Source organism: Stutzerimonas zhaodongensis (genome assembly GCF_003696365.1).
In the GTDB taxonomy this organism is placed as follows: Bacteria; Pseudomonadota; Gammaproteobacteria; order Pseudomonadales; family Pseudomonadaceae; genus Stutzerimonas; species Stutzerimonas zhaodongensis.
In genome coordinates this window covers 57,119-114,789 of sequence record NZ_RFFM01000001.1, presented here as the reverse complement: position 1 = coordinate 114,789, position 57,671 = coordinate 57,119, and the positions used below count along the sequence as shown (strand labels likewise).

48 protein-coding genes, 1 tRNA gene and 2 pseudogenes (2 of these 51 running past the window's edge) are annotated in these 57,671 nt (G+C 61.3%); 24 read left to right on the top strand and 27 right to left on the bottom strand.

Translation table 11 applies throughout. The features are described 5' to 3' along the window. The 3 genes from EA797_RS00525 to EA797_RS00515 all read right to left on the bottom strand — a co-directional run. Positions 1–168 carry the 5' portion of an aspartate aminotransferase family protein gene (locus tag EA797_RS00525; RefSeq protein ID WP_122163216.1) on the bottom strand. It extends 1,188 nt beyond the left edge of the window, so 168 of the gene's 1,356 nt are visible here — the first part of the coding sequence; it begins with the start codon at positions 166–168; its stop codon lies beyond the left edge, outside the window. Between the two features lie 175 nt (positions 169–343). Next, entirely contained in the window at positions 344–1,702 is a 1,359-nt protein-coding gene (locus EA797_RS00520) for a glutamine synthetase family protein (protein WP_122163214.1), read from the bottom strand. Positions 1,703–1,747: 45 nt separating this feature from the next. Beyond that, positions 1,748–2,494: a gamma-glutamyl-gamma-aminobutyrate hydrolase family protein gene (locus EA797_RS00515; protein ID WP_122163212.1), complete on the bottom strand. Its 747-nt coding sequence runs from the start codon at positions 2,492–2,494 to the stop codon at positions 1,748–1,750. 251 nt (positions 2,495–2,745) lie between these two features. Between EA797_RS00515 and EA797_RS00510 the strand changes: the two genes are divergently transcribed. Together EA797_RS00510 and EA797_RS21930 are read left to right on the top strand one after the other, a co-directional pair. After that, complete coding sequence (locus tag EA797_RS00510) at positions 2,746–4,122, top strand: glutamine synthetase family protein (protein WP_122163210.1); 1,377 nt, start codon at positions 2,746–2,748, stop codon at positions 4,120–4,122. A gap of 45 nt (positions 4,123–4,167) precedes the next feature. Beyond that, positions 4,168–4,353: pseudogene (locus tag EA797_RS21930) on the top strand (hypothetical protein); the annotation flags it as partial. Positions 4,354–4,390: 37 nt separating this feature from the next. Here EA797_RS21930 and EA797_RS00500 read toward each other — a convergent pair. Beyond that, positions 4,391–6,964 (bottom strand): HWE histidine kinase domain-containing protein, encoded by a 2,574-nt coding sequence (locus EA797_RS00500; RefSeq protein WP_122163208.1) that lies wholly within the window; start codon positions 6,962–6,964, stop codon positions 4,391–4,393. 678 nt (positions 6,965–7,642) lie between these two features. Between EA797_RS00500 and aguA the strand changes: the two genes are divergently transcribed. Next, on the top strand, positions 7,643–8,758 hold the full coding sequence (aguA, locus tag EA797_RS00495) for an agmatine deiminase (RefSeq protein WP_122163206.1): 1,116 nt from the start codon (positions 7,643–7,645) through the stop codon (positions 8,756–8,758). A gap of 138 nt (positions 8,759–8,896) precedes the next feature. On the opposite strand, the gene EA797_RS00490 is transcribed toward aguA, so the two are convergent. Next, the gene (locus EA797_RS00490) at positions 8,897–9,895 is read right to left on the bottom strand and encodes a GGDEF domain-containing protein (RefSeq protein ID WP_122163204.1); all 999 of its coding nucleotides are present in this window, start codon (positions 9,893–9,895) and stop codon (positions 8,897–8,899) included. A gap of 141 nt (positions 9,896–10,036) precedes the next feature. After that, the gene (gene desA / locus EA797_RS00485; RefSeq protein ID WP_122163202.1) at positions 10,037–11,227 is read right to left on the bottom strand and encodes a delta-9 fatty acid desaturase DesA; all 1,191 of its coding nucleotides are present in this window, start codon (positions 11,225–11,227) and stop codon (positions 10,037–10,039) included. A 271-nt stretch (positions 11,228–11,498) separates the two neighbouring features. Here desA and EA797_RS00480 point away from each other — a divergent pair, with 271 nt between their 5' ends. The 10 genes from EA797_RS00480 to EA797_RS00435 all read left to right on the top strand — a co-directional run bounded on the left by EA797_RS00480 (position 11,499) and on the right by EA797_RS00435 (position 26,448). After that, positions 11,499–14,453, top strand: a complete 2,955-nt coding sequence (locus EA797_RS00480; protein WP_122163200.1) for a PAS domain S-box protein — start codon at positions 11,499–11,501, stop codon at positions 14,451–14,453. Between the two features lie 94 nt (positions 14,454–14,547). Next, positions 14,548–14,946, top strand: coding sequence for a response regulator (locus tag EA797_RS00475; protein WP_122163198.1), 399 nt, complete (start codon positions 14,548–14,550; stop codon positions 14,944–14,946). Between the two features lie 39 nt (positions 14,947–14,985). Next, positions 14,986–17,370: a PAS domain S-box protein gene (locus tag EA797_RS00470; RefSeq protein WP_415846286.1), complete on the top strand. Its 2,385-nt coding sequence runs from the start codon at positions 14,986–14,988 to the stop codon at positions 17,368–17,370. After that, positions 17,367–17,756: a response regulator gene (locus tag EA797_RS00465; RefSeq protein ID WP_122163194.1), complete on the top strand. Its 390-nt coding sequence runs from the start codon at positions 17,367–17,369 to the stop codon at positions 17,754–17,756. Before EA797_RS00470 ends, EA797_RS00465 begins: the two co-directional genes overlap by 4 nt. Continuing rightward, entirely contained in the window at positions 17,749–19,389 is a 1,641-nt protein-coding gene (locus tag EA797_RS00460) for a diguanylate cyclase (protein WP_122163192.1), read from the top strand. The genes EA797_RS00465 and EA797_RS00460 overlap by 8 nt, the downstream gene beginning before the upstream one ends. 158 nt (positions 19,390–19,547) lie before the next feature. Continuing rightward, entirely contained in the window at positions 19,548–22,412 is a 2,865-nt protein-coding gene (locus EA797_RS00455) for an ATP-binding protein (RefSeq protein WP_122163190.1), read from the top strand. Beyond that, positions 22,409–22,798, top strand: coding sequence for a response regulator transcription factor (locus EA797_RS00450; protein WP_122163188.1), 390 nt, complete (start codon positions 22,409–22,411; stop codon positions 22,796–22,798). Before EA797_RS00455 ends, EA797_RS00450 begins: the two co-directional genes overlap by 4 nt. After that, a complete protein-coding gene (locus EA797_RS00445; protein ID WP_122163186.1) occupies positions 22,795–23,937 on the top strand; it encodes a YaiO family outer membrane beta-barrel protein in 1,143 nt (380 codons plus the stop codon). Before EA797_RS00450 ends, EA797_RS00445 begins: the two co-directional genes overlap by 4 nt. Then, complete coding sequence (locus tag EA797_RS00440) at positions 23,927–25,051, top strand: HEAT repeat domain-containing protein (protein WP_122163184.1); 1,125 nt, start codon at positions 23,927–23,929, stop codon at positions 25,049–25,051. The genes EA797_RS00445 and EA797_RS00440 overlap by 11 nt, the downstream gene beginning before the upstream one ends. Beyond that, on the top strand, positions 25,048–26,448 hold the full coding sequence (locus EA797_RS00435) for a glycosyltransferase family 2 protein (RefSeq protein ID WP_122163183.1): 1,401 nt from the start codon (positions 25,048–25,050) through the stop codon (positions 26,446–26,448). Before EA797_RS00440 ends, EA797_RS00435 begins: the two co-directional genes overlap by 4 nt. 189 nt (positions 26,449–26,637) lie before the next feature. On the opposite strand, the gene EA797_RS00430 is transcribed toward EA797_RS00435, so the two are convergent. After that, positions 26,638–28,131 carry an aldehyde dehydrogenase gene (locus tag EA797_RS00430; protein WP_122163181.1) on the bottom strand — a complete coding sequence of 498 codons (1,494 nt, stop codon included), beginning with the start codon at positions 28,129–28,131 and terminating at the stop codon, positions 26,638–26,640. 202 nt (positions 28,132–28,333) lie between these two features. Here EA797_RS00430 and aptA point away from each other — a divergent pair, with 202 nt between their 5' ends. After that, entirely contained in the window at positions 28,334–29,659 is a 1,326-nt protein-coding gene (gene aptA, locus EA797_RS00425) for an omega-aminotransferase AptA (RefSeq protein ID WP_122163179.1), read from the top strand. Positions 29,660–29,806: 147 nt separating this feature from the next. Here the strand turns inward: aptA and rpmG are convergent, their stop codons facing one another. After that, complete coding sequence (gene rpmG / locus EA797_RS00420) at positions 29,807–29,962, bottom strand: 50S ribosomal protein L33 (protein WP_045423166.1); 156 nt, start codon at positions 29,960–29,962, stop codon at positions 29,807–29,809. 11 nt (positions 29,963–29,973) lie between these two features. After that, a complete protein-coding gene (gene rpmB, locus EA797_RS00415) occupies positions 29,974–30,210 on the bottom strand; it encodes a 50S ribosomal protein L28 (protein ID WP_019339373.1) in 237 nt (78 codons plus the stop codon). Positions 30,211–30,805: 595 nt separating this feature from the next. On the opposite strand from rpmB, the gene EA797_RS00410 reads away from it, so the two are divergent. Next, on the top strand, positions 30,806–31,588 hold the full coding sequence (locus EA797_RS00410) for an IclR family transcriptional regulator (RefSeq protein ID WP_122163177.1): 783 nt from the start codon (positions 30,806–30,808) through the stop codon (positions 31,586–31,588). Between the two features lie 111 nt (positions 31,589–31,699). Here the strand turns inward: EA797_RS00410 and EA797_RS00405 are convergent, their stop codons facing one another. Continuing rightward, entirely contained in the window at positions 31,700–32,281 is a 582-nt protein-coding gene (locus EA797_RS00405; RefSeq protein ID WP_122163175.1) for a TetR/AcrR family transcriptional regulator, read from the bottom strand. 99 nt (positions 32,282–32,380) lie between these two features. On the opposite strand from EA797_RS00405, the gene EA797_RS00400 reads away from it, so the two are divergent. After that, on the top strand, positions 32,381–33,265 hold the full coding sequence (locus tag EA797_RS00400; RefSeq protein WP_122163173.1) for an alpha/beta hydrolase family protein: 885 nt from the start codon (positions 32,381–32,383) through the stop codon (positions 33,263–33,265). Between the two features lie 396 nt (positions 33,266–33,661). On the opposite strand, the gene EA797_RS00395 is transcribed toward EA797_RS00400, so the two are convergent. The 4 genes from EA797_RS00395 to gabD form a co-directional block, all read right to left on the bottom strand. After that, positions 33,662–34,804 (bottom strand): acyl-CoA dehydrogenase family protein, encoded by a 1,143-nt coding sequence (locus EA797_RS00395; RefSeq protein ID WP_122163171.1) that lies wholly within the window; start codon positions 34,802–34,804, stop codon positions 33,662–33,664. 12 nt (positions 34,805–34,816) lie between these two features. Further along, on the bottom strand, positions 34,817–36,013 hold the full coding sequence (locus tag EA797_RS00390; RefSeq protein WP_122163169.1) for an acyl-CoA dehydrogenase family protein: 1,197 nt from the start codon (positions 36,011–36,013) through the stop codon (positions 34,817–34,819). A gap of 43 nt (positions 36,014–36,056) precedes the next feature. Next, positions 36,057–38,162, bottom strand: coding sequence for a 3-hydroxyacyl-CoA dehydrogenase NAD-binding domain-containing protein (locus EA797_RS00385; RefSeq protein WP_122163167.1), 2,106 nt, complete (start codon positions 38,160–38,162; stop codon positions 36,057–36,059). Between the two features lie 293 nt (positions 38,163–38,455). Next, positions 38,456–39,904, bottom strand: a complete 1,449-nt coding sequence (gene gabD / locus EA797_RS00380) for an NADP-dependent succinate-semialdehyde dehydrogenase (protein WP_122163165.1) — start codon at positions 39,902–39,904, stop codon at positions 38,456–38,458. Positions 39,905–40,230: 326 nt separating this feature from the next. On the opposite strand from gabD, the gene EA797_RS00375 reads away from it, so the two are divergent. Next, a tRNA-Arg gene (locus tag EA797_RS00375) sits at positions 40,231–40,307 on the top strand. A 108-nt stretch (positions 40,308–40,415) separates the two neighbouring features. On the opposite strand, the gene EA797_RS00370 is transcribed toward EA797_RS00375, so the two are convergent. The 3 genes and pseudogenes from EA797_RS00370 to EA797_RS00360 all read right to left on the bottom strand — a co-directional run. Then, positions 40,416–40,721 (bottom strand): ArsR/SmtB family transcription factor, encoded by a 306-nt coding sequence (locus EA797_RS00370; RefSeq protein WP_122163163.1) that lies wholly within the window; start codon positions 40,719–40,721, stop codon positions 40,416–40,418. Positions 40,722–40,810: 89 nt separating this feature from the next. Further along, positions 40,811–41,935 carry an alkene reductase gene (locus EA797_RS00365; RefSeq protein WP_122163161.1) on the bottom strand — a complete coding sequence of 375 codons (1,125 nt, stop codon included), beginning with the start codon at positions 41,933–41,935 and terminating at the stop codon, positions 40,811–40,813. A gap of 292 nt (positions 41,936–42,227) precedes the next feature. After that, positions 42,228–42,407: pseudogene (locus EA797_RS00360) on the bottom strand (CitMHS family transporter); the annotation flags it as partial. 51 nt (positions 42,408–42,458) lie between these two features. On the opposite strand from EA797_RS00360, the gene EA797_RS00355 reads away from it, so the two are divergent. Beyond that, positions 42,459–42,740, top strand: a complete 282-nt coding sequence (locus tag EA797_RS00355) for a LysR substrate-binding domain-containing protein (protein ID WP_244214042.1) — start codon at positions 42,459–42,461, stop codon at positions 42,738–42,740. 84 nt (positions 42,741–42,824) lie between these two features. Here EA797_RS00355 and EA797_RS00350 read toward each other — a convergent pair whose 3' ends face one another. Continuing rightward, positions 42,825–43,550 carry a DUF4198 domain-containing protein gene (locus EA797_RS00350; protein WP_122163157.1) on the bottom strand — a complete coding sequence of 242 codons (726 nt, stop codon included), beginning with the start codon at positions 43,548–43,550 and terminating at the stop codon, positions 42,825–42,827. Positions 43,551–43,609: 59 nt separating this feature from the next. Then, positions 43,610–45,736 carry a TonB-dependent siderophore receptor gene (locus EA797_RS00345; RefSeq protein WP_122164627.1) on the bottom strand — a complete coding sequence of 709 codons (2,127 nt, stop codon included), beginning with the start codon at positions 45,734–45,736 and terminating at the stop codon, positions 43,610–43,612. A gap of 143 nt (positions 45,737–45,879) precedes the next feature. Here EA797_RS00345 and EA797_RS00340 point away from each other — a divergent pair, with 143 nt between their 5' ends. Further along, positions 45,880–46,248, top strand: a complete 369-nt coding sequence (locus tag EA797_RS00340) for a PH domain-containing protein (RefSeq protein WP_122164626.1) — start codon at positions 45,880–45,882, stop codon at positions 46,246–46,248. Between the two features lie 22 nt (positions 46,249–46,270). Further along, positions 46,271–47,434, top strand: a complete 1,164-nt coding sequence (gene ampC / locus EA797_RS00335) for a class C beta-lactamase (protein ID WP_244214041.1) — start codon at positions 46,271–46,273, stop codon at positions 47,432–47,434. Positions 47,435–47,585: 151 nt separating this feature from the next. On the opposite strand, the gene EA797_RS00330 is transcribed toward ampC, so the two are convergent. Then, positions 47,586–47,819 (bottom strand): hypothetical protein, encoded by a 234-nt coding sequence (locus tag EA797_RS00330; protein WP_147456795.1) that lies wholly within the window; start codon positions 47,817–47,819, stop codon positions 47,586–47,588. A 300-nt stretch (positions 47,820–48,119) separates the two neighbouring features. Between EA797_RS00330 and EA797_RS00325 the strand changes: the two genes are divergently transcribed. The 4 genes from EA797_RS00325 to EA797_RS00310 all read left to right on the top strand — a co-directional run bounded on the left by EA797_RS00325 (position 48,120) and on the right by EA797_RS00310 (position 52,202). Continuing rightward, positions 48,120–49,061, top strand: coding sequence for a LysR family transcriptional regulator (locus EA797_RS00325; protein WP_122163153.1), 942 nt, complete (start codon positions 48,120–48,122; stop codon positions 49,059–49,061). Between the two features lie 171 nt (positions 49,062–49,232). Further along, positions 49,233–50,225: a TRAP transporter substrate-binding protein gene (locus EA797_RS00320; protein ID WP_122163151.1), complete on the top strand. Its 993-nt coding sequence runs from the start codon at positions 49,233–49,235 to the stop codon at positions 50,223–50,225. Between the two features lie 94 nt (positions 50,226–50,319). Beyond that, positions 50,320–50,889, top strand: a complete 570-nt coding sequence (locus EA797_RS00315) for a TRAP transporter small permease subunit (RefSeq protein ID WP_122163149.1) — start codon at positions 50,320–50,322, stop codon at positions 50,887–50,889. Beyond that, entirely contained in the window at positions 50,886–52,202 is a 1,317-nt protein-coding gene (locus EA797_RS00310; RefSeq protein WP_122163147.1) for a TRAP transporter large permease, read from the top strand. Before EA797_RS00315 ends, EA797_RS00310 begins: the two co-directional genes overlap by 4 nt. Positions 52,203–52,365: 163 nt before the next feature. Here the strand turns inward: EA797_RS00310 and mdcH are convergent, their stop codons facing one another. The 7 genes from mdcH to mdcA form a co-directional block, all read right to left on the bottom strand. Next, on the bottom strand, positions 52,366–53,301 hold the full coding sequence (mdcH, locus tag EA797_RS00305) for a malonate decarboxylase subunit epsilon (protein ID WP_122163145.1): 936 nt from the start codon (positions 53,299–53,301) through the stop codon (positions 52,366–52,368). Beyond that, positions 53,298–53,918, bottom strand: a complete 621-nt coding sequence (locus EA797_RS00300; RefSeq protein ID WP_122163143.1) for a malonate decarboxylase holo-ACP synthase — start codon at positions 53,916–53,918, stop codon at positions 53,298–53,300. Before EA797_RS00300 ends, mdcH begins: the two co-directional genes overlap by 4 nt. A gap of 84 nt (positions 53,919–54,002) precedes the next feature. Beyond that, positions 54,003–54,788, bottom strand: coding sequence for a biotin-independent malonate decarboxylase subunit gamma (mdcE, locus tag EA797_RS00295; RefSeq protein ID WP_122163141.1), 786 nt, complete (start codon positions 54,786–54,788; stop codon positions 54,003–54,005). After that, a complete protein-coding gene (locus EA797_RS00290) occupies positions 54,785–55,651 on the bottom strand; it encodes a biotin-independent malonate decarboxylase subunit beta (RefSeq protein ID WP_122163139.1) in 867 nt (288 codons plus the stop codon). The genes mdcE and EA797_RS00290 overlap by 4 nt, the downstream gene beginning before the upstream one ends. Beyond that, on the bottom strand, positions 55,644–55,943 hold the full coding sequence (locus EA797_RS00285) for a malonate decarboxylase subunit delta (protein WP_122163137.1): 300 nt from the start codon (positions 55,941–55,943) through the stop codon (positions 55,644–55,646). Before EA797_RS00285 ends, EA797_RS00290 begins: the two co-directional genes overlap by 8 nt. A 2-nt stretch (positions 55,944–55,945) precedes the next feature. Then, positions 55,946–56,821 carry a triphosphoribosyl-dephospho-CoA synthase gene (locus EA797_RS00280; protein WP_122163135.1) on the bottom strand — a complete coding sequence of 292 codons (876 nt, stop codon included), beginning with the start codon at positions 56,819–56,821 and terminating at the stop codon, positions 55,946–55,948. Then, positions 56,821–57,671, bottom strand: the 3' portion of a protein-coding gene (gene mdcA / locus EA797_RS00275; protein ID WP_122163133.1) for a malonate decarboxylase subunit alpha. Its footprint extends 817 nt past the window's final position; only the last 851 of its 1,668 coding nucleotides appear in the window; its start codon lies off the right edge, out of view; its stop codon occupies positions 56,821–56,823. The genes EA797_RS00280 and mdcA overlap by 1 nt, the downstream gene beginning before the upstream one ends.

The following is a 57,671-nucleotide window of genomic DNA, read 5'->3' as shown; positions in this document are numbered from 1 at the left end:
GGCCATGGCATCGAGGATCTTGTGGCCCTCGCTATCCCAGAGATAAACGCCCTCGCCACGGGTGATGATGCGCGTGCCCTTGGCATTGAGCGCCTTGTAATCGGTGAACGGCGGCAGGTGATGGTCGCGGCTCAGGGCTTGCCATTGCAGGGTTTGCGAATCGCTCATCAGTCACCTCTTTTATCCGTGATTTTTCTGGTGGATGACTCTCATCCACTCAAAGCCTTCGGCAAACGTACGGCGGATCGCGCTTGATCGGTCCACCGGGTGGCGTTCCACCGGGTGGCGACCCACCTTACGGAGCCGTGGCGGATGAAGACCTGTCATCCACCCTACGACCGCCTTACACCGACAACATCAAGAACTCCCGCTCCCAAGAACTGATAACCCGGTGGTAGTTCTCCTGCTCGGCACGTTTGACCGCGACGTAACCGGTGATGAATTTGGGACTCAGGTATTTTTCCAGTTGGCGGCAGTTCTCCATCCTCTCCAGCGCCGCTTCCAGCGTCAGCGGCAGTCGCAAGTTGCGGCGCTCATAGCCGCGACCTTTGACCGGCTGGCTCGGTGTCAGCTCCTCGACCATGCCGATATAGCCACATAGCAGGCTTGCGGCGATGGCAAGGTAAGGGTTGGCGTCGGCGCCCGGGAGACGGTTTTCGACACGGCGGTTCTGCGGGTCCGAATCAGGCACTCGCAGGCCCACGGTGCGGTTTTCCTCGCCCCATTCAACGTTTACCGGCGCTGAGGTATCTGGCAGGAAGCGGCGGAACGAATTGACGTTTGGCGCGAACAGCGGCAGCAGCTCTGGAATGTACTTCTGCAGTCCGCCAACGTGATGCAAGAACAGCTGACTCATGGTGCCGTCGCTGTTGGAAAAGATGTTGCGCCCGGTTTCCAGGTCCACAACGCTCTGGTGCAGGTGCATGGCGCTGCCCGGCTCGCCGGTCATGGGCTTGGCCATGAAGGTTGCAGCCACGTTGTGCTTGAGCGCCGCCTCGCGCATGGTCCGCTTGAACACCAGGATCTGGTCAGCCAGATGCAGCGCTTCGCCATGGCGGAAATTGATCTCCATCTGCGCTGTGCCTTCCTCATGGATCAGCGTATCCAGATCCAGGCCTTGGGCCTCGCACCAGTCGTACATGTCCTCGAACAACGGATCGAACTCGTTGGCCGCGTCGATGGAAAACGACTGCCGACCTGTCTCCTGACGGCCCGAGCGACCGATCGGCGGCTGGAATGGCAGGTCCGGGTCTTCGCAGCGCTTGGTCAGATAGAACTCCATTTCCGGCGCGACAATCGGCTGCCAGCCCTTGTCGGCGTACATCTTCAAGACGCGCTTGAGGATATTGCGCGGCGAGATCTCGATGGGGTTGCCCATTTTGTCGTAGGTATCGTGAATCACCTGGGCCGTGGGCTCGATGGCCCAGGGCACCAGGAACACGGCGTCAGGGTCGGGACGGCAGAACATGTCGATATCGGCCGGGTCGAGCAGCTCGTAGTAAATGTCGTCTTCAACGTAATCGCCCGTGACGGTCTGCAGGAGCACGCTCTCAGGCAGGCGCATGCCCTTCTCGTCGAGGAACTTGTTGGTAGGGGAGATCTTGCCGCGAGCGATGCCGGTCAGGTCGCTGATCAGGCATTCCACCTCGGTGATCTTGCGTTCTTTCAGCCAGCCGGTGAGCTGGTCGAGCTTGCTGGACATATCGACCTCTGAAATTAATGAAACGAGCGCCGTGCCGGCCCGCGCTCAGCGCCGTTCTGCGCGTTCTTGGCAAGCGCGGGCAAAGCCCTCGAACAACGCCAGGTAATAAGGGTGCTCATGCACCTTCCACTCCGGATGCCACTGCACGCCAAGGGCGAAAGCCCGCGAGCCCTCGACGGAAAACGCCTCGATCAGCCCGTCCGGCGCCAGCCCTTCGATGCGTAGCCCGTGACCAAGCCGCTCGACGCCCTGCCCGTGCACCGAATTGACCTCGATAGTGGCCGGAAGTCCGAGCCGCTCAAGCAAACCGCCCGGCTGTACGTGCAGCGGGTGGCTGAGCCCGTACTGCACCTCAACCGGGTCCTCGGCACGCTCACGGTGATCCTTGTAGGGTCCGGCTTCGTGCACCTTCTGGTGCAAGCTGCCGCCGAAGGCGACGTTCATTTCCTGGAAACCGCGGCAGACGCCGAAGACCGGGACCCCGGCATCGACTGCCGCGCGGATCAGCGGTAGCGTGAGACTGTCGCGGGAAGGGTCATGCGGTGTGCCCTCGGCACTGGCCGCACCGCCATAGTGATGAGGCTCGACGTTAGACGGAGAGCCGGTGAAGAGCAGGCCGTCTACGCTATCTAGTAGTGTGCCGGGGTCGATAAGGTCGCCAAGCGCAGGAATGACCAGCGGAATGCCGGCTATGGCAGCAGCGCGCAGGTACTTGTCGCCGGCGATATGGAAGCTGTGGTGGCCGATCTGCCTGGTACAGGCGGAAACGCCAATCAATGGCACGCGAGGCATGGGATACTCGTCTTTCCGGATGGGGCTCGTCGGAGAGTAGTCTTGTTCGTTTTTATAGACAATAGCCGACCTCTGCCGCTTGGCAATGCCATGCGAAGGTAGCGGGCTCCATCTCGCAATCGCCCCAAAAACGCCCATTGTGGGCCTTGACGGGGCATTTCGAGGCGCTATTGACAGCGACAGGGCTTTTCGATTGACTCCAAGATAAGCTGTTTGATGATTGAAATTTTTAACAATTAAGGTGCTTCATCATGCTTCCTCCGCCGCGTGCCGTTCAGCTCAACGAAGCGAACGCATTTCTCAAGGAACACCCGGAGGTCCAATACGTCGACCTGCTGATCGCAGACATGAACGGTGTCGTCCGGGGTAAGCGCATCGAGCGCGCCAGCCTGCACAAGGTGTATGAAAAAGGCATCAACCTGCCCGCTTCCCTCTTCGCCCTCGATATCAATGGCATCACTGTGGAGAGCACCGGACTGGGCATGGACATCGGCGACTCGGACCGGACCTGTTTCCCCATCCCCAATACCCTGAGCAACGAGCCCTGGCAGAAGCGCCCTACCGCGCAGCTGCTCATGACCATGCACGAGCGCGACGGCTCGCCGTTCTTCGCCGACCCTCGCGAAGTCCTGCGCCGCGTTGTGAGCAAGTTCGACGAGCTGGGCCTGACCATCTGCGCTGCATTCGAACTGGAGTTCTACCTGATCGATCAGGAGAACGTGAATGGCCGCCCGCAGCCGCCCCGCTCGCCTATTTCGGGCAAGCGTCCACATTCCACCCAGGTCTATCTGATCGATGACCTCGACGAATATGTCGACTGTCTGCAGGACGTCCTCGAGGGCGCCAAGGAACAGGGCATTCCCGCCGATGCCATCGTCAAGGAAAGCGCGCCAGCGCAATTCGAGGTCAACCTCCATCATGTCGCCGATCCCATCAAGGCCTGCGACTACGCGGTATTGCTCAAGCGACTGATCAAGAACATCGCGTATGACCACGAGATGGACACCACTTTCATGGCCAAGCCCTATCCGGGTCAGGCCGGTAACGGATTGCACGTACACATTTCGCTGCTGGACAAGAACGGCAACAATATTTTCGCCACCGATAACCCACTGGAAAGCGAGACGCTGCGTCACGCCATCGGGGGGATTCAGCAGACCATGGCCGCGTCCATGGCTTTCCTCTGCCCCAACGTCAATTCCTATCGTCGTTTCGGTGCCCAGTTCTACGTGCCCAACGCACCTTGCTGGGGCCTGGACAACCGTACCGTGGCATTACGTGTGCCGACCGACAGCCCCGATGCGGTGCGCATCGAGCACCGTGTAGCTGGTGCCGACGCCAACCCCTACTTGTTACTGGCCGGTGTGCTGGCGGGCATTCACCACGGGCTGACCAACAAGATCGCCCCGGATGAGCCGATCGAAGGGAACTCGTACGAGCAGGTCGAGCAGAGCCTGCCGACCAACTTGCGCGATGCCCTGCGCGAACTCGATGACAGCGAGATCATGGCGCGGTACATCGACTCCACGTACATCGACATATTCGTCGCGTGCAAGGAAAGCGAGCTGGAAGAGTTCGAGCACTCGATCTCCGACCTTGAGTACAACTGGTACCTGCATACCGTTTGATAGCAGCCCCGCCCGCGCCTGGCGCGCGGGGCCTCGCAGGCCCCAGGCCGGCTCAAGGTCCTGCTGCCGTCCACGTTTGGATACCAGGCGCCGTTCACCTTGGTTATGCGTCGTGGACGTAGCCGCGAGCCGCTGATCAAGACATTCCGCGATCTGCTGATGTCCCCCAAAGCCGGTGAGGGAACTCTTGCCGCATCAGGCACCAGTAAGGTTGGAGCTACTCCGGCATGACCATGGGCAATAGCCGAGCGCCGAGCGGCTTCACTGGTCAGGTGACGCTCGGCGAGCGGCGCAATTCGATTCCCGGTAGCTGAGCGATGGCGTAACCGAGGGCGCTGAGGTTGTAAGGTTTGGTCACCACCGGAACCTGATCGAACCGCTCCGGGATTGCCGTTCGGGCACCGTAGCCAGTGGCGAACAGGAAGGGGTGTTGCTCGGCTTCGAGCTCAGCGGCGATACCGAGGCTGGTTTCCCCCGCCAAGTTGACGTCCAGTATCACCAGATCGAACGGATGGAGCCGCAGGGCGCGACGGGCATCGTCCAGCGAGCCTGCGATCTCCACCTGAACCCCGGCGTCCTCGAGCATGGTCTGCGCATCGAGTGCAATCATCATGCTGTCCTCGACCAGCAGCAGTCTGAGACCGGCAATCGGACTTACCGGGCGTACCCGGGCGACGTCCGCCTGTGGCTGCTCAGTGGCCAGCGACACGTGCTGAGGTGGGATGCGGAATCGGGCGAACAGGCCTTCCGGCCGGAACTCCACGCGCGCATCCCCTTGCAGCTCAAAGGGAACGGTGCGCTCGGTGACGATACTTCCGAAGCCGCGCCGAGTCGGAGGCTTCACCTCTGGCCCACCGCTCTCATTCCACTCCAGCTCCAATCCCCGCCCCTCGACGAGTTGCCAGGTTACCGTCAGCTGGCCTCCTGGGACGCTCAGCGCGCCGTACTTCGCGGCGTTGGTCATCAGCTCGTGAAGGACCAGCGCCAGGGTTTGATAGCTGCGCACATCCAGGGTGACCGCCCGGCCGGAAAACTGGATCCGCTCATCCAGATCGTCTCGGCCATTCCAGGCACGCGCCTCGGACTCCAACAGCGCGCGCAACTGAGTGGACGCACCAGTAGGTGCGTTGATCTGATCATGGGCGCTGGCGAGCGCCTGAATGCGCCGTTCCACTTCCTGGGTGAACTCCTCGACCGAAGTTGCCTGTTGGGCACTCTGACGCGTTGTTGCCAGCACCAGGCTTAAGACGTTCTTGACCCGATGGTTGAGCTCGGCGATGAGCAAAGACTGACTGTCCTGTGCCTCCTGGCGCTCCGAAGCGATCAATTCAGTGCGTCGAAGAATCACTTCCAGCAAAGCCACCCGTAGCGTTTCGGCGACCCTCAGTTCACTGGCGGTCCAGGGGCGTGCATGACCACGCACGGTTTCCTTCCAGGCCTCGAAACTGCTGCGTGGGTTGAGCTTTCCGGTTGCCGGATCCCGCTGCACGGCCTTGTCAGGATTGCCGCCCCAGGTCACCGTCTGGATGACTTCACGACGGAAGAACAGCAGGTAGTCCTGCGCCACCCGGGAAATGGGAATGGCGATCACGCCACTGGCAAGATCGGCAAAGGTGGCGGCAGGCGCGAAATGCTCGGCTAGTGATGAAGTTGCATAGATGCGGTCGACAGGTTTCTGGCCGAGAAACGCGATCAGCGCCGCGACGGCATCTTCGGGCGGCAGTACTCCTTCGCCGCTGAGCCGACCATTCGACCAGACCGCCATGCCGTCGCAGGCAATCATGCTGTTGAGCATGTCCGCGTATCGGCTCAGGTCTTCGAACACAGTATCGCGAGGAGACATGGCCGCCAGCAATTGGTCATGGGCACTCTGTGCATCAGCTACCCGCTGTTGCTCCTGCTGCTGCTCGCGTGCGTCGATCTGCAGTGAGAGCATCTGCCCGAACAATTCCGCAGCCGAGCACAGAGCCCCGCTCAGATAGTGCGGTTCACCATGGTGACAGGCGATCAGCCCCCATAGCTGATCGCCGCGCATCAAGCTGACCGTGAGCGTGGCGCGGACATTCATGTTGCGTAGGTACTGGATATGCACGGGTGATACGCTTCGCAGCGCTGCCAATCCCAGGTCCAGCGGTAGGCCGTCCGGGCCGCGGCCCGGCAGCACCAGTTCCGGCAGATAGTCCACGTCGGGAATCAGTCTTAGCGGTTGGCGCCTGTACAGCTCGCGCGCCTGAGCAGGAATGTCGGTTGCCGGATATCGAAGTCCCAGATAGGAATCGCTGCCGTAGCGCACGGCCTCAGCCACCACTTCGCCCGATTCGTCTGGGAGAAAACGATAAATCATTACCCGGTCATAGCCGGTGACTGCGCGTACCTGCTGCGCCGCGAGCATCAACAGTCGCTCCACGGTGGGTGCCCGGCGCAAACGCCCCACCAGCCCTCGCAGCAGCGTTACGCCATTGGCTCCGGCGCCCATCACGCTTGGCGCCGCTTCGATCACAGCCAGCCCGTCGGCCATGTGTACCGTCATGTCGTAGCGATGCGAACTGTCATCCAACGCAAGGCAATCGAGCCGTTCGGCCGTACCTGAAAGCATTGCGGTTTGAAGTTGGTTTCGTACGGAATGAACCGTTTCGACAGGTAATACGTTATCGAGTGGCTGTCCTATCAGGGACTGAGCATCGACACCTTCGAAGAACTTGCCAGCGTTCGCCGACACATGGGCAATGGTCCAGTCCGGGAGGGTGCAACCCAGCAGAACGCCGTGAGGCTGAATGGTGCCAGGAATGTGAATAGGCTCCTGCGCACAATCCACCTCGTACAAATGCGGCTCGGTCGTCAACGCAAAACCTCTCCAGCAGCTTCTCTGAGGACTAGGCCCGACAAGGGCCCGTCGATAACCTTAAGACCTGCATCAGGGCATTTCGCTCAAAAAAATCGCCCGACGCAACTTCAGAACGTCCGACATCGCCGTACTGCGAGCTGTGGCAGTTTCGTGTGTTGCGCGCCGCATCACACGCAGTCTTTCCGTATGACTCTGATCGAGTTAGACGATTAACAACCAGCACGGCAGCTGTGCAGGCCGACTGTCCAGCTCCACTCATGGGTGCTCAAGCAGACTGCCACGCGTCACCGAACTCGGATGGTCGCCGCAGGTCTTTTTTTGAAGTATTTCAGTAGCCAAGCACTACTTTGCCCGCTTCGCAGGAAGACTTGCCTGCTCTTTGACTAACTCTCTCAGCGGCAGCTGACCTGCGAGTGCATAAGAATGGAAGAACGCTGGCGACACGAAGTCAGGCTCAAGCGCTTCTAGTCCGGAGGATTATCGAATAGATTGCGCAGCGACTTGGGGCGAGACGCGGACACGAGGGGCCAGCGATGAGCTGCACCCGCCTTTTATCGGGCAATCAACCCCGCCCCTACCTGAGGTGCGGCTGAATGGTGCTCCAGATGGTCAGATGTCCGCTAACTGACAAAAGCCGAACGCATTGCAGATTGTTGTCCTTTCACAGGTAAAACGATGACCACCCTGACCACCACCCCGCGTGCCGACGATTACCACATGCCTGCCGAATGGGCGCCGCACAGCCAGACCTGGATGGTTTGGCCACAGCGCCCGGATAACTGGCGCGACCAGGCCACTCCAGCGCAAGCCGCATTTACGCAGGTGGCGAAGTCCATTGCGCGATTCGAGCCGGTGAGTGTCTGTGTGACCGCCGCGCATTACCAGACGGCCCGCGCGCAGCTGGACGATCCGCGCATCCGTGTAGTGGAAATCAGCAGCGATGACGCCTGGGTACGGGATACCGGCCCAACCTTCGTGATCAACGGCAAAGGGGGGCTACGGGGTGTCGACTGGACCTTCAATGCCTGGGGCGGCCTCGAAGGCGGTCTGTATGGCGAGTGGCAACGCGACGACGAAGTGGCACAGAAGATCCTCGAAATCGAGCGCTGCGGTCGCTACCGCACCGAAGGCTTCGTGCTCGAAGGCGGGTCGATTCATGTTGATGGCGAAGGCACCCTGATCACCACCGAGGAGTGCCTGCTCAACCGCAACCGCAATCCGCATCTGTCACGTGAAGAGATCGAACGGGTACTGTCCGACTACCTGGCGATCGACAAGGTCATCTGGTTGCCGCACGGCCTGTACAACGACGAAACGGACGGGCATGTGGATAATTTCTGCTGCTTCGTGCGCCCTGGCGAAGTGCTGTTGGCCTGGACCGACGACCCAGAAAACCCCAACTATGAACGCTGCCAGGCAGCCATGCGTGTGCTGGAGCAGTCAACCGACGCCTGGGACCGCCCCCTGGTGGTTCACAAAATGCCGATTCCCGGCCCCCTGCATGCCACCGATGAAGAATGTGCAGGGGTGGTGCCGTTGGTTGGCACTCAGCCACGTGACCCGTCCATTCGCCTGGCTGGCAGCTACGTGAATTTCCTGATCGTCAATGGCGGCATCATCGCGCCTTCGTTCAACGATCCGCTGGACGACGAGGCCCAGGCCATTTTGACTCGGCTGTTTCCTCAGCATCAGGTCGTCATGGTACCGGGGCGCGAAATCCTGCTCGGGGGCGGCAACATCCACTGCATTACGCAGCAGCAGCCCGCCGCGTCGAGCCGCGCCCCCATATAAGGAAGGGATTGTTACCGGGCAAGATGGCTGCCCTTGGCGGGCAGCCATTTGGCGACTACCGAGCGCAAAAAGCAGCCAGCAGCCAGCAGGCTGCCGATCGGCTAACGGTAGCCCATCACACCTTCGAAGGAGTGGATCTCAGGAGACGATGACCTGATTCTTGCCCAAGCGCTTGGCCGTATACATGGCCGCATCCGCACGGGCAAACATGGCGCTAAGGTCCGGATCGCTGGCTCTCAGGTAGGTCACGCCCAGGCTGATGGTTACGCCAAAGCGCTGACCATCGGGGCTGGTGAATACCAGTCGCTGAATTTCCCGCTGCAGCCGTTCGGCGATCTGCTCGGCCAGATCGGGCTGGCAGCCCGGCAATAGCAACGCGAACTCCTCACCGCCGATACGGCCAAACAGGTCTCCACGACGCAGCACTGACGACCCGCATTGCGCCACACGCTGCAGAACCTGGTCACCCATCTGGTGGCCGTGCGTGTCGTTGATCCGCTTGAAATCATCGATATCCAGCAGCTGGAACGCCAATGAGGTGGCGTACTGACGGGCGAGATCGAACTCTCGCTGGGCACACTCGAAGAAGTAACGACGATTACTGCTCTGTGTCAGCACGTCGATGGTAGCCAGACGCTGCAGCTCGCCTTCGAGCTGCTTCTTTTCGGTAATGTCTTCGGCAATACCCACAATGATGGTGCCGTGGGAGCTATCGGCCTTGCGTGCTATGAAGCACTTGTCGCTGAGCCAGCGCAGCTGTCCATCTGTACGGATGATGCGGTACTCGCGCTCCTCGACCGCGCCCTTGTCGAGAACGTCGAGCATGCTCTGTTGTGCGTACTCGAGATCATCAGGGTAGATGCTGTTGCGCCACTCGCCGAAGTCCGACAGAAGCAGCGCGGCGGAGCGCCCGAAAATCTGCTCGTACGCCGGACTCACATAGATCATTTGTTGCGCTTGCCAATCGAACGCCCACAGCACGGCGTTGACCGCACCCATGAGCGTGCTGAAGAGCTGCTCGCGCTCGCTCAGTCGCTCGACCTCGGCGCGGGCATGCATCAATGCCAGAAGGGTTTGGGCCTCGGTCGGCGGAAGAATGCCAACACCCTTTTCGCTTCGCTGCTTCACCAGATTCATACCTGCGTTCCAAAAATGGCGCCAGGCACCGGCGGAGATCCGCTGAGTAACTGTCGCAATGACACCAGAATGCAGTTCAGAGAGTGGCGGATGAGCAAAGTTCCGAATGCCTCATCCGCTATGTGACGTACTGATCAGAGGTCACGCAACCGCGACGGCCGGCCGAAGTGAGTAGGTTCTCAAGTGTTCGCCGAACTCGCGCAGAGACTGAATTCCGCTTGCCTCGGCCTCTTGTACCCATTGCTTCATGGCCGCCAGCATTTCGTGGCCATTGGCACTGGTCCGGGTCCAGATCTGCTGTAGCGCCAGGCGTTGCTCGTAGATCACCCGCAGCGACTGACTCTGCTCCAGAATAATATCGATGCGCGCCTGCTGATCATCCTGTAGCAGACTTGGCTCGCGTGAGAGCAGACGCTTGGCACGGTGGAACTGGTGCCGGACCGACGCATCGGCACGTTGCAGCTCCAGGCGCACCAGCGGCTTGATCACCAGCTTGCGGTACTGCGCCATGATCTGGAAACGGTTGTTGAGGATCGCCATGGCGCTGTCCATGTCCAGCTGTGGCTTGGCAACGACCCGATGCGCGATGGGCGCGGTACGGCTCACCTTGGCCAGGCCGAACAGGCTGAACAGCTTGATCCAGGCCCAGCCCATGTCGAACTCCCACTTGCGCACCGACAACTTGGCCGAGTTCGGGTAAGTGTGGTGGTTGTTATGCAGCTCTTCGCCGCCAATAAGGATGCCCCAAGGCACAAGATTGGTAGCCGCATCCCGGCATTCGAAGTTGCGATAGCCAACAGCATGACCCAGTCCATTGATCACACCTGCGGCCCAAACCGGAATCCACAGCATCTGCACCGCCCAGACTGTGAGACCGATAACGCCGAACAACGCCAGATCGATAGCGAGCATCAGCACAATACCGAGGTTGGGAAAGCGCGAGTACAGGTTGCGCTCGATCCAGTCGTCCGGGCAGTTCTTGCCATAGATGCGCACTGTGTCTTCGTTCTTCGACTCTTCTTTGTACAACTCGGCGCCCCGCCGCAACACGGTGCTCAAGCCTTTTTGCACAGGGCTGTGCGGATCGTCCGGGGTTTCACATTTAGCGTGGTGCTTGCGATGGATCGCCGTCCACTCGCGCGTGTTCATCGCCGTGGTCAGCCACAGCCAGAAACGGAAGAAGTGCTTGAGGCCCGCATTGAGCTCAAGGGAGCGGTGAGCTGAATATCGATGCAGGTATACGGTTACCCCGACGATAGTGACGTGCGTCAGAAGCAAAGTAGCCGCAACCACCTGCCAGGCGGAAAGGTCGAGAAAACCGGTGTACCACATAATGTCGCTGCCTCGCGGTGTAAAGTCCGGTCCGCAATCACGGACCTGCCCGCATTATCCCCCTTGCCCGGCTGGTTCAGCGCCCGTCTGTCGTTCTGTGCCTGTTTTTCGTTTCAGGGTCTGACAGAAACACCCAGCGCTGCCGATAGGTAGAAGCACGGCCATTGCTTTCGATATAGCATATGGCCACCAGTCTCTCTTTGTTCTGTTATACCTGTACGCCTCCCGCGTGATCGTTTGAGGTTACGCGGGTCGGTGCCCACTCGAAACCATGAAGAGTTCTCCTTACTCCACCGATCCGCGCTGGATTCTTGGTATCGGCAGCATGCTCCTGGCGTTGTTGTTCGGGGTGCTCGCGTTCAATGATTACAAGACTCGTGATGCTGTCTGGTCACTGCAGATGGCGCAACAGGGAGAGCTTCAAGCGTTGGCCTTGCGCAGCGCGCAACAGGGCCTGGAGGATCAGGCCCGATTGATTGCCACCACACTTGGCACCGATCCACAGACGCTGCGTTTAGTCCGCCAGGCCGATCGAGCCATCAAGGCCGGCGCTCAGTGGCATGGACCACACCTGATGCGCATACGCCAGCAGCTGACCTCCGCACTGACACCCTCCTGGCAGGCTATGCAGAGCTATGGTGCGCTCCAGCTTCAGCTTTATTGGGGAGAGTCGGGTATCGCCCTGCTACGCATGCACGATCCGCAAGCATTCGGCGATAGCGTCGCTGATGATCGCCCACTGCTCTTCAAAGCCCTTACCAAAGGTCAAATCGTCTCCGGACTGGATATCGGCCGTCACAGTGCTGGCAACCGTGCAATCGTGCCGATCCGTGCCAGCAGCAGCGCCCAGAGTGAGATCGTGGGCGCGCTGGAAGTCGGATTCGACATCCTGCCGGATCTGAGACAGCTTGGTGGCCGGCTCAATGCTGGACTCGGTCTGCTGGTCAATCGCGCCGAGCTTGAAGAAATGCTCTGGTCGCGGCCCACGGGGATCCAGCTTGACGGTCTGCGAGGCTGGCTGCTCGACACGTATTCCGCACCCCAGATCCTTGACTGGGCAAAGAGTCAGTCGCTGCCATCCCCTGAAGCAGGGAAAGCGCTACGCACGCTCGAAGCGGGCGGGCGTAGCTTTCTTCTCAATCAGGTTCCACTGCACGATGTCAGGGCCCAACAGAACCCGGATCGTCTGCCCATGGCCGTTGCGCTGGTCTGGCGGGACATTACCTCCGCAATTCGTGAGCAACAGCAGGCTGAGCGCCGCTTGCTGTTGAAGTGGGGTATGGCGTGGGCGACAGCGCAAACCCTGCTGCTGGTGCTTGCGTTCATGCTCCATCGCCGAGGGCTCCTTCAGCGCGTGCATCAACTGCGCTCCATGCAACAGGAGCGCAACCGCAGGCGCCTGCTCGAGCGGGGTCAGAAGATCGCGACCCTGCTACCCGGTATGGTCTTTCAGCTGAAGCGCTCGCCGTCGCTCACCTACAGCGTGCTTTATGCCAGCGAGGGCGCCCGACAAATCTATGGAGCGAGCCCGGAACAGCTGATCGAGAATGCCGCCATCGCGCTCGCGGCTGTCTATGACCCTGATCGGCCGGAATTGAGGGCCGCGATAGAGCGCTCAGCCGCCGAGCTAGGCAGCGGCTGCACGCGATATCGCATCAGGAACCCAGAAAAAGGCCTGATCTGGGTGGAAGTACGGGCAACTGCCGAGCGTCTTCGCGACGGATCCGTTCTCTGGCATGGCTTCATCGCCGACATCACGCCACTGATGACCACTACCCTTGCACTGAGCGAAAGCGAAAGCCGTTTCCGCAGCATGGTCAGTAACCTGCCAGGGGTGGTGTATCGTCGCTCTGGGGATGCCGACCGCGCCATTCGCTACATGAGCGACGGTATTGAGCGTCTTACAGGCTATCCGGCCAGCGACTTCATGGCGCCAGGCCAACGGCTTTACTGCAGCATGCTGCACCCGGACGATCACGACCGCTGGCAGAGCCACAGCGGGGACCATTTCGAGCACACCTATCGCCTGATCAATGCCCGTGGCGAAACGCTCTGGGTGCAGGAAAACAGCCGAGCGCTGCGTGACGAGAATGGTTGTCTGCAGTGGTACGACGGTTTCATCTGGGACGTAACCGCCCGCGCCCGTGCCGAGCGTGAAGCCAATGAACGGGAGAGCTACGTCCGCCTGCTGATTGCCAACGTGGTCGACGCCATCATCATCATCAACCAGCGCGGGTTGATCGAGACCTTCAACCATGCCGCCGAACGCACCTTCGGCTACAGCGAGGAGGACGTGCTGGGTCGCAACCTGTCGATGCTCATGCCAGAGCCCTATCGCACCGTTCACGATGTGCACCTGCAGGACTACGAACAACGTGGCGAAGGGCGCAGCCTCGAGCAGAACCGCGAGTTGCAGGCGATTCGTCGTAACGGGGAGATCTTCACCATCGAGCTGCGCGTGTCGGAAATCAGCCACAGCGGCGAGCGCAAGCTCATCGGGCTGGTGCGCGACATCACCGAGCGCAAGCGCATCGAGCAGATGAAGAGTGAATTCGTCTCGGTCGTCAGCCACGAGCTACGCACGCCACTGACCTCGATATCCGGTGCGCTGGGGCTGATTATTGGCGGCGCGGCCGGTGAGGTGCCACCTGCCATGGGGCACATGCTCGGCATCGCGCAACAGAACAGTCAGCGCTTGGGCCTGCTGATTGGCGACCTGCTGGATATGGAAAAGCTGGTCGCCGGGCAGATGAGTTTCGAGCTGCACTGCATGCCGCTTGTGCCTTTGCTTGAGGATGCACTGCGCTCCAATCAGGCTTACGCTGATCGACTTGGCGTGCGGTTCGAGCTGGGCGAGCGGACAGCGGCCACGGTGATGGTCGATGAACTCCGTCTGCAGCAGGTGCTGGCGAACCTGCTTTCCAACGCGGCGAAATTCTCACCGTCGGGCGAAGTCGTAATCCTGAGTAGCCACCGTCACGATGATCAGGTACGGGTCTGTGTTCGCGACTTCGGACCTGGGATTCCACAGACGTTCCGCCAGCGAATATTTCAGAAATTTTCCCAGGCGGATTCATCCGATACGCGTCAAAAAGGCGGCACGGGCCTTGGCCTTGCGATCAGCAAAGAGCTGATCGAGCACATGAATGGTCGCATCGGATTCGATTCGGAACTGGGCCAAGGCGCCTGCTTCTGGTTCGATCTGCCCGCGCAGGACACGGATTAGCAGACTATTTTTACACTGCGCCGCGTCAGTCAAAGTGCAAGCTGGCAGACTGCTTGCTTCTGAGCACGCCACATACAGCTGTCGGAGATCGTGCATGAGCGAGCTGAAAAGGATTCTGCATGTCGAGGACGACCCTTCCATTCAAGCGGTCGTGAAGGTGGCGCTGGAAGCGATCGGTGGCTACCAGGTGAGATCCTGCTCATCCGGCCAGCAGGCCCTCGATGAAGTGGAAGGGTTCGCGCCGCAGTTCATCCTGCTGGACGTCATGATGCCCGGCATGGACGGGCCGGAGACGCTGAGCAGGCTGGGCGAGCTGATTGACCTCGGACAGATTCCGGTGGTGTTCATGACGGCCAAGGTCCAACCGAGTGAAATCGAGTCCCTGCGCAGGCTCGGCGCCCGTGACGTGATCGTCAAACCCTTCGATCCGATGCGCCTGGCCGGCCAGATCCAGGCAATCTGGGACGCCGGCGGTGCCGGCCCGGTTTCTTAGTACAGAGAGGGAATCCAGCAGATGCAGCCACCGAAGTCGATGCAGGCGTCCGCCCCGCCCCGCGAGCTTTCCCGGCTGGCTGCGCTGCTGCGCTATGAGATTCTCGATACGCCGGATGAAACCGCATTCGACGATTTCACCGAGCTGGCTTCCTACATCTGCGAAACACCCATCGCACTCATATCGCTGGTCGATGACCATCGCCAGTGGTTCAAGAGCCGGCTCGGCCTGGACGTCAGCGAGACCGCCCGCGAGCTTTCGTTCTGCACCCACACCATCGAAGGGCAAGGCATCTTCGAGGTCAATGATGCGCGCCGCGATCAGCGCTTTCGCGATAATCCGCTGGTCACCGGCGACCCGCATATCCGCTTCTACGCCGGCGCGCCCCTGACAACACCGGACGGTTACAACCTCGGCACCCTGTGTGTGATCGATCGCCAGCCGCGCCAGTTGAGCAAGGCGCAACGTGGCGCGCTGATGCGTTTGAGTCGGCAGATCATGCGCCTGTTCGAGGAGCGCCTGCAGGCTCACCGTTACGCCGAGCAGGCAGCTTTGCAGCAGGCACTGCTCAACAGCGCGGCAAGCGCGATGCTGGTAACTACTGCCGATGGGACGATATCGGGTGTCAATCCGACTGCTGAGCGCTTGTTCGGCTTCACCGAGGCGATGCTGGTTGGCCAACCGCTGACCACCGCACTATTCCCGCTCGATGCGCTCTCGCGCCGTGCCTCGATACTCAGCAACGAACTGGGCGAGCCCATCGCACCGGACTTTGCCGTGCTCACCGCACCGCTGCTCGAAGGCCGCCGCGAAATGCGTGAGTGGCGCTTGCGCCATCGCAACGGGGGTAGCGTGCCGGTGCTTCTGAACGTCTCGGCGATTCACGATGAGCGCGAATTACTGCGTGGCTACATCGTCAGCGCCTATGACCTGGCGCACCAGGAACATCTGCAGTTGCGTTTGCAACAGATTGCCGCGCAGGTTCCAGGCATGCTGTTCCAGTTCTGCTGGCGACCCGACGGGAAAAGCTCGTTTCCCTATCTCAGCGAAGGCGTCGAGGATATCTATGGCCTCAGCGCAGCCGAGATGGCACCGACCATCGCGCCGATCTACGAGCGGATTCATCCCGACGACCGCGAGCATGTCCTGGCGAGCATTCGACACGCAGCCTCGACGCTCACGCCCTGGCAGTTCGAGCATCGTATCGATCATCCACGCAAGGGCCGCATCTGGGTCGAGGCGCGCGCGACGCCCATGCGCCAGCCGGACGGCTCGGTGCTCTGGCATGGCTTGGTGACCGACATCACCGAACGCAAAGGCGAACAGATCGAGCTCGACAAACAGCAGGAGATGAATCGGCGCCTGCTCGAAGCCCTGTCCGAAGCGGTCGTGGCTTGCGATGCCGATTGCAACCTGACCCTGTTCAATAACACCGCTCGCCGCTGGCACGGGCTCGATGCACAGCAGATCGCACCGGAACAATGGCCACACGCCTATCACCTGTTCCACGCCGACGGCGTGACGCCGATGACCATGGATGAGGTTCCGCTGATCCGGGCACTGCGCGGGGAGCGGATTCGCAACCTGGAAATGACCATCGTGCTGCATGGCACGCCTCGCTATGTGCTGGCCAACGCCGATCCTATGTATGCCTCCAATGGACAGGAAAACGGCGCGGTGGTGGTGCTCCACGACATTACCGAGCGCAAGCAGGTCGAAATCCTGCAGCGCGACTTCGTCTCCACCGTCAGCCACGAACTGCGCACACCGCTGACCTCGATAACGGCCTCGCTGGGACTGATCTGTGGCCAGGTCATGGGTGAGGTGCCCGAACATCTGCAGGAATTGCTGGATATTGCCCATCAGAACAGCAAGCGGCTCAGCGCCCTGATCGATGACCTGCTGGACATCGACAAGCTATACGCCGGCAAGATGCGCTTCGAGCTGCAGGTGCAACCGTTGCGGCCCTTGCTGGAACAGGCACTGCGCAGCAATCAGGGTTACGCCGAGAACTGCGGCGTGAGCATCGAGCTGCGCGATTGCCCGGCTGTGGCGATCAATGTGGACCCAATGCGCCTCGAACAGGTGATGAGCAACCTTCTGTCCAACGCAGCGAAATTCTCCCCGCCCGGCGAAACCATCGAACTATGGGCCGAGAGGCCTGATACGCAGAAAGTGCGAGTCAAGGTGTTGGACAAGGGCCCCGGGGTTGCCGAAGCCTTTCATGCACGGATCTTCAGCAAGTTCGCCCAGGCCGACTCATCCGACACGCGCCAACAAGGCGGCACGGGGCTTGGGCTGGCAATCAGCAAGGAGCTGATCGAGCACATGGGAGGCCAGATCGGCTTCGATTCGACGCCCGGCGAAGGGGCATGCTTCTGGTTCGAACTGCCTTGCCATCCCTTGGACGAGGCCCAGCAGTGAAGCCATTGAAGCGTATTCTTCACGTTGAAGACGTGCCATCCATCCAGGTGGTGACCCGCATCGCACTGCAGAAGCTTGGCGGCTTCGAGGTTCTCAGCTGTGCATCGGGCCAGGAAGCGCTGGAGCAGGTCCGGCAGTTCGAGCCCGACATGATCCTGCTCGATCTTTCGCTGCCTCAGATGGACGGCATCGAACTGTTACGGCAGCTTTCCGTAATGATCGACCTGCAACACACGACGGTAGTATTGCTCACCGGCCAGGCGAACGACCCTGGCGATCCATCTGAGCTGCAACGGCTCGGCGTGCGCAAGCTGCTGAAAAAGCCTTTCGACCCACTTCAACTGGCGACACAACTGAACGAAATATGGAATGCCGAGCATGAATGACAGCGCGGGCGAAACGCTGAGAGGCCAACTTCAGGCCCTGAACGAAAAGTTCGCCGAGCGAGTGAGTGAAGAGCTCGCAGAACTCCAGCGGCGCGCCGAGCAGTTGCTGCAAGCCCGCGAACATGAGCAGCGTCGACAGCTGATGCTGGACCTGCACGAACGTCTGCATCGGCTGGCCGGTACGGCAGGCACCTTTGGTTTCAATCAGCTTGGTCAGCAGGCGAGACGGCTTGAGCGCCGGACTGATCAATGGCTCGAAGCGGCCAAGCCCAGCGGCCAAGTACTGAATGAAATCGTTCAGGCGATACGCCAATGGGTCACCGACTCACAGGAAGCCGCACCCGTGTGTCTGCTAATCGAGCAACCGGACCCGCATGAGCCCCCGCCAGCGGGTTCCCGGATATACCTGCTCAAGCAAGATCCGGTTGCTGGTCAGCAGATGTGCGTGACCCTCGGCGACTTTGGTTATGAGGTGCTGCTTTTTCTGGACGTTGCTTCGCTCCGAACTGCCGTCGAGACCCAGCTGCCCGACGCCCTGATCGTTAGCCTGAATGACGGCGAACTGGACGCAATACGCGCCGTGCAACAAAGCTTGGAGTCGCCGCTACCGCTGCTGGTCATCGGTCACCGCGTTGACTTCAACAGCCAGCTGGCGGCAGTTCGCGCTGGCGCCAGAGGCTATTTCACGCGGCCGCTGGACATCACCCGGCTGGAAAACAGCCTCGAAAACATCCTAAACCTGCAGTCGAGCGAGCCTTACAGGGTGCTGATCATCGATGACGACGATGATCTCGCCGCCCGCTACAGCCTTGTCTTGCGAAATTCGCAAATGCAGGTCCAGACCCTGAACGACCCGAGCCAGCTGTTCGAAGTCATGCGCGCCTTCGATCCTGAAATGGTGCTGCTGGATATGAACATGCCGGACTTCACCGGCATCGAGCTGGCCCAGATGATCCGCCTGAATGACGAATGGCTGCGCGTTCCGATCATTTACCTGTCCGCCGAGACCGACATCAATCGGCAGATGGCCGCCATGCTCAAGGCCGGCGACGACTTCATCACCAAACCAATCAGCGACAATGCGCTCACCGCTGCGGTGTTCTCCCGGGTACAGCGGGCCCGCTCGCTGAGCATGGCGCTGGCGCGAGACAGTCTTACCGGCCTGCTCAAACACGCTGACATCAAGGAACAGGTGGCGCTGGAAGTCGAACGCGCCCTGCGCAGCGGCAAGCCCACCAGTGTGGTGATGCTCGACCTCGATCACTTCAAGCAGGTCAACGACCAGTATGGCCATGCCGCCGGCGACAACGTTATCCGCTCATTGGCCAACCTGATGCGCCAGCGTCTGCGCCGCATCGACAGCATCGGCCGCTACGGCGGCGAGGAGTTCGTTGCGGTGCTGCCCGACTGCTCCGCAGAGCAGGCCAAGCACATCTTCGACGAGATCCGCACGCGCTTTGCAGCGCTGATCTTCCATGCCGGCGCCCGCACCTTCAGCGTGACCCTCAGCGCCGGAATATGCGAAACCGACGGCCAATCAAGCGCCGGCGCATTGCTTGAATCGGCCGATCAAGGCCTCTATGTCGCCAAGCACAACGGTCGTGACCAAGTCAGGATCTCCCCGGTACGCTGATCGGTTTCTCCCGCCAATGCCCAAGCGAACCGCTACGATGTGCATGACTCCAACTACACTGGAGCAGATCCAGCGGTCCGATGCTGGTTTCGAGTCTGCAGCTTCGAATCAATCGCATCGCTGCACGTGTCATTTAACCGGCGTAAGGAGTTCCGGTTTTGTCTGCAAAACCTGCGATAAGTTGGCATTCGCTGGCGTTCCTGTTCGCCTTCCTGGTGCTTGTCGCGCTCGGCTGGCAGGGTAAGCGCACCCAGGAAGCAGTACTGGCGACCAATCAATCGGTCAGTCACAGCCTGGAAATCATCACTGCCACTCAAGAGATGCTCTCGTCGCTGCAGAACATCGAGACCGGCTCGCGTGGCTTCGTGCTGACGGGTGAGCAAGACTATCTGGAACCCTACGAGCTCGGCCTGATGCAGCTCGAAGAGCACCGTCGCGCCCTGCAGATGACGCTCAAGGATCGGGAGTACCCGGATGATCGCTGGTTCGAGGAGCTAGACAGGAACATCTCCGAACGCCTGATCATCGCCGCCGGCAACATCCAGGCCCGGCGTGACGCGGGGTTGCAAGCAGCCGCCGAGCGCCTCAAGCAGGCCGGTGGCAAGCAGATCATGGAGAACCTGCGGGCACTTCTGGACGCGGTCGAGCAACGCGAACGTCTGCTGCTGGCTACGTCCAATCGCGATTTGTCCGAAACCATCGAACGCAGCCGGCAGCTGGCCGTAATTGGTAGCCTGATGGTGGCCGCGCTGTTTCTGGCCGCCATGTGGGCGATCAATCGCAATCTGCGGATTCGTCAGGCACTGGCGGTCAAGGCACAGGCCGGCGAGGCCCGCCTGGGTGCGCTGCTGCAAGCTATTCCGGATAACCTCTACGCCATCGGCAAGCAAGGAAGGATCACCGCACTGTCGCAGGCGAACGACAGCCGCGCTCCGGCGCCCGCGGCAATCGAGCCGCTACTGGTGAGCCTGCAGGAACAGGCCGACAACTCGCTGCAGCTGCACCAGACCACTTGGTGCGAAGTGGATTGCCAGCGAACATTCGAGGTTCGCCTGGTGCCCACCGGCCTAGGTGATCATCTGGCCATTGCCCGCGATGTCACAGAGCTGCAGCGCAGCCGCGATACGCTCGAAGACCAGAAAGTATTCCTGCGGCGGGTCGTGGACACAGACGAGAACATGATCTTCGTGCGCGACGACCAGGGTCGCTTTCTTCTGTGCAACAGCGCTTTTGCCACGCTACTCGACAGCCGCCCGGAAGCCATCGAAGGCCATCGTGCAGACGAGCTGGCCGGCGCGCAGCGTTTGCTGCCGCTGCTGCAGGGCGAAGCCGATCTGCTTTGCGGTAGCGGCGAACTGCGAATCACCGAGGTGGGGTTGACCGATGGTCTCGGCCAGGAGCGATGGCTGCAAGTGGTCAAGCGACCCATGACCATCTCCAGCGGCGCCTGTTACGTAGTGACCGTTGCAGTCGACATGTCTCTGCGGCGCCGCATGGAGCAGATGAAGACCGAATTCATTTCCACGGTCAGCCATGAACTAAGGACACCCCTCACCGCCATTCGCGGCGCCCTGGGCATGCTGGTCGGCGGCGTTGCTGGCGATATCGGTGACAGTGCCCGACCACTGCTCGACATCGCTCACAAGAACAGCGAACGGCTGGTCCGCCTGATCAACGATATTCTCGATATCGAGAAACTGGAGGCCGGGCGCCTGCCGTTCCACTTCACCCGCTGCGACGCCCGGGAGCTGGCCGAGCAGGCGCTGATCGATCTCAAACCCTACGCAGACGAGTACGGCATCAGCCTCGCACTCGACACACCGGCGGCCTCCACTCAAGTTCACGTAAATGTGGACCCGGACCGCTTCGCCCAGGTTATGGCCAACCTGTTGTCCAATGCGATCAAGCATTCGCCTGCCGGTGGGGTGGTCAGCGTCGCGTTACGCAGCGATGGCAGCGGGCTCGAGATCGGGGTACAGGATCAGGGCCCAGGCATCCCGGAAGAATTCCGCTCACGCATCTTCGAGCGTTTTGCTCAGGCCGATTCGTCCGATGCCCGCAAGCGCGGCGGCACAGGGCTGGGCCTGGCGATCACCCGCTCGCTGGTGCAACAGATGAACGGGCGGATCGGCTTCGATTCACAGCAAGCCCGAGGCACTCGGTTCTGGATCAGGCTGCCCCTGGCGCCAGCTGAGGCACAGCCCAACGTGGCAGCCACAGCGACGCACCCAGCCCCCGCCCATTCCGCTGCACGGATTCTGGTCCTCGAACCTGATACGTCGGCGGCCGAACAGCTGGCCAGCACCTTGCAGCAACACGGCTACGCCACCCTGGTCGCCAGCACAGCGGCTCAGGCGCGCGAGCTGCTGGGCGAATTCAGCATCCAGGCCCTGACTCTCAGCCCGGCGCTGAGCGACGAGGACAGCATTTCCTTCCTGCAGAGCCTGCGCAGCCAGAACGCCTATCGTCATCTACCCGTCCTGATCGTCAGCCTGCAGCCACAGCGCCGCGACAATGACGATGGCGTCCTTCGCGGCGGGGCGGTAGGTGTCATCGACTGGCTGCACAAGCCGGTCGACCCTTCGCGCGTCATGGACGTGGTGCGCGCGTGCCTGAATAGCAGCGGCACGCGGCCCAGAATCCTGCATGTAGAGGACGACGAAGACCTTCGCGTGCTGCTGGCTCGGTTGGTCGAGCCATTGGAAATTGATCTTGAAGGTGCCGCCACACTGGCCGAAGCCCGCAGCCTGCTCGACGAGCAACGCTACGACCTCGCCATCATCGATCTGATGCTCCCCGATGGAGACGGAAGTGAGCTCTTCGATAAGCTGGCCCAGACCGTTCCCCCGCCACCAGTGATCATCTTCTCCGCGCTGGACGCGCCAGTGCATGACAGCCGCCTGGCCTTGCGCCAACTGGTGAAGTCGCGCCATGACGGCGACGAGCTTGCCGCGCTGATCCAGCAGCTGCTTCACCACTGGCCGCCCGGCCAAGTCCAAGAATCCAATGAGGTCAATGCATGAGCGATCCCGCTAGCCAGCGCATACTGATGGTAGAGGATGAGGAAGACATCGCCTTCCTCATCCGCTTTATGCTCGAGCGACACGGCTTCATCGTCGATCACGCTGCCGATGGGCGCCAGGCCATCGAGAAGATCACCTCTTCCAACCCGCCCGACCTGACCTTGATGGACATCATGCTGCCCTATCACGACGGTCTTGAGCTGATCGAGCGGCTACGCGCCCAACCGGGCTGGGAAAGCGTGCCAGTGCTGATGCTCACCGCCAAGGCGCGCGAAGTCGACATCGTCCGTGCGCTGGAGTTGGGCGCAGATGATTACGTGACCAAGCCCTTTCAACCGGAGGAACTGCTGGCGCGCATCCGTCGCCTGTTGAGGAGACCGCGATGAGCCGACTGCTGCCGGCGCTGGCCCTGGTCCTCCCATTTCTTATCACCCCCTCGCTGGCCGCTGCGGAAGTCGCCACCGCACAACGGCAGGTGGACGCCCAGCAGCTCGACGCCGCCGAAGCGACGCTTGAGACGCACCTGGCGCGTCAACCCGACGACAGCGAAGCGCAATTCCTCCTGGCTCGAGTGCGCGCCTGGCAAGGCAGACCCGAACAGGCACTGGCGCTGTATAAGCTTTTGCTGCAACGCGAACCCGACAACGCCGATTACCTGTTAGGTCATGGCCAGGCACTGCTATGGGCAGGCCAGCCGCAGGCTGCACTGACCTCGTTGGAGCGGGCGGCGGAAGTCGCGCCGGACTATCTCGAAGTGCAACAGGTGATGCAGCAGGCACGCGCAGCGTTGACCTCGCCGGTGAGTGCTACCGCTCCACTGGCCGCGGCGCCCGCACAACGTCGCCATGAGCTCGAACTGTCGGCCCGCCAGGACTGGCTCGACAATGGCTTCGACAACTGGCGCAGTCAACGCCTGGATTACTCGTCGACGCAACCCGAAGGCCTCGGCTGGTATGGCGCGCTGCTGCGCGAACAGCGCTTCGGCGAATGGGACAACGGCGTCGAGGCAGGCGCGGTCATCGCACTGGATGACAATTGGACATTGCAGCCGGAAGTCGGATATCAGCCCTCGCCCTATTTCCTGCCCGAATGGCATGCCGATCTGCGCCTGCAGCGCCGCTTGCCGGCAGGCTTTCTCGGCGCGGCGAGCGTCCGGCGCACCCAGTACGAAACCACCCGCGTGGATCGGCTGGCACTCAGCGCCGAGCGCTACTGGGATTCGTGGCGCGCGGGATACACCCTCAACGTCACGGATGTAGCCAATGCCGGCACACCCATTGGCCATGATCTGGCATTGGATTACTACTATCAGGGGCTCAGCTATGCGGGCGTGCGGGTTACCGTTGGTGAAGAGGAAGCTGTCGAGGAACAGCAACTGATCACCAGTGACGTGCGCGCACTTAGCCTGCAAGGCCGTCACTGGCTGGACGATCGCTGGGCACTGACCTGGGAAGTCGGGCAGCACCGCCAGGGAGACTACTACACGCGGCGCTGGCTGCAGCTCGGCCTGCGTCATGCTTTCTGATCTGACGATCAGCTGTCCCGCCTGGCTCTGCGAGGCGCCACGCAATGCCGTGCTGGCCATCTGGCCGGAGGACGGCATGCTCCAGCTGGCCCTTTATTGCGCATTGGGGCTGGGCGCCCTCACCCTGCTGGTCATGATCCAGGTCATGCTGCTGGGCGAAGTCGCTCGCCGCCGTGCATCACGGCGACAGCTGTTCAATGATCAATGGCGGCCGTTCTTTGCCTTGTGCAGCTTGGGTGACGAGCTGCCCGAGCCGGTACCTGCGCTGCCGCGCAGCCGGCAGCTATGGTTTCTGTTGCAGTGGAACAAGACTCAACTGCAGCTGCGCGGCGCCGCGCGAGAGCGGATGAATCGCGCACTCATCGCACTCGGCATGGACCGTCATGCCCGGGCTTTGTTGGGGGGGCGGGTACGCGGAAAGCTGATCGGGCTGACCTGCCTGCGACACCTGGCCGATCAAGGTTATTGGGATGCGGTTCAGCCCTTGCTGATGAACCGCAACGTCGTCGTCTCGCTCTCTGCCGCACAGACGCTGATCGCCATGGACGCGGCCCGCGCAATGCAGCTGATCCTGCCAGCCGCCGTGACGCGCCTCGACTGGGCATTGCCACGGCTGGCCAATCTTTGCCAACAATCTGGCGAGCAGGCAGTCACCCTGCCCCTGCTGATCGCATTGGCCGGCTCCGAAGACCCACGCCGCGAACGGCTGATCCCGCTGCTGGTTCATGGCGATCCACGTCATGCGGCGCCTTGGGCGCGCGCTCGACTCGAAGAAGATGCCGCACCGGAGCAGCTGCAGGTGGCATTACGGTGCCTCTGCGAACTGGGCGATCCACGTGATCGCGTCCGGTTGCAGCGTGCGGTTCAGCACAATGATTCCAACGTCAGGCTGGCGGCTCTCCAGGCGCTGCACAAACAGGCGCGCAATGAAGACAGCGAATTGTTCCTGCCATTACTGGCCGACTCAAGCTGGTGGGTTCGCCAGGCTGCTGCTGATAGCCTGGCAACGCTACCCGGCGTCACCCCTGAAAGGCTGCAGGAATTGCTGGCGAAAGTGGAAGATCGTTACGGGCAGGACGCGCTGCGCCGGGCCATCGCGGAGGTGCGGCGGTGAGCTTTGATTGGCTGTGGTGGCTGCAACTGGGGTTCATTCTTTACTTCCTGTCGCTCAATGGCATGTACCTGCTGCTCAACGTGCTCTCGATGGTCAGCCTCATGGGCTATATCCGCCAACGAGCAGAAACCGGTGAGATAGCGCCTTATCTCGGCGTGGAACCGCCGGTATCGGTACTGATGCCGGCATTCAACGAAGAGGCGACCATTCGCACCTCGGTGCGCTCGATGCTGCAATTGCAGTATCCGGAGTTCGAGGTGGTCGTGATCAACGACGGCTCCAAGGACAACACCCTCGCCGTGCTGATCGATGAGTTCGAACTGGTCCCGCACCCTGAGCCATTGCGCCAGGCGGTCACGCACCAACCCGTTCAAGCCATCTACCGTTCGCGCCGTTACGCCAATCTGCGGGTGATCGACAAGGCCAACGGGGGCAAGGCCGACGCATTGAATGCCGGCATCAATGCCGCCCGACACGGACTGTTCTGTGGGGTCGACGCCGATTCCATTCTCCAGCGCGACAGCCTGCTACGCGTCGTCCAACCCTTCCTCGAAGACGAACGGACCGTTGCAGCTGGTGGCACCGTGCGAATCGCCAATGGCTCAGAGGTTCGCGGTGGGTTTCTGATCCGCGCGGGCCTTCCGAGCAACTGGCTGGCGCGCTTCCAGATCGTCGAATACCTGCGCGCCTTCCTGTTTGGCCGCCTTGGCTGGTCGCCGATGAATGCGGTGCTGATCATCTCCGGCGCCTTCGGCCTGTTCGACAAGGAAAGGGTGATGGACGTAGGCGGCTATCGCACCGACACCGTCGGCGAAGACATGGAACTGGTGGTGCGGCTGCATCGCTATCACAGGGAAAAACGCATTCCCTACCGCATACGTTACCTGCCCGATCCTATCTGCTGGACCGAATGCCCCGAAGACCTCGGCACCCTGGGGCGCCAGCGGAGCCGTTGGCAACGGGGACTGGCCGAAAGCCTAAGCCGCCACGCCCGCCTCGCCTTCAGTCTGCGCGGCGGCGCGCCCGGCTGGCTGGCCTGGCCATTCATGGCGCTGTTCGAATGGCTGGGCCCACTGATCGAGCTGGTCGGCTACGGCTTCATGATCGGCGGGTTCGTGCTGGGCGTAGTGTCTTACGCGGCGCTCACGGCGTTCCTGTTGGTGGCCATCGGAATGGGCATCCTGCTATCGGTAAACGGGCTGTTATTGGAGACCATGTCGTTCCGCGTATACGAACGCCGCCGCGACATGCTGCGGCTGTTCCTTATGGCGGTGCTGGAAAACTTCGGCTATCGCCAGTTGAACACCCTCTGGCGATGCCGCGGGCTCTGGCAGTGGTTCTCGCGTCGCAAGCATCAGTGGGGCGCGATGCGCCGCAGCGGAACGTGGGGGCAGTAATAGGCAGGGAGGACCTGCGATACCCGTCGTGCGTCCCGGTTTGATGGGTATCGCTTCGCTCAACGCCTTCTACGACTGGTATCGGTCGAGAACTCGTTCGTCCCTATGAGGGGGATCACGCCTCGGCGATCCGCCAATCGAGCCAGGGTGGATGTAAAAGCGACATCCACCTTACTGCATGCAGCTGCTTTACAGCTTTATCCATGTCGCCTTGAGCTCGGTGTACTTGTCGAACGCATGCAGCGACTTGTCGCGACCGTTACCGGACTGCTTGAAGCCGCCGAATGGCGCGGTCATGTCACCGCCGTCGTACTGATTGACCCAGACGCTGCCCGCACGTAGTGCCTTCGCCGTCAGGTGCGCCTTGGACAGGTCGGCCGTCCACACCGCAGCGGCTAGGCCGTAGGGTGTGTCATTGGCGATGGACACCGCTTCGGCCGCCGTATCAAAGGTGATCACCGAAAGCACCGGGCCGAAAATCTCTTCCCGCGCGATCTTCATTGCATTACTGACGCCGTCGAAGATGGTCGGCTCGACATAGAGCCCCCCGGTCTCCTGCATGGTCCGCTGCCCGCCGATCAGTACCTGCGCGCCGTCGTTGCGACCGGCCTCGATGTAGCCGAGCACTGTATCGAGCTGCTGAGTATCGACCAGCGCGCCGACGTTGGTAGCCGGATCCAGCGGATTTCCCGGCTTCCAACCCTTGAGCGCCTCGACCACCATCGGCAGGAAACGCTCCTTGACCGAACTCTCGACCAGCAGCCGCGAGCCCGCGGTGCAGACCTCGCCCTGGTTGAATGCAATGGCGCTGGCGGCTGACTGGGCCGCTGCCTGCAGATCGGGCGCATCGGCAAAAACGATGTTCGGGCTTTTGCCGCCCGCCTCAAGCCAGACACGCTTCATGTTCGACTCGCCGGCATAGATCATCAGCTGCTTGGCGACGCGCGTGGAACCAGTGAAGACCAGCGTATCGACATCCATGTGCAGCGCCAGCGCCTTGCCAACAGTGTGGCCGTAGCCCGGCAGCACGTTGAGTACGCCTGCCGGAATGCCCGCCTCTATGGCCAGCTGCGCGACGCGGATGGCGGTCAGTGGCGATTTCTCGGACGGCTTGAGCACCACCGAATTGCCTGTCGCCAGCGCCGGGCCGAGCTTCCAGCAGGCCATCATCAGTGGGAAGTTCCAGGGCACGATGGCTGCCACCAGGCCCACTGGCTCGCGGGTGACCATACCGATCTGGTCATGCGGGGTGGCCGCGACTTCGTCGTAGATCTTGTCGATCGCCTCGCCGGACCAGCGCAGGGCGTTGGCTGATCCGGGGATGTCGATGTTCAGCGAATCGCTGATGGGCTTGCCCATGTCCAGGGTTTCCAGCAACGCCAGCTCTTCGGCATTGCTTTGGAGGAGATTGGCAAAACGGATCATGGTCGCCTTACGCTTGGCCGGTGCCATCCGCGACCAAGCTCCGGACTCGAAGGCCATACGTGCACTGATCACCGCGCGGTTGGCATCGGCCTCGTCACAGCTGGCCACCTGCGCCAGCACCCGCCCATCGATCGGGCTGATGCAGTCGAAGCTGGCGCCAGCACTGGATGTGGTGTATTCGCCCTGGATGAAGGCCCGCCCTTCGATGCGCAGGTCGCGGGCACGCTGTTGCCAGTCGGCGAGAGTCAGGGTGGTCATGGGGCGTCCTCAGTATCTGTCGAATAATCAGAAAGGCACCCTAAACCAGCGACGCCCGGGCTATCAATATTTTTTACGAAAGCAAGGTTTTCTGCCTTGTTTTGTTCGTTTTATTAAACATAGACTCGCCGAAACCGCTGGGCGCTCGGTTACGTCGCGCTACAGCATAGTCGCCGAAACCGCCGTCTTGCCGGAGCTTGCCATGGCCAACCAGCCGCACCTCACTGCTTCCGCCGAACATTTCTGGATGCCCTTCACCGCAAACCGGCAGTTCAAAGGCAATCCGCGCATGCTGGAGCGTGCAGAGGGCATGTATTACACAGACACCGACGGGCGCCAGGTGATCGACGGGACCGCGGGTCTGTGGTGTTGCAATGCCGGTCATGGCCGGCGCGAGATCAGCGAGGCGGTGAGCCGACAGATCGCGCAGATGGATTTCGCGCCGACTTTCCAGATGGGCCATCCGCTGCCCTTCGAACTGGCCGGGCGGCTCGCACAGATCAGCCCGGCCGGGCTTAATCGTCTGTTCTTCACCAATTCGGGATCCGAGTCCGCCGACACCGCCTTGAAAATTGCGCTGGCGTACCAGCGTGCCATCGGCCAGGGCAGCCGCACTCGCCTGATCGGCCGTGAGCTGGCTTACCACGGCGTTGGCTTCGGCGGCATTTCGGTTGGCGGCATGGCCAACAACCGGAAGGCATTCGGCGCGCTGTTGCCGGGTGTCGACCACCTGCCGCATACACTCGACGTTCAACGCAACGCGTTCAGCCGCGGTCTGCCCGAGCATGGCGCCGAACGAGCCGATGAGCTGGAACGTCTGGTCACTCTGCATGGTGCGGAAAATATCGCGGCCGTCATCGTCGAACCCATGTCCGGTTCAGCTGGGGTAATCCTCCCGCCCAAAGGCTATCTACAGCGCTTGCGCGAGATCACCCAAAAGTACGGCATCCTGCTGATATTCGATGAGGTCATCACGGGCTTCGGGCGCGTTGGCGAGGCCTTTGCCGCGCAACGCTGGGGTGTCACACCGGACATCCTCACCTGTGCCAAGGGCCTTACCAATGGCGCGATCCCCATGGGCGCGGTGTTCGTCAACGAAACCATCCACGACGCCTTCATGCAGGGGCCGGAAAGCGTCATCGAGTTTTTCCACGGCTACACCTATTCCGGACATCCAGTGGCCTGCGCCGCTGCCCTGGCAACCCAGGAGATCTATAGGCGCGAGAACCTGTTCCAGAAAGCAATCGAGATCGAAAGCTACTGGCAGGACGCGCTATTCAGCCTGCAGGGGCTGCCGAACGTAACTGATATCCGCACGGTCGGCCTGGTTGCAGGCATTCAGTTCGCGCCCCATGCGGACGGCGCCGGCAAACGCGGCTATGAAGTGTTCCGCCAGTGTTTCGACGACGGTCTGCTAGCCCGCGCCAGCGGTGACACCGTCGCCCTGTCACCGGCACTGATCGTCGAGCGCGAGCACATTGACGCGATGATCGAGCGTTTGGCTGATGCCATTCGCAAGGCGGCTTGAGCGAGCGTTTACCGCAGCGACGTAACATGAACGTTTGGCTTTGGAGACGCAGAGAGAAATGCGTCCAAGGCACCTCCCGCCTAAATACGCTACCGCAGAAACGAAAAAACCCGCCGATTGGCGGGTTTTTCTTCAAGGGCCGATCAATTACTTGATCTTGGCTTCCTTGTACATCACGTGCTTACGCACGACAGGATCGTACTTCTTGATTTCGATCTTGTCGGGAGTGGTACGCTTGTTCTTGTCGGTGGTGTAGAAATGGCCGGTACCGGCGCTGGACACCAAACGGATCAGGTCACGCATGATAGTTCTCCTTAAACCTTTTCGCCGCGAGCGCGGAGTTCAGCCAGAACGGCGTCGATGCCGCGCTTGTCGATAACGCGCATGCCTTTGGCAGTCAGGCGCAGACGTACGAAGCGGTTCTCGGACTCGACCCAGAAGCGGTGATGCTGCAGGTTCGGCAGAAAACGACGACGGGTTTTGTTGTTCGCGTGGGAAATGTTGTTCCCGGTTACCGGACCCTTACCGGTAACTTGACAGACTCTCGACATGCCTCAGCCCTCTAAAACCACATGCCCAACCCGGCATGGGTTGGCCGCTTGAATTCACTAGTCATTTGGCGCTCAGCGCCACGTTTCGTTGGGGTCTTACCGGCTACGCGGCAAGCGAAGAAACCGGGCCCCTAGAAAAGAGCGCTGCTTTATATCAGAAAGCCTCCAGAGCAACAAGCTCGGATTGACTTTTTGCAGCGTTGCTAAATACCGCTCGGGCTCTACAGGCTGAGTTGTCTACATCTCACCCACTTCGCCGTTCGTCGCTCGGGAGCCCCTTAAAATCCACGCACCTTTATAGAACTCGAAAGCAGGGGTCCGATTCAGCGGTCATAGCGGCAAGCACAGTCACGCAAACCAGCAGCAATAAAGTGGCACCCTACATCAGGTTTCACATCTGGCCCTATTGCTCAAGTCGAATAGCGAACATTTGTTTTGCTGTGCGAAATAAGTATTTAATTTTTAAGCTACCATTAAGCACAACTTCCGCACCGGCAGCATTAGGAAGCTCGTCTGGCCAGCTTCACAGCAGGTAATAAAGGCGATCTGCTATCGTGCCGCCCCGCTGCCCACTATTACACAGACTGATATCACCATGAGCGACGTTGAAGACATCGAGAATCCCAAAGATCGCAAGTTCGTCGAGGCGCTTTCCCGAGGCCTGGATGTTCTGCGCGCCTTCACCCACGGCTCGGTAGTGATGGGTAACCAGGACATCGCACGCATCACCGGGCTGCCCAAGCCTACGGTCTCGCGCATGACCTACACCCTGACCAAACTCGGCTACCTCAGTTACTCCCAGCAGCTGGAGAAATACCAGCTCGACTCGGGCGTTCTGGCGCTGGGATACGCCTACGTCTCCAACCTGCGTGTGCGTCAGCTGGCCAAGCCCTACATGGACGAGTTTTCCCGTCGCACCAATACCTCTGTCGGCCTCACCTGCCGTGATCGGCTTTCGATGATCTATATCGAAAATTGCCGTCCGGCCGAGGTGTCGACGCTGCGCATGGATGCCGGGGTGCGTCTGCCTCTGGCTACCACCGCGGCGGGCCGAGCTTTTCTCGCGGGCACCCCCGATAAAGAGCGCGAACATCTGATGGCCGCGCTGCAAGCCAAATACGGGGATGAATGGGCAACAATGAAGCAGTCGCTGGAGGAGTCCTTTGCCGAGTTCCGCCAGCACGGTTTCTGCCTGTCTCTTGGTGACTGGGACCGTAATGTCATGGCTGCCGGCGTGCCGCTGCATTTGGCCGACGGCAGCATCATGGCACTGACCTGCGGTGCTCCTTCGTTCCAGCTCAGCGAAGAAACGCTCCGCGGCTCGTTGGCTCATCAGTTGGAAATGCTCGCACGCGACATCGAAAGCCTGGGCGTCTGATCGCGTGAGCAACTTATCCAAACGCCGCATGAGCGCAGTCGCAAGTGTCGGCGTTGGGTGCGCTAATTACTTTTTATAAGACCCTCTGCCTTATTAAAGATCCGACGGCGTTCACTGCGCTCTGACGCTGGCCCAAGCGATGTCTGCGAGCAGGTCGCGGCAATCCGCCAATGCGGTACGCGAACGCCCAGCCAGCCAGTTTCGCGCCAGGTCATGGCAGGGCCCGATTACCACGGCTAGAAAGCAGTCACCCGGCATTCTACGAAAGGCGCCGCTGTCGCGGTGCCGACGCAAGATGGCGCTGACCCGTTCGCCATGGATCTGATTGACCTCGCGCAGCCGCTCGCCCATCTCACCCGCCTCGACTCGCCCACGGTTATGCAAGACAAAGCGTGCCCAATCCGGGTTAGCCGCAACCCAGTCGATGTAGCTGGTCACGAAGAGCCTGACGCACGCTTCGGCGTCCAGTGTTTCAATCAGACCAGACTCCAGCAGGGCGGCATATTCGCCGATGCCCTCCAGATAAAGCGCAGCGATGATCTTTTCGCGGTTACCGAAGTGGTGGTAAAGGCTGCCGATGCTGGCGCCGGAACGGTCACGAATCATCTCGATGGTGGTCGCCTCTACCCCGAACTCGGTAAAGCATGCGAGCGCGGCCCGGAGAATTTCCTGCTTGCGACTACTACGAGCCATCCGGCCTCCAAACTGACTAGAATAATGTTCTAGAATTATCTTCCACTGTTCGTATACTGCACTGATCGCGACAATCCAAAAAGTGCGGAGAACAACAAGATGGCGACGATACAGGCTCAAGAGCGCTCAATCGATAACGGCAATGGCCACCTGCTGTCCAGCTTTTGGTACCGGCCAAGCGATGCGCCACGGGGCGCCGTATTGATTGCCCCGGCGATGGGCGTCAGGCAGCGCTTCTACGCCGCTTTCGCCAGCTGGCTAGCGGACTGTGGCTACTTGGTCGTCACGTTCGACTATCTCGGCATGGGCCGCTCCCGTCAGGTGCCGTTGCGCCAGCTCAAGGTCGACATTCTCGACTGGGCTCGACACGATTGCAGCGCGATGCTGGCAGCAGTTGCGGACGCAGCCGACGAGCTGCCCCTGTTCTGGATCGGTCATAGCGTCGGTGCACAGATCCTGCCCATCGCCGAAGGCCACGAACGGCTTACCCGAATCGTGACCATCGCGGCGGGCAGCGGCTACTGGCGCGAGAACAGCCCACAGATTCGACGCAAAGCCTGGCTGCTGTGGCACGGGCTGGCTCCGGTACTGACTGCCGCCGCTGGCTATTTCCCCGGCGACAAGATCGGCGCGGTTGGCGACCTGCCGGCTGGTGTCATTCGCCAGTGGCGCCGCTGGTGCCTGCATCCGGACTATCTGCTCGGCGTAGAGGGAGAATCCGTGCGTAGCGCCTTTGCAGCGGTAAAGACACCCCTGACGTCATTGTCATTCACGGACGACGAGATGATGTCGGCACGCAACACCGAATCGCTGCACGGCTTCTATACCTGCGCACCGAAGACCATGCGCCGCATCGCCCCGATTGAAGTGGGCGCCGATCGCATCGGCCACTTCGGATTCTTTCGGGAATCATTCGCACCGACGCTCTGGACCAACTATCTGCTACCGGAGCTGTCCGTTGAGCGTGATCAGGCGGTTGCGTGAAAAAGACGCATTCGAAACGGCCGCCAGCCCGGCGCAACTTATCGATCAAGGCACCAATTGGCACGCCAGCCGCGCAGTGATCAGCTTTCTCTGTCCCACAACGCTGACTCAGCCTAGATCCGCTGCACGTTGGAATCGTGCGATTGTCGCGGGCCGCTAGCCCTTGTAGGAGCCAGCCTGCTGGCGATCCGGGCTGCAAGGGAGCATTGATCGCCAGCAAGCTGGCTCCTACACAAAGAACATCGGAGTAGTCCAAACCCAAGCCGTAGGGTGAGGAAGCCCACCACCTGCGTCCCGACGCTGCGATAAGGCGGAGGCCGCTCGCCGCATCTTAAGAAGGAATGCCTAAAAGAAGACCGGGCCATAGGGCCCGGTCGTGGTGTCGCGAGTGGGACGTTACGCCACCTGCATCAACTTAGCGTACGCCTTCAGGTGATGGTCATCGTCACCGAACTGGTGGGCGATCATCACAAGACGCTTGGCGTGGTGGGCGAGGTTGTATTCCCAGGTCATGCCGATGCCGCCGTGCAGCTGGATCGCTTCCTCGGCCACCTTGCGTGCGGCGCGGGCGCAAATGTACTTGGCGGCGGCGATGATACGGCGGCGGTCGTCGTTGTCTTCGCCGTCGGCAAAGGTCGCGGCGAGGATCGCCATGCTGGTGGCCTGCTCCAGCTCGGTCTGCATGTCCACCATGCGGTGCTGCAGCACCTGGAATTTACCGATCGGCACGCCGAACTGCTTGCGCGTCTTCAGGTAGTCGAGGGTCAGCTTGCAGGCTTCGTCCATGCTACCCAGCGCGTCGGCGCATTGCGCGGCGATGGCGCGACCCTGCTGGTAGCGCAGCGCAGAGAGCGCGTTGCCAATTTCGCCAAGCACGGCATCGGAACCCACCTGGACGTTGTCGAGGAACAGCTCGCAGCCCTTACGTCCGTCGATGGTCGGGTAGACGCGACGGCTGACGCCCTGGGCGTTCGGGTCGACGAGGAACAGGCTGATGCCAGCTTCGTCGCGGCTGTCGCCTGAGCTGCGCGCGGAAACAATGATCCGCCCGGCACTGTGCCCGCCGATGACCACGGCCTTGCGACCGGACAAGCGATAGCCGCCGTCGACCGCCTCGGCTTTGGTCTGCACGTCGTGGAGGTTGTAGTGGCTCTGCGGCTCGTCGAAGGCCACAGCCAGTTGCAGCGAACCGGCCGCGACCTGCGGCAGCAGATCTTCTTTCTGCGCATCACTGCCCATCTGGTTCAACAGTCCGCCGCCATAGATAACCGATTGCAGGTAGGGCTCCAGCGTCAGGCCGCGGCCCAGTTCGGTCATCACCAGCATGGTTTCCACGCCGCCGCCGCCAAAGCCGCCGATCTCTTCGGCGAACGGTACGGCGGTCAGGCCCAGCTCGCCCAGTTGGCCCCAGAACTCGGCGGAAAAGCCCAGCTCGGACTCGCTGAACTTCTCGCGCTGCTCGAACGGATAGGCGTCGCGCACCAGACGCGCAGCGGTGTCTTGCAGCATCTGCTGCTCTTCAGTCAGTTTGAAGTCCATTGCGGTGCCCCCTTACAGCTCGAGAATCATCTTCGAGACGATGTTCTTCTGGATTTCGTTGGAGCCGCCGAAGATCGACAGCTTGCGCATGTTGAAGTAGTCGCCGGCCAGCGATGCGCTGTAGTCGGCGTGCAAGAGATCGCCTTCGTAGTCCAGCTGCATCTCCTCTTCAAGAAACGGCAACGCATAGGGGCCGATGACCTTGCGCAAGAGGTGAGTGATCGCCTGGCGGATCTCCGTGCCCTTGACCTTGAGGATCGAAGACTCGGCACCGGGTACGCCACCCTCCTTCGCCGCAGCGAGGATGCGCAGGGTGCTCATCTCGATGGCCATCAGCTGCATTTCGACCTCCGCCACCTGAGCGCGGAACAGCGGGTCTTCGAGCATCGGCTTGCCGTCGCAGACTTCCTTCATGGCGATGCGCTTGAGATGCGTCAGCGCGGCCTTGGAGGCGCCGATGCCGGCAAGGCCGGTGCGCTCGTGAGTCAGCAGATACTTGGCGCAGGTCCAGCCCTGGTTTTCTTCGCCGACGAGGTTCTCCACGGGGACGCGGACGTTGTCGAAGAAGACTTCGTTGACCTCATGGTCGCCGTCCAGGGTGATGATCGGCCGCACGCTGATGCCGGGGCTCTTCATGTCGATCAACAGGAAGCTGATGCCGCGCTGCTGCTGGGCTTCGGGGTCGGTGCGCACCAGGCAGAAGATCATGTTGGCGTGCTGGCCGAGGGTGGTCCAGGTCTTCTGGCCGTTGACCACATAATGGTCGCCATCGCGCACGGCGCGGGTCTTGAGGCTTGCCAGATCGGAACCAGCGCCCGGCTCGGAGTAGCCTTGGCACCACCAGTCTTCACCCGAGAGGATGCGCGGCAGGTAATGGTCCTTCTGCTGCTGGTTGCCAAACTTGATGATCACTGGCGCGACCATGTTCACGCCGAACGGTACGGTACGCGGCGCGCCGAACTGGGCGCATTCCTCGTCGAAAATGTGTTTCTCCACCGGGCCCCAGGTGGTGCCGCCCAGCTCCACCGGCCAGCCCGGCGCGTACCAGCCGCGCTTGACCAGAATCTGCTGCCAGCGCTCGTGGTCCTGTTTGGACATGTGCTTGCCGAGCTTGACCTTGGCGGCGATGTCCGCGGGCAGCTCGTTTGTCAGGAAGGCGCGCACTTCATCACGGAAGGCGAGCTCTTCGGCCGTGTAATTGACGTTCATGGATGAATCCTCGATGTCCGTTCTGAGTGCAGGCGGGCGGGGCTCATCGCCCGGCCTGCCATTCGGTGAAGGTGCGGCCTTCGGCGGCCAGTTTTTCCAGCAGTGGTGCCGGCTTCCACCAGTCGCCGCAACGTGAGTACAGCTCCTTGACCCGCGCCAGCACGGTGTCCAGGCCAACGCTGTCGGCATAGAACATCGGCCCGCCACGGAAGGCCGGAAAGCCATAGCCGTTGAGGTAGATGACGTCGATGTCGCTGGAGCGCTGGGCGATGCCCTCTTCAAGAATCTTCGCCCCCTCGTTGACCAGCGCGAAGATGCAGCGCTCGACAATGTACTGCTCGTCCAGCGCCTTTCGCTCGATGCCCTTTTCTCGCGACGCTGCTTCCAGCATAGGCCCGAGTTCAGGGTTCTCCAGCGGCGTGCGGTTACCCGGCTCGTAACGGTAGTAGCCGGCACCGGTCTTCTGCCCAAGCATGCCAGCGGCACAGAGCTTGTCCGAGACGGTGGGGAAATCCAGGTGCGCTGGCAGCGTCGCGCGCTGGCGTTTGCGGATCGCCTGGCCGATGTCGAGGCCCGACAGATCGCGCATGGCGAAGGGTCCCATGGCCATGCCGAAGTTGCGCAGCGCACCATCGACCTGTTGTGGCGTGGCACCCTCCTCCAGGAGGAATTCCGCCTCACGGCCGTACTGGAAGACCATGCGGTTGCCAACGAAGCCGTCGCAGACACCCACAACAACCGAGACCTTCTTCAGCTGCTTGCCGATGGCCATGGCAGTAGCGAGCACTTCATTGCTGGTCTTCTCGCCACGCACGACTTCCAGCAGGCGCATGACGTTGGCCGGGCTGAAGAAATGCAGGCCGACCACGTCCTCTGGGCGCTTGGTGAAAGCCGCGATGGCATCCAAATCGAGTGAGGACGTATTGGAGGCGAGTATCGCGCCGGGTTTGCACACCGCATCCAGTTGCTCGAACACCTGCTGCTTGACGCCCATCTCCTCGAATACGGCCTCGACCACCACGTCGGCATCGGCCAGGGCGCCGTAATCAGTGACGCCTGTGATCAGCGCAAGGCGCTGCTCCATCGCGTCTTCGGTCAGGCTGCCGCGCTTGACGCTGGCCGCGTAGGTGTCGCGTGCGCGCTGCAGGCCGCGTTGCAGAGCTTCCTTGTTGATTTCCAGCAGCTTCACCGGCACCCCGGCATTGGCGAAACTCAGGGCGATACCGACACCCATGGTGCCGCCGCCGATCACCGCGGCGGTCTTGATCGACCGCGGCTTCGTATCGGATGGCAGATCGTTGATTTTGCCAGCTTGGCGCTCGGCGAAGAATGAATGAACCAGAGCACCACGCTGAGGCGAGTTCAGGCACTCGGCGAACAACTCGCGCTCGCGCTTGAGCCCCTCGGCCAAGGGCAATTGAGTGGCCGCCTCTACCGCTGCGATGCAACGCAGCGGTGAAAAAAGCCCAGGCATGCGTTTGGCGACTTCAGCATGCTTGGCACGGATCAGGGCCTCGTTGTCGGCGCCCTCAAGACCTTGGGTCTGCTCGCCAGTGCGTCGCGGTGCGCGGTTTTCCTCGACCATACGACGGGCGTAGCCGAGACCGGCGTCCACCAGATCACCATCAAAAAGCTCGTCGACGATATTGTGCTCGACCGCCTCGGCGGCGCTGATCGGCGTGCCGCTGACAATCATGTCCAGCGCTTTCTCGACGCCGGCCAGACGCGGCAGCCGCTGGGTGCCGCCGGCGCCGGGCAACAATCCCAGCTTCACTTCCGGAAGGCCGACCTTGGCGTCCCGCCGGGCGATGCGGTAATGACAACCCAGCGCGACTTCAAGTCCGCCACCCAGCGCAGTGCCATGGATCACCGCCACGCTCGGCTTGCTGCAGCCTTCGATAACCTCGATCACCTCCGGCAGGCTCGGCGCCTGCGGCGGCTTGCCGAACTCCTTTATGTCAGCGCCGGCAATAAAGGTATTGCCCTCGCACACCAATACCACGGCACGGACCTGCTGGTCCGCTTCGGCGCGCTGAAAAGCGTTCAGCAAGCCTTCTCGTACCACTTGGCCGAGGGCGTTGACAGGTGGGTTGTTGACCTTGATCAGAGCGATCTCGCCCCGAATTTCGAGCCTTACGGCTTCCGTCATGGCAGGCCTCCGCTTGTGAAATGATGATTAGAATTGTTATTTCACGGAATCATGTTTCGCACAGCAGAATAGTCGAGTCATTTCCGCATGTCGAGAGACTGGCGATAATCGATGAACCTAGCAAGCTCCATAAGCGATGCAGCGTTCCCGTGATAACCGAGGCCAGCATCGGCTTGTACAGGTGACAAGTAATTGCAGGCAGCGCATCCAGTACCGGCTCGTTGGCCTTTTCGTTTTGCCGGGCATAAAAAAGGAGCCGTCCCCGTGGGGGCGGCTCCTCGTGCCTGACCTGCTTACAACCCGAGGCAGAGGTACTTGATCTCGAGGTAATCCTCGATCCCGTACTTCGAGCCTTCACGACCCAACCCGGAAGATTTCACGCCTCCAAACGGCGCCACCTCGGTGGAGATCATGCCGGTGTTTATGCCGATCATTCCCGACTCGATGGCTTCGGCGACGCGAAACACGCGGCCCAGATCGCGGGCGTAGAAATAGGCCGCCAGGCCAAACTCGGTGTCATTGGCGAGCGCGATACCTTCTGGCTCGTCCTTGAAGCGGAACAGCGGCGCCAGCGGTCCGAAGGTCTCTTCCTTGGCCACCTTGGCGTTGTGCGGCACATTGACCATCAGTGTCGGCTCGAAATAGCTGCCACCCATCTGATGCGCTTTGCCGCCGGTGAGCACCTGCGCACCATTGGCGACAGCATCTTCAATGTGCTCGCGGACCTTTGTCGCGGCGCGATCATCGATCAACGGCCCGATGTCCACCCCCTCGTCCAGCCCATTGCCTACCTTGAGCTTTTCCACCGCGGCCTGAAATTTCTTGGCGAACTCGTCGTACACGCCGTCCTGGACATAGATACGGTTGACGCACACGCAAGTCTGACCGGCGTTGCGGTATTTAGACTGCATGGCACCTTTGACGGCCTCGTCCAGGTCAGCATCATCGAAAACGAGGAAAGGCGCGTTACCGCCCAGCTCCAGCGAGAGCTTCTTGATACCGGGCGCGCACTGGGCCATCAACCTGGCACCGATTTCCGTGGAGCCAGTAAAGCTGAGCTTGCGCACGGTCGGGTTGGCCGTCAGCTCGTCCCCAATGTCGCCGGCCGACCCGGTGACGACGCTGAACACGCCCTTTGGGATGCCGGCACGTTCAGCCAGCTCAGCCAGGGCCAGGGCGGAAAACGGTGTCTGGCTGGCAGGCTTGAGCACCATGGTGCAGCCTGCGGCAAGCGCAGGGCCGGCCTTGCGGGTGATCATTGCTGCCGGGAAGTTCCACGGCGTGATGGCCGCGGTCACACCGATCGGCTGCTTGATGACGATGATGCGCTTGTCTTTCTGATGGCCTGGGATTGTGTCGCCATAGACACGCTTGGCCTCCTCGGCGAACCACTCGATGAACGAGGCGGCGTAAGCGATCTCGCCCTTGGACTCGGCCAGCGGCTTGCCCTGCTCCAAAGTCATCAGCCGGCCCAGGTCGTCCTGGTTCTCCATCATCAGTTCGAACCAGCGGCGCAGCTTCTGTGAGCGTTCCTTGGCGGTCAGATCACGCCAGGCGGGAAGCGCACGCTCGGCGGCTTCGATGGCACGACGCGTCTCGGCGGCGCCCATTTTCGGTACGGTGCCAAGAATCTCGTTGTTGGCCGGGTTGTTGACCTTGATGGTCTGGCCGCCATCCGCATCCTGCCAGGCCCCGTCTATATAAGCCTGCTGGCGGAACAGCGAAGTGTCTTTGAGTTGCATGGCAGTCTCCTACGAGCCGGCGCTGGGCCGGACAATGAATCAAGGCCTGAGGCCGTACGGGGCAGTTGGCAGTGGAACCGCCCGACTAAGGTCAGAACGAGGCTTGGCCTTGGGGTTCCAGCTGGATCATAGAGCGTTTGAAATCTCGAACGAATCCTAGGCCTGCGCCCGATAACAGGCAACATCATGTTCGAAAAAATTAACGCACCATAGCTCAGCCTGATGAACAACCGAATCGGCGCATCAAGCCCTGAACCATCAGCCACGCAGCCGCCGAAGCGCCATGGACGACCGCAGACGACATGCGTATGATTGCGCCCCGCAACGCACCAGTAGCTCAGCTGGATAGAGTACTGCCCTCCGAAGGCAGGGGTCGTGGGTTCGAATCCCGCCTGGTGCGCCATCTTCAAAAACAAAAGCCCCGGATATTCATCCGGGGCTTTTGTTTTTTATCCAAATCGATGAGCGTGACGTCAAACCGCACGCTTACTTCGCGAGTCATCAAACTAACTCATATGACTTTTTCGAGCGCCTCGAGCAGCAAGGCGATCTTCTGCTCGTTTCGCTTGTAGTAAGTCCAGGGGCCGATGCGTTGTGAGGTCACCAGCTGAGCACGCTGGAGCGCGGCGAGGTAATTGGAGACAGTCGATTGAGACAGCCCTACCCGCTCCTGGATGATGCTGACGCAGACGCCCAGCTGCTCGGGATCGGCTTCCTGCTCCGGGAAGTTGGTCTTCGGGTCTTTGAGCAGGGTAAGGATGGCCAGGCGGGTTGGGTTGTCCAACGCCTTCAGCGCTTCACTGACGTCTATGTTCATATTCGCGGCGGCTAGTGGGTTTTCGCGATCTTACGATACTTCGTGCCGAATCGCTGCGTGCCTGCTGATGTCAGGCACGCAGCGGGGGCTCAGGCCGAATGCGTGGGATAGTCCGTGTAACCCGTGGCGGTACCGCCGTACATGCTATTGGGATCAAGCGTGTTCATCGGCCAGCCATTGGCGATACGTGCTGGCAGATCGGGGTTGGCGATGAACGGTCGGCCGAATGCGATGAGGTCTGCCCACCCGGCTTCGATGGCTGCAGCTGCGCGCTCCGGCGTGTATCTGCCGGCATAGATGATCTTGCCGCTGAAGGCCTCGCGGACTGCCTTGCGAAAGCTGTCGGGCAGCTCGGGCGCGCTGTCCCAGTCGGCCTCAGCGAGGGAAAGGTAGGCAACACCGATTTCTTCCAGGCATTTGACTGCCTCGACATAGGTCTCCTGTGGGTCTTCCTCGACAAGCCCGAGGTAGACGCGCTCCTCATCCGTGCTGGCGAACAGCGGCGCAAAGCGAACGCCCAAACGGTCAGCGCCGATGGTATCGGCAATGGCCTGGACCACTTCACGGAGAAAGCGCAGGCGGTTATGCAGCGAGCCGCCATATTCGTCGGTCCTGACATTGGTATGCGCGGAGATGAACTGGTTGACCAGGTAGCCGTTGGCACAATGAATCTCGACGCCGTCAAAGCCAGCCTCCAACGCATTGCGCGCAGCCTGGGCGTAGAGCTGCACCAACTCTTTGACCTCTGCATTGGTAAGCGCTCGCGGGGTCGATGGCTCCGCCAGCATGCCTTCGCCCGGCCCGGTCTCGATGAACACCTTGACGTTACGTGCAGGAATTGCCGAAGGCGCGACCGGGTCCGCCCCACCCGGTTGCAGGGAGGTGTGCGATACGCGGCCGACGTGCCACAACTGCGCAAAAATCACCCCGCCCTCGGCATGTACCGCCTGGCTTATCGCCTTCCAGCCTTCGATCTGCTCGGGACTGTAAATGCCCGGCGTCCAGGCATAGCCTTGGCCGCGTGGTTCGATCTGGGTGCCTTCGGTGACCATGAAGCCGGCCCCGGCCCGTTGCCGGTAGTAGGCGGCCATCAATTCGTTTGGAATATTGCCCGGCTGCGTGCTGCGCGAGCGCGTCAGTGGCGGCAGCACGATGCGGTTACGCAGCGGATAGGGGCCAAGTGTCGTGGGTGCAAAAAGCGATTGATAATTCATAACGTAATATTTGGATATCGTGGTTAATAGATATAAATAGATGAGGCTTAGCTCGATGGATCAGTGAGCTATGGCCGCCCTGATCAGTTCGGGGCGACAGCTGCACCAGCCCGGCGATGCTGGCCATCATATCGATAAATGTCAATATCTAGTTATACGGTTCTGCTGTGATCGCTATCCGATTGGGCTACAGGGTGCTCCGGGCTCACCTGCTGGCCCAGCCCCAGCTGGGACCGGTTGGCTGCAACGACTTAGCGACCCAACGAGATTATTCTCGCCGCTCTATGACAGATCAGACCTGCACGGCGCCGATCGCCACGGCGAACGCCAGCATGATCAGGCTCACGCCCCAGGCCCAGAAGAAGGTAAAGGCGATGTGCTTGCGTAATTCCACCCCGGCCAGGGCAAGGGCCAGGTAGACGCTCGGGACAACAGGGCTGATGGCGAAGCCCGTGTTCTCGCCGATCAGTATTCTCGTGCACTGCCCTATATCGCCCTTACGCCAGATACCAGCATTCGCCCATTGGCCGATGCCGCGCTGCGGCACCTGGACGTGGATCCTTCGCCTGCCTGGGAAGTCGCCCACATGAGCTCGGCCGTTGCGCTGGTTCGCGAAGGATTGGGGTTTTCCCTGTTGCCGGCCAGTTGCGCCTCGGTTTTCAACATCGAACGCTGCCATGTGGTGCCGATCAAGCAACCCGCACGGCGGTCCATCGGACTGCTGGAAACGGGGCCAGTATCGCGCTCACCGTCAATGAGCGCCTTCATGGCCTTCTTGCATGAGCGGCTTTTAGCTAGCCGATGAGTTGATCCTGGCCGTCATGAATGAGCGGAATGGGCCGCCCGAAGGCGGCGGCCTATTCATTTGCGACGCAGCAACGCTGGGTGATCAGTGCTCGTGCTTCTCGCTGACGAAGCTCAGCGAGGAGAACATGCCGCGCACACGCGCATCGGGGTCATCGTTCGGAACGGTTGTGGACGCTGCGATGACATTCAGGCCGCGGTTGCGCACGATGATTTTCGCCTTGCCCTGGGCGTCGGTTTTCGTCGCGACTTCATCAGGTGCGTTCACGAAGTCGGCGACAAGCTCGACGTCGGAAGCCGGTTTGCCGTCAACCAGGACTTGGACTTCCAATTCCTTGCCAGCTTCAACCGACAACGGGTCCTGTTGGGGCACGATCACCAGTTTCAGCTTATCCAAGGGGGGCAGCTTTGCGCCCTCCTCCAGCACTGCCAGGGTGTACTTGTAGTAGCGCCCGGAATCCAGCGCGCCGGGTACCTGGGTCTCTCCGACATTGAGCCACTTCTTGTCTGGCGCCTGGGTCCAGTAACCGTTGTCCAGCGCAACGCTGAGCACCGCGGCCGATTCCGTTGGCTTGAGGCGCGCGTGGTCCTCGAGCTTCTCGACGGTCACCGGAATACGACCGCCCCGCAGGTCGCTTGCCCAGGCCCCGGAAATTTTCTTCGGGTCATAGGCATTGTCTTCGGCACCGTCGCCGTAGATCACCTCGATGTTGCCGCGCCGTTCCGCGGTCCAGATGCCGTGGGCCGAAACTTGTCCGGCGAACATGGCGGCCAGGAGTGCAGCGGCGATTTTCGCGTGTTGCTTGTTCATTGTTGTTCCTTACGGATGGGGCTGGTGACAACCGGCTCGGGGGAGCGAGCCGGGTGGCATTATAGATTCAGCGACAGGCTCAGGCTGAGGTTGCGCGGTTCGCCCGGCATGACCCAGACGTTGCTGTAGGACCGCTCGTAGTAGGTGCGGTCGAAGGCGTTATTGAGATTCACACCAAGAGTCAGATCCTGGGTGGCCTTGTAGCGCGCCAGCAAGTCTACAGTGGTGTAACCCGGCAGTTCGAAACCGCTGTCCGCGACATTGCCGGAACGATCACCGACATAGTTGACGCCAGCGCCGAGCTCGAGGCCTCGCAGGCCGCCGTCAAGGAACTCATAAACGCCCAGCAGGCTGCCGCTGTGCTCAGGAACGTTGAGTAGACGGCTGCCGCGCGCCAGGGTGTTGTCCTCGGTGACTTCGGCATCCACGTAGGCATAGGCACCAATCACGCGAAGCTCGTCGGTCAACTGCCCGGTCAGTTGCAGGTCGATACCGCGACTGCGCACTTCACCCGCCGCGATCTGGTAGCTCGAATCGACCGGATCGGCAGTGAGCACGTTTTCCTTGGTCAGGTGGAAAGCAGCAATGGTCATGCCCAGACGACTGTCGAGCAGATCGAACTTGAAGCCCGCTTCGTAGCCGACGCCCTCCTCCGGATCGAATGACGTTCCGGTACCAGGCCGGGGCGCACCCGTATTGGGCTTGAACGATTGTGAGGCGTTGGCGAACACAGCGACCTCAGGCGTGAATTGATAGAGCGCGCCAATGCGTGGCGTGATCTTTTCGTGGGTCTGCTCGACGCGTGTGCCGGCAACTTCGTTGTCCAGGCGATGCTCGTAGTGGTCATAACGCGCGCCAATGACGCCGAACAGCTTCTCACTGAAGCGCATCTGGTCCTGCAGGTTCAGTGAACGGGAATAGACCAGCTCATGGCGATCAGTGCTGCGCCCGCCTGGACCTACGCTGAATGGCAATCGTGGCTGGCCGTAGACCGGCTCGTAGATGTCGATTTGCGAAATGGGACGAGTGCGCAGCACCTCTTCGGCCTTGGCAAAGCGCTCGTACTCGGTCCCGATCAGCAGGTTGTGCTCGATGTCGCCGGTGTAGACCAGGCCGCGCAGCTCCAGCTGAGTAATGCTGTCTTGCCAATCGTAATCGCGGTAGCGGTACTCCCGGTTGAGCGTGCGGCCGTCAGCAGCAAGGGTGCTCGCCTCGGTGGCGCCGCCGCTCAGCCTACCTTGCTTGTAATGGCTGGCGAGTCGAACAGTCCAGCTGGCGTTCAGGTCATGCTCGAGCTCGGCCTGAAGGCTTTCGTTGTTGTTGTCGATTTCTCCGTCACCGGGCTCACCGAAAAAGTCGGAGCGCGAAACGCGGCCAAGACGGTCGTTCGGCGCAACCACGCCGCGGTCGAAGACCTGGCTGCTACGAATGACTTCAGCCTGAACCAGCAGGCGCGTTTGTGGCGTCAGTTCCCAACTGAACGCGGGGGCGAAGAACTGACGCTCGCTGGTGCGGTAATCGCGAAAGCTCTTGTTGTCCTCCACCGCGAGGTTCATGCGGTAGAGCATCTTGCCGTCGTCATCCAGGGGCGTGTTGACGTCCAGGCTGCTGCGGTAGCGATCCCAACGGCCGGCGCTCAGGTCCAGGCGCGTGAACTGATCATTCTGCGGACGCTTGCTGACGATGTTGATGGTGCCGCCTGGGTCGCCGCGGCCATACAGGCTGGAGGCCGGGCCTTTGAGCACATCGATGCGCTCGACGTTGGAGGGGTCCTGCGGGTTCATGTATCCGCGGTTGACGCTGAAGCCGTCCTTGTAGAATTCCGATGTGGTCAGCCCGCGGATGCTGTACTCGTACATGGTCAGGCCGCCGAAGTCGTTCTGACGCGCAACGCCACCGGCGTAGTCCAGGGCCTTCTCGATGCGGGGGCTGTCCAGGTCATCGAGCACCGTAGCAGGAATGACGCTGACCGCCTGGGGCACCTCCTCCAGCGGGCTATCGGTCTTGGTGGCGCTTGCTGAGCGCCGGGCCTGGTATCCCTTGACCTCGGCCTGCTCACGATCTGCCGTGACCACCACTTCATCGAGCACTGCGCTGTCCGATTCCTGCGCCAGCGCCGACATGCTGCCCAAACCCGCCGCAGCGGCAATTCCCAGTAACCGTGCTACAACCCTGCTGTTGCTCATGACCGCTTCCGATTTGATGTTATACCGTAACATTTGATCGAAGCCGCCCAGCGGTGTCAATGCCGCATCCCGCTCTGGAAAGCTGTATCTGGGTGCGGCAGCATGCAGTCACCACAACACCAATCAACCCTGCGAGCGCGCATATGATCGATTTCAACAACAAAGGCTTTTTCAAGCTGAAGCAGAACAACGAGTACGCCGAGCGGGTCAGGTCCCTGTTGCTGGATGATGAACAGGTAGTCGATGCCTACAAGTCGATGCGTGACGGTGTGGTGTTCACCACCAAGCGGATCATCGCCGTCAACGTGCAAGGGATCACTGGCAGCAAGAAGGATTTCACCTCGTTGCCCTACAAGAACATCGTCGCCTACTCGGTAGAGACCTCCGGCACTTTCGATCTGGACTCGGAGCTGGAGATCTACTTTTCCTCGCTGGGTCTGGTGAAGTTCGAGTTCACCGGCAAGACCGCCATCGTCGAGATATCGAAACACATTTCCAGGAATCTGCTCTGAACGAACGCCTCTAGGAGTAACGATGCATTCACTGAGAACCCACGGCTTGGGGCTGCTGACGGTGGGGTTGGCAGCAATGATCAGCCAGACAGGGATGGCAGCAACGAAACTGGCGGACATCGACGCAACAGTGAATGACGCTGCCAGAAAGGTGATGGAACAGCACGGCATCCCCGGCCTCGCCATCGCGATCACCGCGCAGGGACAACAGCGCTTCTACAACTTCGGCCTGACCTCCAAAACGACACAACAGCCCGTTACCCGAGATACGCTGTTCGAAGTAGGTTCGGTCAGCAAGACGCTCACGGCTACCCTCGCCGCCTACGCTGAGGCCGAAGGCAAGCTCTCGCTGACCGACAGCCCGGGTCGCCATCTGCCGGCGCTGCAAGACACTGCGCTCGAACCGGTTTCGCTGATCAACCTGGCCACACACACCGCGGGCGGCTTTCCGCTGCAGCTACCCGACGAAGTCGGCGATGAGCAGCAGCTGAACGATTACTTCAGTACCTGGCAGCCGCAACACACCCCAGGAAGCTACCGCATTTATGCCAATCCCAGTATCGGCCTGCTTGGCCGGGCCACGGCTGCCAGCCTGGGGCTTTCCTACACTGACGCTCTGCAGACGCAGCTACTGCCAAAGCTGGGTATGTCCAGCACCTATATCGCTGTCCCGACGGGCGACATGCCGCGCTATGCACAGGGGTACAACCAGAAAGGCGAGCCGGTCAGGCTGAACCCCGCGTTGCTGGCCGCTGAAGCCTATGGCGTGAAGACCACCAGCGAGGATCTGCTGAAATTCGTCGAGGCCCAGCTCGGAGTCATCAAGATCGATGACAAGGTCATTCAGGCCATGGCCGCCACCCGGACTGGCTACTACCGAGTCGGCGAGATGACGCAGGCCTTGGTCTGGGAGCAGTACCGCTATCCGGTCGCGTTAAAAGACCTGCTGGTGGGCAACAGCAGCAAGATGGCGCTCGAACCTCATCCAGTCGAAACAATAACGCCGCCGTTGGCGCCGCAGCTGGACGTTTGGATCAACAAGACCGGCTCGACCAATGGCTTCGGTGCCTATGTGGCATTCGTACCCGCCAGGCAACTGGGGATCGTGATACTCGCCAACCGCTATTACCCCAACGAGGAACGAGTAAAACTCGCCTATCGCATACTTACTCATCTGGCTGAATAGGAGCGCCAACACCCTGGGTAACGAGGCTAGAAACGATAACCCCCGAACAGAATCTGAGGGCTCACGACACTATGCTGACCCGCGGCCGGGATCTGCATAGCGTCTGACACACTACTCGCAGCCCGTCGCAATGGCGCTCGACGGTGCAGCGTTAGTTGGTGATATCTGCACAAGGAGCCGTTTGCGCCGAAGATGCTGTGGCTGGCTCAGCTTGCTCGTGGGATGGACGTTCGGCCTGTCGGTCATCCGAGCGGATACCCAAAGCCATCAGCAGCGTTTCGGTGACTTCCATGAATGAATATCCATCGGCCCAAATTTCACTCTTACCGTTCAGCCTGCTGTCCATTTTTTCCTTTCCTAAGCTGGCTCGATGGTCCAGCTGCATGTCAATTGGCCATTGCCGGTTGGCAAGGGCGCTTCTGAAAGCAGTGAACGCTAGAGCAGTGACCGTGCCAGGAACCGGCTTAAATTTTTTCCTTTTTATTTCAATGGTTTAACAATGCGCGCATTTTTTTAAACATTGCAAGTTGCATGAGTAAAGGCTTAAGGCCATGCGATGTGCACGCTAGCACCACTGTATGTAGTCCCGTATTCAGGCTTCCCTGAACAGCTGCAACAAGCGGGACCTGCCCGACTCATGATCGCAGCCGGGCATAATCGAAACTCTCTTCAGAGCCCCTAGTCCATGCAGATCGATGAAGAACTCACGCTGAAAAAGCTGGAAGTGTTCCTGGCCTTCATGCGCAGCGGCAGCCTGACAAAGGCAGCCGCGGAGCTGAACACCAGCAACGTCAGCGTTCACCGCGCCATTCACTCGCTGGAAAGCGCGTTGCGCTGCCCGCTGTTCAAGCGCGACGGCCGTAACCTGATACCGCTTGAAAGTGCCCTGGTCCTGGAAGAACGGGCCCAGCTGCTGATCAAGGACGTCGTCGAAACGGTACGCCAGACGCGCGAGGCGGCCGGTTTCTCGGCGGAGCGCTTCAAGCTCGGGGCGCTGTATTCACTGACGGTAAGGACAGTTCCGCAGCTGATCATGGGTCTCAAGTTGCGCCGCAGCGAGCTCAATATCGATCTGATTCTCGGCTCCAACGTCGACCTGCTCTACAAACTCAAGAACATGGAGCTGGACGCGGTTCTGGTCTCGCTCGACGACACGCACATCAACCCGGACTGCGAACAGTTGCTGCTGTTCGCCGACGATATCTTTCTCGCCGTGCCCGCCGATTCGCCCTTCGCCGAACAGGCGGAGGTCGACCTGGCTGACCTTCGCGAAGACACCTTCATCACCCTCACTCAGGGCTTCGCGACCCATCGCGACAGCGCTCGCGTATTCAGCCAAGCGGGCTTCGAGCCGAACGTGGGGATGCAGGTCAACGATATCTTCACGCTGCTCAGCATGGTCAGTTCAGGCGTCGGCTACGCGCTCTTGCCGGGACGGGTCGCCGCGGTTTATGAAAACCGCATTCGGCTGATCCCTCTGCAAAGCCGTTATCGCCTCCAGCAACAGATCGGTGTGGTGTTCCTGAAGGCCAAGGAGCGCGATCCCAACCTGCTGGCACTGGTTGCTGAATGCCGCATGTATCGCTCCCGTACCAGCCTTATTACAGGGGCCACCATTAATCATTAACTTTGGCGTAACGATGGTGGGTGGGTCTTAATTGTCTGCCCCCCTTGCGCGCGCTAGCCTGCAACCCGACTCGAGCAAGGACGCTCGGATTACAAGAAATTCTCTCTGACGTAATAAAAATAACTATGAGCTGCGACCCGCGGTTCTGAAGTGTCAATCTAGGAGATTCCAATGAAAGCCCTACTCCGTACCTCGGTTGCGGCTGCTCTGCTGGCTTCCAGCATCCCCAGTTTCGCCGATACCGTCCTGCGCGCGTCCCACCAGTTCCCGGGCAACCAGGGTGACCCCCGTGACGAAATGGTGCAGATCATCGCCCGGGAAGTCGCCGCTGCCGATGTCGGCCTCACCATCCAGATCTATTCCGCGTCGTCCCTGTACAAAGCCAACGAACAATGGGGTGCGATGACACGTGGCCAACTCGACATGACCGCATTGCCGCTGGACTATGCATCAGGCCGAGTTCCGCAGTTCTCCGCCACCTTGATGCCTGGCCTGGTCAAGAATTATGAGCACGCTCAGCGCCTGAACGATTCGGACTTCATGAAGGAAATCCACGCGCTGGCAGAGAAGAACGGCGCGATCATCCTTGCCAACGCATGGTTGGCCGGCGGATTCGCTTCCAAGAAGAACTGCATTACCTCGCCGGATACCATCAAGGGGCAGGTCATCCGCGCCGCCGGCCCTGCGTTCGAAAACATGCTTGCCGCCGCTGGCGCCTCGATTTCGTCGATGCCGTCGTCGGAGATCTACACAGGTATGCAAACGGGCGTTCTAGACGCCGCCAACACCTCCAATGACAGCTTTGTCTCGTACCGCCTGTACGAGCAGGTGAAATGCCTGACCGCACCGGGCGAGAACGCACTGTGGTTCATGTATGAGCCCGTGCTTATCTCCAAGCGCACCTTCGAGCGCCTTACCCCAGAGCAGAAAGAAGCGATGCTGGCAGCCGCGAGCAAAGCCGAAGCCTACTTCGCCGAAGAAGGCCCAAAGGGCGAAAAGCGCATGAACGAGACGTTCGCCAAAGCCGGTGTGGAGGTGGTGAGCCTGAACAAGGAACAGCACGACGCCTGGATGCAGGTCGCACGCGAATCCTCGTATCAGTACTTCGCCGAGAAGGTAAAAGGCGGCAAGGAGCTTCTGGACAAAGCCCTAGCCGTGCAGTGAAGCCCGTCAGGCCGCTCGCGTAGCGGCCTATAGCGTGATCGAGCGCGCGCCGCGGGTTCCCACCACACGGCGCGGGCTCTGAGGAGTAGTCCCCATGTCCAAACATATCGTTCGATCCATCGAGGCCCTGTCGCGCCTGGGTGGTATCAGTTCCGTTTTCCTGTTGATCGTCGCCATGGTCGTCATGTGCCAGATGATCCTCATGCGCTACCTGTTCAGGGCGCCCACCATCTGGCAGACCGAGGTCGTGGTGTTTGCGGCCACTGCCGCGATCTTCATCGGCGCACCCTACGTCTTGATGAAGAAAGGCCACGTTGGCGTGGATGTCATCGAGTTGATGATGTCGCCACCGAACCAACGCCGGATGAAATGCCTGGGAGCACTGCTGGGTCTGGCGTTTTGCGTGCTGATGACCGTGGCGAGCGGCATCTACGTCTACGAGGCCTGGGAAGGTGGCTGGACCACCCCGACCATCGCCGCCATTCCGCTGTGGATTCCCGCGACTCCCATGCTGGTGGGCTTCGGTCTGCTGTGCCTGCAGTACATCGTTGAGCTGATGAAGCTGTTCAACCCCGAACTGGCCACATCGCCGGCGCAAAATCCCACGTCCGCCGAGGACGAAAACACCCTGCACTCCCATCAGAGATTCGGAGAAGCACCATGACTCCAACCCTTGCAGGCGTGATTCTGATTTGTGCCTTGCTGCTGTTTCTCGCCACGGGCATGCCCATCGCATTTGCCCTCGGACTCGCGGCCATGGGCGGTCTGTTCATGGCGATGGGCCCCGAAGTGATAGGCGTGGTGGCCGAGACCATGTTCGCCGGCATCGGCAACCTGGCCTTCGTTTCGATCCCGATGTTCGTACTGATGGGCGCTATCGTTGCGGGCACGCCCGCCGGAGCCGACCTTTATCGCGCACTGGACCGCTGGATGTACAAGGTACCGGGTGGCCTGGTGCTGTCGAACATCGGCGCCTGCGCTGTGTTTTCCGGAATGACCGGCTCGAGCCCTGCGACCTGCGCGGCCATCGGCAAGCTCGGCATTCCGGAGATGCTCAACCGAGGCTACCCATCCTCAGTCGCGACCGGTTCGATCGCGGCAGGCGGCACGCTGGGCATTCTGCTGCCGCCATCGGTCACCATGATCATCTACGGCATCGCGACAGAAACCTCCATTGGCCGGCTGTTCCTCGCCGGTGTACTGCCTGGCCTGATGCTGACCGCCATGTTCATGGCCTGGGCGATGCTCGATGCCCGCCGAAAGGGCTTCCGCTTCGGCGCTGAAGGCGTGTATTACAGCCTGCGCGACAAGCTTGCCGCTCTTCCGCGGATACTGCCGCTGATGCTGATCATCCTTGGCGTTCTCTACGTGCTATATGGCGGCGTGGCGACGCCTTCGGAAGCAGCCGGCGCGGGTGCCATGCTCACGCTGGTGGTGGTAGTGCTGGCGTACCGGCTGTTCAAAATGGGTACGTTCCGCAACATCTTCGGCTCCGGCATGCGCGAAAGCGTCATGATCATGATGATCCTGGCTTCGGCCGAGCTGTTCGCCTTTGCCTTGTCCTCGCTGTACATCACGCAGTCACTGGCCGAGGCGATCGCCAGCCTGGAGGTCAATCGCTGGGTGCTGATGGGCGTGATCAACGTGTTCCTGCTCGTAGCCGGGATGTTCCTGCCGCCAGTGGCCGTGATCGTGATGTCCGCGCCTCTGCTGTTCCCGATCGTCGTACAGGCGGGCTTCGATCCCTACTGGTTTGCGGTGGTGCTGACCATCAACATGGAGATCGGTCTGATCACCCCGCCGCTGGGCTTGAACCTGTTCGTCATCAACGGGATCGCGCCTCAGGTGCCGACACGGGAAATTCTCTGGGGCGCGCTTCCCTACGCGCTGGTCATGGTGCTGGCGATAATCGTGCTGTGTCTGTTCCCACAGATCGCGACCATCCTGCCGGACTACGTGATGGGCGAAGCGATCTAACGGTGCATGTTGGCCATTGGCCGTAGGCCGATTTAACGGGCTTCAATCTGAAGCCCGTTTTTTTTTCGCGCGATTGCCCGTACACACGACGATCAGGGCAGACCACCAAGGGGCGGCGTCTTTGATTGGTGAGAGGTTGTTCCGGGGCACTTGAAGCTGAGCGCTACTGGGCCTGATCCGCTTCCTGACGCAGCAAGGCAACCAGCGTGTCGAGCCGGGCGCCGTCGAACGCAACCAGCGTGCCCTGCTCGAAAACCCGGCGCGCCAGGCCCGTGAGTACCGATCCAGGAGGCAATTCGATATGCAGCCGGACGCCGCGCTCGTAGGCGGTGCGCAGGGTGCCGTACCAGTCGACGACGCGGCACATGTTGAAAGCCAGGTCATTGCGCAGGCGCTCGGCATCGAAAATGGGTCGTGCCGTGGTGCTGCTCAGATAGCGCAGGCGAGGCGTGCGAAGCTCGATGCCGGCGAAGGCTTCGGCGAGCCGAGCGGCAGGTGCGCTCAGCAACGCACTGTGGGACGGCACGCTGACCGCCAGACGCGTCACGCCGCTTGCGCCCAGCAACTTGGCGCGCTGCCCGACCAACGCCATGGCCCCGTCCGATCCGGCGATGACGATCTGGTTGTCGGCGTTGATGTTGGCCAGGTGTACCGGCGTGTTTTCATCGTGCACCTCGGACAGCAAACGTTCGACGGTGCCGAGATCAAGGCCGATCAGGGCGGTCATGCCGAAGCCGTCGGGATAGGCGTTCTGCATCAGTTCTCCGCGCAGCGCGACCAGACGCACGGCGTCCTGAAAGTCCAGCGAGCCGGCTACCACCGCGGCGGCGTAGGCACCGATGGACAGCCCAGCCACATAATCGGGCACCTGGCCGCTTCGCATAAGCAGTCGCGCGCTGGAGACGCCGGCAATCAGCAAGCACAGCTGCACGGCGCGGGTGGATCTCAGCGCGGCTTCGCTGTCCAGCACCAGGGCATCCTCGTCCAGCGCTTCGCTGGCTTGCCGGAGGCACTCGAGAACCTCAACCTCCTGCGGCAAGCGGTGCAACATGCCGGGCTTCTGCGCGCCCTGCCCAGGAAAGGCGAACAGGCTGCTCATGCCACCTGCTCCGCCCTGGCCCAAGGATCGGCCACCAGCCGCGCACCGGTCGGGCACTTGAGTAATACTCGATCCGAGTCGCCAGCCCACTCGCGCAGCGCGATGGCGCCGGCTGGGGTCTCCAATTGCAGGTCAACGCGGCATGGCGCGGCATCCAGCAGGCGCAGCAGCTCGCGGGCGCTCGGCCGCGTGATCGCCCGCGGAGCTCGCACGAGCAGATCGAGATCGCTATTGGCATGCGCAGCGGGAATGCCGGTGGCCAGCTGATAGCCGACCGAACCGGTTATCCCCCAGTCCAGACCGAGCTCATCCATTGCAGGCATCAGCTGCACCAGCGCACGCAATGGCGGTAGATCACCGGCTTGAACGCCTTCGATCAGTTCTTCAGGTCGCACGCGCCGGCGCACGGAGTCCATGGGCATGAGCGTGGCGTAACGCTGGTCACGCGAGGCGCCACGTATGCCCACGGCTATCTGCCCGCTCGCTACCATCGCCCGTCGCACCACCACCGGCTGGCCGGCTTCAAGCACCTGTCGCGCCCACGCCGGTGCGTCAGCGGGCAACTGCGCCGGGCTCATGCCCCAGAGCAGATCATGGGGGCATGGACGGTCATGCATTTACAGCCTCCTCGTGAGTGTCGTTGAAGGTGAGACACGCAAAATCGAAGCTGATTTCGGACTCATCGGACAGCTGTGAGCGGATCACCACTGCGCGCGCAGCATCTCCCGCACTCGCGAAGACGCCTCGCGATTCGACGCACCGAGGCGGCCACGCAGATCGCTGCTGTTGCCGATGTCCTCCACGGCCCGCTCCAGGCAATCGCGAACCCGCTGCAGGTCATCACCCGCCGGTTGCTCGATATCGTCCACCGAAAGGGTTTTCCAAAGCAGACCAAGGGTGGCGTAGTTATCGATGTCGTACGCCATCGGCGGTACCGATTCGGCCAAGGCTTCGAGTTCCTCGACGCTACGCAGGGTGATGCGCGCAGCGGCGGCCTTGCCCATGGCGTGCACCATCACGCCCAGATCGCGCAGGGCGATGATCCGCTGAGCCTGGTAACCGTGCGCGAGAAAGGCGCCGGACATGGCCTTGCCCACCAGCAGCGAGACCACGGGATGGCCAGCCAGACGAGCGCGTGCATAAGCGTCCACTGCACCGGCGAGCGCCTGGTGAATGCCGAGGGCTTCTTCGCGGCGCCCGTAGGCCTGACTCGGCACATCGACCACAGCGACCAGCACCTGTTTCTCTGTTTTCTCTCGGTCAGCTTCAATGGCTTCATCAACGGCCTTACCCAGACCCCAGCCCTCTAGCAGCCCGACCTCGCCGTTACGCGCGCGAGGAAAGGGATTTTCGACATCCGGCACAACAGCGACAAAACGCGCGGCGCGTGCACCAAGTGAACCGTCGATGACCTTTATCGAGGCCGGATAGCCCGCCAGGGCCTGGCCGCCGGCCAGCGCTTGCAACCAGTTCAGTCCACGGCTCATCGGGCATCTCCTTCATACAGGGCGCGCACGGCGGCGGCGTCGAGCTGCTCAAGGGTATCGACGTCAGCCAAGCGCTGGAGGAACCAGGCGTGGCGGCGGCTACGCGGTTGAACGGGTTTGCCAAGCGCGAAGAGTTCGTGCAACTGCTCGCGAATGGCATCGGTGTCGTCGGCCACATAAGCATCAGCCAAACCACTGGCGTAGCGTTGCTCCCCCCCGCTCAGGCTCCAGATGAAGGGGCGATCGCGCGAGTCGTATTCCTCGATGCCGGCTTCCTGCTCGATCACCTGCGGGCCATTGAGGCCGATACGGGCCTCCCGGGTGACCACCAGATAGCTGCACAGCCCAGCAGCGATGGACATGCCGCCGAAGCAGCCGACCGAGCCTGCGACTACACCGATCACAGGCTGGTACTCGCGCAGCTCTACGATGGCAGCCTGGATCTCGGCGATGGCCGCCAGCCCCAGATTGGCTTCCTGCAGGCGTACGCCGCCGGTTTCCAGCAGGAGCACGGCGCGGGTCGGGATGCCTTTCAAATTGTCTTCGACGGCCAGCTCCAAGGCGCCAGCAATCTTAGCGCCGCCAACCTCACCCATACTGCCGCCCTGGAAAGCGCCTTCGATGGCGGCGATTAACGCCGGCTGGCCATCAATGGTGCCCTTGGCGACCACCACACCGTCGTCGGCCTGGGTGACGATGCCTTGCTTCGGTAGCCAGGGCGAGGTGACGCGATCGAACGGGTCGAGCAGTTCGCGGAAGCTGCCCTCGTCCAGCAGTGCGCGGGCACGCTGGCGGGCACCGAGTTCGACGAAGCTGCGCGACTTGAGTAAACGGGCCACATTATCAGCGGACGAATCAGTCATGGCCGACCTCCTCCAGCCCCTGCTCCAGGCGCAAACGCACAACGCCGGGAGTGGCCCCAAAATCGTGAATGTCGATGTTCAAAGCGGGCGGCGTCTGCTCGCGGAACATCCTTTCGAACAGATGCCGCCAGCGTTGCTCAGCGCCGTTGACCGAGGTCACTACCTGGATCGCCAGCTTGCCGGCCTGGCCAGGTTCGAGCAGCACTTCCAGATCGCCCGAGCCGACCACGCCGACCAGGGCCTTGCTGCGGGCGGGTTGCCCGGCTGCGAATACGAATGACAGGGTTTCCATGATCAGTTGCTCCCAGTCGGCGCCGATGCAGCGGGCGTCAGGCGGTCGAGGAAAAGGGTGGCGGCCAGCAGGTCAGCGGCGCCGCCCGGCGAGGCGTTGAGGGCGAGCATGTCGCGATCCAGTTCGCGCAGCTGACGACGCCCATCGAGGCTGGCGGCACCGCCAGCATCGAGTACCGCTCGGGCGCCCTGCTGCATGCGGCCAAGGCCTTGGAGGCCGGCACGGTGCAGCACGCAGGTGTCGGTCAGGTCACTCATGATCGCCAGCAATGCATCGAGCCGCGCATTCTGCTCGCCCGCCCCAGCGCGACGGCTCGCCAGCAGCTGCGGCAGACCGTGACCAAGCACAGCGGGAAAGCCGTGCTGCGCCTGTTCACGGGCCCCGAGCACACCGTAGGTGCGGCAGACCCGCGCGCCGTGGCTGTCCGGGTTGTGCGGTGCGGCCGGGTCGCTCAGCCGAGCCAGAGTGGCGGCAGTCGTGGCGACTTGCCCGGGCGCCGCATCCGGTCTCAGCATGGCAGCGGCGCTAAGGAGCCCCAGCGCCCAGATCGCGCCGCGATGAGTGTTCACCCCAGCAGTGACCCGCAGCATTTCGGTTTCGCCCTCGCGTCCCAGTTGACCGAGCGCTTCGCGCAAGGGCTGGCCGACTTCACCGAAAAGTTGCGCGGCTTGCGCCATTGCCTTGAATGCCGGCCACAGTGCATGGGCCGAGGCATGCATTAGGCCCAGATGAAGATCGTTGTGTGCGCCGTTGCCGCGCCGGTCTACCAGCCCGGGCTTGGGCGAGAGGTCGGCTTCGTCGATGAGCGCTTGCACCGCAAGATCCGCCAGGCGCTCAGCCAGCGACGGCTGTGCCTGTCTAGCTATGAGTGCGCTCATCACCAGCTCCTGAACTTGGCAGGCGGGTTGTAGAGGCCGCCGGACCAGTCGACCAGGTCGGCAATGCTTTTGGCCGCCAGCAGCTCACGGCTGGCGTCGTTGCGACGAATGCCAAGGTCTTCCGGCAGGGCGATCAACCCTTCGCGGCGCATGCGCTCGGTCACCGATGGGTTGTGGCGCAGGCCGATGCTGGTGACGCCGGCCACCGCGGCGATCATCGCCTGGCGCTCCTCCAGCGAGCGGGCCTTGTAGAGGTAGGCGATGCCTTCCTCGGTGAGCAGGTGGGTGACGTCGTCGCCGTAGATCATGATCGGCGCCAGCGGCATGCCGCTCTTCTTCGCCACCTCCACCGCGTCGAGCTGTTCGACGAAGGTGGGTTTGCCGCCTTCCTGGAAGGTCTCGACCATCTGCACCACGAGCTTTTTCCCACGCTCTAGCAGGGTTACCGGGGCCTCGCCGCCGGGCATGGCCATGTCCAGCCAGGCCGGGGTCGGGTGGCGGCGACCGCGCGGGTCGTGGCCCATGTTCGGCGCGCCGCCGAAACCGGCCAGACGCCCGCGGGTCACGGTGGAGGAATGGCCGTCGCCATCGACCTGCAGGGTGGCACCGATGAACAGGTCAACGGCGTACTGCCCGGCCAGCTGGCACATCATGCGGTTCGAACGCATCGAGCCGTCGCGGCCGGTGAAGAACACATCCGGGCGATGGGCGATGTAGTTCTCCATGCCCAGCTCTGTGCCGAAGCAATGCACGCTCTCGACCCAGCCGGACTCGATCGCCGGGATCAGCGTCGGGTGCGGGTTGAGCGTCCAGTTTCGGCAGATCTTGCCTTTCAGGCCAAGGGATTCGC

Excerpts from the sequence above, each read along its gene's own strand:
- EA797_RS00520 (WP_122163214.1), bottom strand. The coding sequence starts at position 1,702 with ATGTCCAGCAAGCTCGACCAGCTCACCGGCTGGCTGAAAGAACGCAAG.
- EA797_RS00325 (WP_122163153.1), top strand. The coding sequence starts at position 48,120 with ATGCAGATCGATGAAGAACTCACGCTGAAAAAGCTGGAAGTGTTCCTG.
- EA797_RS00430 (WP_122163181.1), bottom strand. The coding sequence starts at position 28,131 with ATGACCACCCTGACTCTCGCCGACTGGCAACAGCGTGCCCGCGACCTG.
- EA797_RS00410 (WP_122163177.1), top strand. The coding sequence starts at position 30,806 with ATGAGCGACGTTGAAGACATCGAGAATCCCAAAGATCGCAAGTTCGTC.
- rpmG (WP_045423166.1), bottom strand. The coding sequence starts at position 29,962 with ATGCGTGACCTGATCCGTTTGGTGTCCAGCGCCGGTACCGGCCATTTC.
- EA797_RS00440 (WP_122163184.1), top strand. The coding sequence starts at position 23,927 with ATGCTTTCTGATCTGACGATCAGCTGTCCCGCCTGGCTCTGCGAGGCG.
- EA797_RS00320 (WP_122163151.1), top strand. The coding sequence starts at position 49,233 with ATGAAAGCCCTACTCCGTACCTCGGTTGCGGCTGCTCTGCTGGCTTCC.
- EA797_RS00365 (WP_122163161.1), bottom strand. The coding sequence starts at position 41,935 with ATGAATTATCAATCGCTTTTTGCACCCACGACACTTGGCCCCTATCCG.
- EA797_RS00310 (WP_122163147.1), top strand. The coding sequence starts at position 50,886 with ATGACTCCAACCCTTGCAGGCGTGATTCTGATTTGTGCCTTGCTGCTG.
- aptA (WP_122163179.1), top strand. The coding sequence starts at position 28,334 with ATGGCCAACCAGCCGCACCTCACTGCTTCCGCCGAACATTTCTGGATG.
- EA797_RS00510 (WP_122163210.1), top strand. The coding sequence starts at position 2,746 with ATGCTTCCTCCGCCGCGTGCCGTTCAGCTCAACGAAGCGAACGCATTT.
- EA797_RS00515 (WP_122163212.1), bottom strand. The coding sequence starts at position 2,494 with ATGCCTCGCGTGCCATTGATTGGCGTTTCCGCCTGTACCAGGCAGATC.
- mdcE (WP_122163141.1), bottom strand. The coding sequence starts at position 54,788 with ATGAGCCGTGGACTGAACTGGTTGCAAGCGCTGGCCGGCGGCCAGGCC.
- EA797_RS00405 (WP_122163175.1), bottom strand. The coding sequence starts at position 32,281 with ATGGCTCGTAGTAGTCGCAAGCAGGAAATTCTCCGGGCCGCGCTCGCA.
- mdcH (WP_122163145.1), bottom strand. The coding sequence starts at position 53,301 with ATGAGCAGCCTGTTCGCCTTTCCTGGGCAGGGCGCGCAGAAGCCCGGC.
- ampC (WP_244214041.1), top strand. The coding sequence starts at position 46,271 with ATGCATTCACTGAGAACCCACGGCTTGGGGCTGCTGACGGTGGGGTTG.
- EA797_RS00450 (WP_122163188.1), top strand. The coding sequence starts at position 22,409 with ATGAGCGATCCCGCTAGCCAGCGCATACTGATGGTAGAGGATGAGGAA.
- gabD (WP_122163165.1), bottom strand. The coding sequence starts at position 39,904 with ATGCAACTCAAAGACACTTCGCTGTTCCGCCAGCAGGCTTATATAGAC.
- EA797_RS00460 (WP_122163192.1), top strand. The coding sequence starts at position 17,749 with ATGAATGACAGCGCGGGCGAAACGCTGAGAGGCCAACTTCAGGCCCTG.
- desA (WP_122163202.1), bottom strand. The coding sequence starts at position 11,227 with ATGTGGTACACCGGTTTTCTCGACCTTTCCGCCTGGCAGGTGGTTGCG.
- EA797_RS00490 (WP_122163204.1), bottom strand. The coding sequence starts at position 9,895 with ATGAATCTGGTGAAGCAGCGAAGCGAAAAGGGTGTTGGCATTCTTCCG.
- EA797_RS00470 (WP_415846286.1), top strand. The coding sequence starts at position 14,986 with ATGCAGGCGTCCGCCCCGCCCCGCGAGCTTTCCCGGCTGGCTGCGCTG.
- EA797_RS00480 (WP_122163200.1), top strand. The coding sequence starts at position 11,499 with ATGAAGAGTTCTCCTTACTCCACCGATCCGCGCTGGATTCTTGGTATC.
- EA797_RS00290 (WP_122163139.1), bottom strand. The coding sequence starts at position 55,651 with ATGACTGATTCGTCCGCTGATAATGTGGCCCGTTTACTCAAGTCGCGC.
- EA797_RS00385 (WP_122163167.1), bottom strand. The coding sequence starts at position 38,162 with ATGACGGAAGCCGTAAGGCTCGAAATTCGGGGCGAGATCGCTCTGATC.
- EA797_RS00345 (WP_122164627.1), bottom strand. The coding sequence starts at position 45,736 with ATGAGCAACAGCAGGGTTGTAGCACGGTTACTGGGAATTGCCGCTGCG.
- EA797_RS00285 (WP_122163137.1), bottom strand. The coding sequence starts at position 55,943 with ATGGAAACCCTGTCATTCGTATTCGCAGCCGGGCAACCCGCCCGCAGC.
- EA797_RS00370 (WP_122163163.1), bottom strand. The coding sequence starts at position 40,721 with ATGAACATAGACGTCAGTGAAGCGCTGAAGGCGTTGGACAACCCAACC.
- EA797_RS00330 (WP_147456795.1), bottom strand. The coding sequence starts at position 47,819 with ATGCAGCTGGACCATCGAGCCAGCTTAGGAAAGGAAAAAATGGACAGC.
- EA797_RS00340 (WP_122164626.1), top strand. The coding sequence starts at position 45,880 with ATGATCGATTTCAACAACAAAGGCTTTTTCAAGCTGAAGCAGAACAAC.
- EA797_RS00390 (WP_122163169.1), bottom strand. The coding sequence starts at position 36,013 with ATGAACGTCAATTACACGGCCGAAGAGCTCGCCTTCCGTGATGAAGTG.
- EA797_RS00395 (WP_122163171.1), bottom strand. The coding sequence starts at position 34,804 with ATGGACTTCAAACTGACTGAAGAGCAGCAGATGCTGCAAGACACCGCT.
- rpmB (WP_019339373.1), bottom strand. The coding sequence starts at position 30,210 with ATGTCGAGAGTCTGTCAAGTTACCGGTAAGGGTCCGGTAACCGGGAAC.
- EA797_RS00350 (WP_122163157.1), bottom strand. The coding sequence starts at position 43,550 with ATGAACAAGCAACACGCGAAAATCGCCGCTGCACTCCTGGCCGCCATG.
- EA797_RS00400 (WP_122163173.1), top strand. The coding sequence starts at position 32,381 with ATGGCGACGATACAGGCTCAAGAGCGCTCAATCGATAACGGCAATGGC.
- EA797_RS00280 (WP_122163135.1), bottom strand. The coding sequence starts at position 56,821 with ATGAGCGCACTCATAGCTAGACAGGCACAGCCGTCGCTGGCTGAGCGC.
- EA797_RS00315 (WP_122163149.1), top strand. The coding sequence starts at position 50,320 with ATGTCCAAACATATCGTTCGATCCATCGAGGCCCTGTCGCGCCTGGGT.
- EA797_RS00475 (WP_122163198.1), top strand. The coding sequence starts at position 14,548 with ATGAGCGAGCTGAAAAGGATTCTGCATGTCGAGGACGACCCTTCCATT.
- aguA (WP_122163206.1), top strand. The coding sequence starts at position 7,643 with ATGACCACCCTGACCACCACCCCGCGTGCCGACGATTACCACATGCCT.
- EA797_RS00445 (WP_122163186.1), top strand. The coding sequence starts at position 22,795 with ATGAGCCGACTGCTGCCGGCGCTGGCCCTGGTCCTCCCATTTCTTATC.
- EA797_RS00300 (WP_122163143.1), bottom strand. The coding sequence starts at position 53,918 with ATGCATGACCGTCCATGCCCCCATGATCTGCTCTGGGGCATGAGCCCG.